Source organism: Amycolatopsis sp. NPDC049252 (genome assembly GCF_043197175.1).
Lineage (GTDB): Bacteria > Actinomycetota > Actinomycetes > Mycobacteriales > Pseudonocardiaceae > Amycolatopsis.
Genome location: NZ_JBICSQ010000026.1, coordinates 57,672 through 104,406, shown reverse-complemented (window position 1 = coordinate 104,406; position 46,735 = coordinate 57,672). Strand labels below are relative to the sequence as shown.

The 46,735-nt window shown below is 74.2% G+C and carries 7 protein-coding genes (1 of these 7 running past the window's edge); all 7 read right to left on the bottom strand.

Annotation, left to right across the window (positions count from 1 at the left end; genetic code table 11):
• On the bottom strand, window positions 1-439 hold a 439-nt coding region (locus tag ACGFMK_RS25635; RefSeq protein ID WP_392767966.1), incomplete at its 3' end, for a hypothetical protein.
• 11 nt (window positions 440-450) lie between these two features.
• On the bottom strand, window positions 451-1,233 hold the full coding sequence (locus tag ACGFMK_RS25630) for a hypothetical protein (RefSeq protein WP_392767964.1): 783 nt from the start codon (window positions 1,231-1,233) through the stop codon (window positions 451-453).
• Between the two features lie 112 nt (window positions 1,234-1,345).
• A complete protein-coding gene (locus ACGFMK_RS25625; protein ID WP_392767962.1) occupies window positions 1,346-16,114 on the bottom strand; it encodes a type I polyketide synthase in 14,769 nt (4,922 codons plus the stop codon).
• Entirely contained in the window at window positions 16,111-16,821 is a 711-nt protein-coding gene (locus ACGFMK_RS25620) for a hypothetical protein (RefSeq protein ID WP_392767959.1), read from the bottom strand. Before ACGFMK_RS25620 ends, ACGFMK_RS25625 begins: the two co-directional genes overlap by 4 nt.
• Complete coding sequence (locus tag ACGFMK_RS25615; RefSeq protein ID WP_392767969.1) at window positions 16,818-27,116, bottom strand: SDR family NAD(P)-dependent oxidoreductase; 10,299 nt, start codon at window positions 27,114-27,116, stop codon at window positions 16,818-16,820. Before ACGFMK_RS25615 ends, ACGFMK_RS25620 begins: the two co-directional genes overlap by 4 nt.
• Before the next feature lie 16 nt (window positions 27,117-27,132).
• On the bottom strand, window positions 27,133-43,161 hold the full coding sequence (locus tag ACGFMK_RS25610) for an SDR family NAD(P)-dependent oxidoreductase (RefSeq protein ID WP_392767958.1): 16,029 nt from the start codon (window positions 43,159-43,161) through the stop codon (window positions 27,133-27,135).
• Between the two features lie 42 nt (window positions 43,162-43,203).
• On the bottom strand, window positions 43,204-46,735 hold the final stretch of the coding sequence (locus ACGFMK_RS25605) for a type I polyketide synthase (protein ID WP_392767955.1). The gene runs 19,148 nt beyond the window's last position; the window shows 3,532 of its 22,680 coding nt (coding positions 19,149-22,680); the start codon falls outside the window, past its right edge — the gene reads right to left on this strand; the stop codon is at window positions 43,204-43,206.

Here is a 46,735-nt window from a genome sequence, read left to right as displayed (position 1 = left end):
GGTGGTGCGCCGAGACGCACACCACGTCGCCGTCCGGGCAGCGGAAGTGCGCCAGCCGGATCGGCGGCGTCCCGCCGATCTCGAGCGGCGTGGCCGCGAACCCGGCGACCTGCGCGTCCACCAGCTCCCGGCTCGTGTCCACAGTGGACACGTCGAGCGTGACCGCGGACGCGGGCAGCACCTCGGCGGTGAGGCGGGTGCCCTCGTCGTGGAAGATCCGGCGCAGCCCGTGGTGCCGCCGCTGGACCAGCCGCGCCGCTTCCGCGAGCACCGCCGGGTCCAGCGCGACCGGCACCTCGAACCGCACCGCGACCGTGTTGACGCCGCTGCCCGGGACCAGCCGGTCCAGCAACCACAGCGCCTCTTCCTTGGGCGTGACGCCGGCTCTCGCCGGTACGTCGACGTCCTGCCCCGGGCCCTTGCCGGTGAACGTGCGCATCGTGGTTTCTCCTACTTCAGCAGGCCCGACACGGCTTCGGCCACCGCGGAGCGGCGAAGCAGGTCATGGCGGTCGAGGTCGAAGGAAAGCTCGGCGCCGGCCAGGTGGCGGCCGTCCGCGGGGGCGTCGGAGTTGATCACGGTGCAGGTGCTCAGGTCGGTGGCCGTCTCGACCTGGGTCGCGCCGACGAGGTAGTGCACGTAGGCGTCGAACCAGCTCATCATCTCGTTGCGGCGCGCCTCGTTGAGGCCGAGCCGGCCGAGGCCGACGTGGCCGACCTCGCGGTAGAGCTTGATCAGCGAGTCGCCGAGCACGACGAGGTCGTCGGCGCCCTCGGCCTCGGCGTAACCCTTGGCCTTGGACTCCTCGATCTCCTGCGGGGTCAGCACGCCGACGAGCTTGTCCAGCAGCTTGTGGAACTGCCAGTACAGCACGATCGAGCCGACCGGCTCCGGGTCGAACATGACGACCGCGGGCTGCCTGCCCCGGCGTTCGCCGATCCGGCGGGCCAGCGCCGAGGCGTAGACGCCGCCGACGCAGAACCCGAGCACGCCGCGGATCTCGCCGTCGGGCAGCGCGTCGAGCCACCGGTTCAGGTAGTCGTCACCGGTCATGTTCTCCTCGGTGCCCGGCTCCGGCTGCATCGTCTCCCAGACCGTGCTGGGCACGCTCAGCGCCGGCGCCAGGTCGGAGAACGTCGCTTCGGCCCGGCCGGGGGAATAGAAGTCGACCGCGAGCACGAAGTCGTTCTTCGCGCCGTTCTTCAGGATTCGCCATTCGGTGAAATCATTCATAACATGCTCCCCAGTAATCAGGAATTCGCGTCAAGCCTAAATGGACGACCCCCAGCTCATTAACCCCTACCGGAGACCCTAGGGGTGCGAGATCTCCGGCAGGGCAGGGTGTTCAGGCGAGCTGGACCAGCCAGTCGTTGACGTGCTTGGCGACGACCTCGGCGTGCTCTTCCAGCATCGTGTAGTGGTTGCCTTCGGTCTCCGCCTCGGTGGTGACGGAAACCCACTTCGACCGCCAGCCTTCGGCGGGCCATTCCGGCATCGGCTCGGCGGCGGTGACGAGCAGGACCGGAATGGTGACTTCGGGGGCGCGCCATTGTTCGAACAGCCGGAAATAGGCGCCCATCGCGGTGAGCCGGTCGTCGTCGACCGGGGCGTACCGGCCGTCGCGGTCGGCCATGCCGCCCATCAGTCCGGGCAGCAGTTCGTCGATTCCCGCACCGCCCGGTGCGTAACCGTCGAGGACGACCAGGGCCGCCGGGCGCAGGCCGCGCTGTTCGAGCCGCGCGGTGACGGCGTGGGCGAGGACCGCTCCCGACGAATGCCCGGCCAGCACGAACGGGCCGTCGCCGGCCCGCTCGGCGACCGCGTCGGCGAGCAGGTCGGCCGCGGCGTCCGCCGAGTCCGGAAGTGCTTCCCCGGTCCCGAATCCCGGTACCGTCAGCGCCGACACTCCGCGCACGCCGCGCAGCGCGGCGCCGATCCCGGCGTACTGGTGCGGGCCGGAGATGGCGGTCATCGACGGGACGCAGATCAGGCTCGGCTCGGCCGTCTCCGGCGCCAGCCGCACCAGCGACGCGGCGGGCGCGCCGGTGAGCCGGAACCGCGACGCCGTCATCAGCATGCTGACGAAGTCACCCGCCTTGCCCTGGTCACAGGCCTGCCGGAACAACGCGCCGAGCGTGCTTTCGGCCTGTTCGACGGAGGACGTGCCAGCGAGCCGCTCCGCCAGGTACCCGGCCAGCGCGGCCGGGGTGCCGAACTCGTAGACCAACGCCGGCGGCAGGTCGAGGCCGGTCAGCTCGGTGAGCCGGTTGCGCAGCTCGACCGCGGTGAGCGAGGCGAACCCGAGTTCGAGGAACTCGCGGTCGCCTTCGACGGCGTCGGCGGAACGGTGGCCGAGCACGAACGCGGCCTGTTCACGGACCACGCCGAGCAGGATCCCGACGCGCTCGGCGCCGGTCGCCGAGCCGAGCCCCTCCAGCGCACCGAGGCGCGTCGGCTCCGGCTTGGCCTCGACGAGGGGGGCCAGCACGTCCAGGAACGCGGCGGGCCGGGTGGCACGCAGCCCGGGGGCCACGGCCGCCCAGTCGACGTCGGCCAGCACGAGCCCGCGCTCACCCCGGCCCGCCGCGGCGCGCACCGCGGCCAGCAGGAGCCGCGGGTCGAGCGGAGCCACACCGGGCGTGGTCGGCGTGCCCTCCCACGGCCCGGTGGCGACGCACAGGGTTCCGGCGCCGCGCCGCTGGGCGAGCGCGGTGAGCCGGGCGCCGGCCGCGGCGTCGACCGCCGCCCCCGCCCCGCCCCAGACGCACGCGCCCGGCACGAGCACCAGGAACGCGTCGACGTCTTCGCCGACTTCGAGTGCCTCGGCGATCTGCTCGTGCACGGCCGCTTCGAAAGCGCTGGGCGTGAGCGTGTCCAGCGGCGCGGGCGAGGACGGCGTCACGAGGTGGACGACCGTGCGAGCGCCCGCCGTGACGTCCCGGGTCGGTTCGGCACCCAGGCCGGCGAGCCAGGCCTCGACCGACTCCGACACCGCGCCGGTGAGCAGCACCGGGCCCTCCGGCGTCCACGGGGTGCCCGCGTCGCCGATCGGCGCGCGGACCAGCCGCCGGGCGAGCACACCCGCCGGCCGCACCGCGACCTCGTCCTCACGGCCGCCTGCGGTGAGCACTGCACCGACGCGGCGCCAGTCCGCGGCCGTGGGCGCGGCGGGCAGGTCGAGCAGGCCGCCCCAGCGGTGCGGGTACTCCTGCGCGGCCACCTGGCCGAGCGCCCAGACCTGGGCCGGGCCCGCCGCGGGCACCGCGTCGGCCGTCCCGGTCCGGACGGCGCCGCTGGTCAGGCACCACAGCGGCGCCTCGACCCCGGCGTCGCCGAGGGCCTGGACCAGCGCGGTGCTGAGCGCGAGCCCGTGCGTCTCGTCGAGCGACAGCAGCGAAAGGACGCCGCCGACCGGGCCGTCGAGCACCGTGCGCAGGCCGCCCGCGAGCAGGTCGCGGTCGGCGTCGGTGTCGTCCAGCGCCACCCCGGCCGCAGTCGCGCCGAGGCCCTCGAGCAGCCGCACGGCCTCGGCGACGCGCTCGTCCTCGGCGTGCGTGGCGGGGGCCACGACGAGCCAGGTGCCCGAGGTGACGCCACCGGCCGGCTCCGGGATCGAGTGCCATTCGGTGCGGTACCGCCAGCTGTCCACAGTGGATTCGGTACGCCGGCGACGGTGCCACGCGGACAGCGCCGGGAGCACGGTGTCGAGCGCGGCCCGGCCGTCCTCGCCGACGTTCAGCGCTTCGGCCAGCGCACCGGCGTCGGCGCGTTCGACCGAGGCCCAGAACGCCGAGTCCGGCGCCGCGGTGATGGCGGCGGGCGCCTCCGCCCGCAGCCAGTAGTGCTCCCGCTGGAAGGCGTAGGTGGGCAGGTCCGCGCGGGCCGCGCCCCAGCCCGCGGCCCGCGCCGTCCAGTCGAGCCGGACGCCGCGGACGTGCAGCGCGGCCAGCGCCGCGGCGAACGCGGCCGGTTCCGGCCGGTCGCCCCGCAGGGCCGGGACGGCCAGGACCGCCGGGTCGTGGTCGAGGGACTCGCGGGTGAGGCCGGACAGCGGCGCGTCCGGGCCCAGCTCGACGAACGTCCGGACGCCCAGGTCGTGCAGGGCGGCGACGCCGTCGGCGAACCGGACCGCGGCCCGGACGTGCCGCACCCAGTAGTCCGCGTCCACCTCGGCGAGCAGCTCGCCGGTGACGTTCGAGACGATCGGCACCACCGGCGGCCCGTAGGACAGGCGTTCCGCGACCACGCGGAACTCCTCGAGCATCGGCTGCATCCGCGCGGAGTGGAACGCGTGGCTGACGCTGAGCCGCTTGGTCTTGCGGCCGAGACCGCGGAAGTGCTCGGCCACCGCGAGCACGGCGTCCTCGTCGCCGGAGACCACAGTGGACTCCGGGCCGTTGAGCGCGGCGATCGCGACGCCGTCGCCCAGGTGCGGGTGGACCTCGTCCTCGCCGGCCTGCAGCGCGACCATCGCGCCGCCCTCCGGCAGCGCCTCCATCAGCCGGGCGCGGGCGGTGATCAGCTCGGCCGCGTCGGCCAGCGAGAGCACCCCGCCGACGTGCGCGGCGGTGATTTCGCCGACCGAGTGCCCGAGGAGGTACGCCGGGCGCAGCCCCGCGTGCTCGGCCAGCCGGTACAGCGCGACCTCGATCGCGAACAGCGCCGGCTGCGTGTAGCCGGTGCGGTCGAGCAGATCCGGCTCTTCGATGATCGTCTTCAGTGGACGGTCGAGGTGCCGGTCCAGCGCCGCGCAGGCGTCGTCGAACGCGGCGGCGAACACCGGCTCGGTCGTGTACAGCTCGCGGCCCATGCCGGCGCGCTGGCTGCCCTGCCCGGAGAACAGCACGGCCACCGCCCCGGCGCGCCCGGCCGTTCCGCACAGAACGCCCGGACCGTCGGAACCCTGGGCCACGGCGCGGACGCCGTCGAGCAGTTCCTCGCGGCTCGCGCCGAGCACGACGGCCCGGTGCTCCCAGGTCGCGCGGTGCGCGGCCAGGGTGCGGGCCACCGCCGCGGCGGACAGCTCCGGCTCCCCGGCGACCCGGGCGGCCAGCCGGTCCGCCTGCTCGCGCAGCGCGGCTTCGGTCCGCCCGGAGATCAGCCACGGCAGCACCCGCGAGTCCTCAATGGACTGTTCGGGCGCGGCCATCGGCGGCGCCTGCTCGATGATCGCGTGCGCGTTGGTGCCGCTCACGCCGAACGACGAGACGCCGGCCCGGCGCGGACGGCCGGTCTCCGGCCACGCGCGTTCCTCGGTCAGCAGCTCGACCGCGCCGGCCGTCCAGTCCACCTGGGACGACGGCGCGTCGACGTGCAGCGTCTTCGGCAGCACGCCGTGACGCAGCGCCTCGACCATCTTGATGATGCCGCCGACGCCCGCCGCGGCCTGGGTGTGGCCGATGTTGGACTTCAGCGACCCCAGCAGCAGCGGTTCGCCGGAGCGGTCCTGGCCGTAGGTCTCCAGCAGCGCCTGGGCCTCGATCGGGTCGCCCAGCTTCGTGCCGGTGCCGTGCGCCTCGACGGCGTCGACGTCCGATGCAGCCAGACCGGCCGTCTCCAGCGCCTGGCGGATCACCCGCTGCTGCGCCGGGCCGTTCGGCGCGGTGAGGCCGTTGGACGCGCCGTCCTGGTTCACCGCGGTGCCGCGGACGACCGCGAGCACCTCGTGGCCGTTGCGCCGCGCGTCCGACAGCCGCTCCAGCAGCAGCATGCCGGCACCTTCGCCCCAGCCCGTGCCGTCGGCGGCGTCGGCGAACGACTTGCACCGGCCGTCTGAGGACAGTCCGCGCTGGCGGGAGAACTCGATGAAGACGTTCGGCGTGGCCAGCACGGTGACCCCGCCGGCCAGCGCGAGCTCGCACTCGCCGGACCGCAGGGCCTGCGCCGCGAGGTGCAGCGCGACCAGCGACGACGAGCACGCCGTGTCCACCGTGACCGCCGGGCCTTCAAGGCCGAAGGTGTACGACAGCCGCCCGGACGCGACACTGCCCGAGGTGCCGGTGCCGAGGTAACCCTCGACGCCCTCCGGCACGGAAGCCAGCGAAGTCGCGTAGTCGTGGTACATCACGCCGGCGAAGACCCCGGTCCGGCTGCCGCGCAGCGTGCCCGGGTCGATCCCGGCGCGTTCGAAGGCCTCCCACGACGTCTCCAGCAGCAGCCGCTGCTGCGGGTCCATCGCGATCGCCTCACGCGGCGAGATGCCGAAGAAGGCCGCGTCGAACTCGCCCGCGTCGTAGAGGAAGGCGCCTTCACGGGCGTAGGAGGTGCCCTGGTTGTCCGGGTCGTCGTCGAACAGCCCGGCGACGTCCCAGCCGCGGTCGGCCGGGAACACCGAAATCGCGTCGGTGCCTTCGGAGACCAGCCGCCACAGGTCCTGCGGGCCGCGCACGCCACCCGGGTACCGGCAGCCCATGCCGACGATCACGACCGGGTCGTCGGCCGTGGCCGCCTTCCGGGCCACCGGTGCGGTCCGGACCGCACCGGCCAGCCGCCGGTCGAGCTCGGCGGCCAGCGCCGAAGGTGCCGGGTAGTCGAAGACCATCGTCGCGGGCAGCCGCAGGCCGGTGGCCGCGCCGAGCCGGTTGCGCAGCTCGACCGCGGTCAGCGAGTCGAAGCCCAGCTCGCGGAACGCGCGGTCCGGGTCCACCGCCTCGGCCGACGCGTGCCCGGCGACCGCGGCGGCCTGACCGCGGACCAGGTCCAGCAGGAACGCCGCCCGCTCGGCGGCGGGCAGACCCGCCAGCCGCGCCTCGACGGAGTCGACCGCGGCCGCGCCCGCGAGCGCGGCCGTACGACGGCCCGGCACGCGGACCAGGCCGCGCATGACCGGCGGGATCATCCCGGCCGCGGCCTGCTTGCGCAGCGCCCGGACGTCGAGCCGCATCGGCACGACCAGCGCGTCCGGCGAGCCGAGGGCCGCGTCGAACAACGCCATGCCCTGCGCAGACGACAGGGGGGCCACGCCGCCGCGGCTCATCCGGCGGACGTCCGCGTCGTCGAGGTCACCGGTGAGCGCGCTGCGCTCCTCCCAGAAGCCCCAGGCCAGCGAGACCGCGGGCTTGCCCGCGGCGCGCCGGCGCTGGGCCAGCGCGTCGACCACGGCGTTGGCCGCGGCGTAGTTAGCCTGCCCGGCGCTGCCGAGCAGCCCGGCCGCCGAGGAGAACAGCACGAACGCGCTCAGGTCGCGGTCCGCGGTCAGCTCGTCCAGGTGCAGCGCCGCGTCCGCCTTGGGCCGCAGCACGGTGTCGAGACGCACTTCGGTCTGCGCCTCGACAACGCCGTCGTCGAGCACCGCCGCCGCGTGGATCACCGCGGTCAGGTCGGGCACCCCGGCGAGCAGCTCGGCCAGCGCGTCGCGGTTGGCGACGTCGCAGGCCGCGATGGTCACCTCGGCGCCCAGCTCGGTCAGCTCGGCGGCCAGCTCCGGCGCGCCCGGCGCCGCCCAGCCCTGACGGCCGGTCAGCAGCAGGCGGCGGACGCCGTGCGCGGTCACCAGGTGCCGGGCCAGCAGCGAGCCGATCGTGCCGGTGGCCCCGGTGACCAGCACCGTGCCCTCGGCACCCAGGACGTCCACAGTGGACTCCGCCGGCGCCAGGCGCGGCACCAGGACCTGCCCGCCGCGGAGCGCCCGCTGCGGCTCGTCGCCGGTCAGCGCCCCCTCCGGGATGCCGCCGGCCGGGTCGAGGTCGAGCAGCAGGAACCGGCCCGGGTGCTCGGACTGCGTCGAGCGGAGCAGACCCCAGACCGCCGCGGTGGCGACGTCGGGCGACTCGCCCTCGACCGCGACGGCGCCGCGCGTGACCAGCACCAGACGTCCGGTGAAACGCTCGTCGGCCAGCCAGCCGCGCACCAGTTTCAGCGCGCGCCCGGCGTTCGCCCGCACGTCGTCCGCGGCGAAGCTGACCAGCACCAGTTCGGGCTGGTCGGCCTCGGCGAGGGCGTTCGGCGTGTCGTGGCAGACCGCGCCGAACGCGCCGGCCAGGCCGAACGGGTCCTCGCCGAGCACCGCGACCGACGGCGTCTCTTCGGTGACCGGAACCTCGGTCCAGGTGACGCGGAAGAGCGAGTCCGCGGCGGAGGACCGTGCCGGGGCCGACATCGGCCGCAGCACCAGCGACTCCACCGTCACCACCGGCCGCCCGGCCGGATCGGACGCCGACAGCGCGAGGCCGTCTCCGGCCGGCGCGAGCCGGACCCGCAGCGAAGCGGCGCCGGAGGCGTGCAGGGTGACGCCGGTCCAGGCGAACGGCAGGTGCCCGCCCGCGACCAGCCCCAGGCCGGCGGCCTGGACGGCGGCGTCGAGCAGGGCCGGGTGCAGGCCGAACGAGGCCGCGTCGGTGCCGTCGGGCAGCGTGACCTCGGCGAACACCTCGCCGTCACGCCGCCAGGCGGCGGTCAGGCCCTGGAACGCCGGGCCGTAGCCGAACCCGTGGTCGGCCATGATGTCGTAGTAACCCTCCAGCGACACCACTTCGGCTCCCGCAGGCGGCCACTCGGTGTCCACTTCGGACTCCGACGAGCCGGACCCGAGCAGGCCGGACGCGTGCCGCGTCCACCCCTGTTCGTCCAGCGCGTGCTCGTCCCGCGAGTACACCGTGAGCGGACGCAGGCCGTTCGGGTCCGGCTCGCCGACGACGAGCTGGAGCAGCACGTGGCCGGCCTCGGGCAGCACCAGCGGGGCGTGCAGGGTCAGCTCGTCCAGCCGGCCGCAGCCGGACTGGTCGCCGGCCCGGATGGCCAGCTCGACGAACGCGGTCCCGGGCAGCAGCACCATGTCGCCGACGACGTGGTCCGCCAGCCACGGGTGGGTCTGCCGCGAGATCCGGCCGGTGCACAGGTACCCGGCGTTCTCGGCGAGCCCGACCGCGGCGCCCAGCAACGGGTGCGCGACGGCGCCCAGCCCGGCCGACGACACGTCCGCGAACGCGGGCGCGGCCGGCTCCGGCCAGTAGTGCTCGTGCTGGAAGGCGTAGGTCGGCAGGTCGGCGCGGCGGGCGCCGGCGCCGTCGAACACCGCGGCCCAGTCGACGCTGACGCCGTGCGCGAACGCCTCGGCCAGCGCGAGCAGCAGCCGGTCGCGGCCGCCCTCGTCGCGGCGCAGGGTGCCGCTGACGGTGGCCGTCGAGCCGGCGTCGTCGATGGTCTGCTGGATCCCGACGGTCAGCACCGGGTGGGCGCTGACCTCGACGAACGACTCGTGGCCCAGGGCCAGCAGCGCCCGGGTGACCTCCTCGAACCGGACCTGCTGGCGCAGGTTGCGGTACCAGTAGGCAGCGTCCAAAGAGGACGTATCGACGGGGCCGCCGGTGACCGTGGAGTGGAACACCGTGTCGGTGTCCTTCGGCCGGATCGGGGCGAGCAGCCGCAGCAGCTCGGCCTCGATGGCCTCGACGTGCGCGCAGTGCGACGCGTAGTCGACGGCGATCCGGCGCGCGCGGATGTGGTGCCCGCGGCAGTGCTCGACCAGTTCGTCGAGCGCGTCGGCGTCCCCGGACACGACGGTCGCTTCGGGGCCGTTGACCGCGGCGACCGAGATCCGCCCGGTCCACCCGGCCAGGAGTTCTTCCGCACCGGCGCGGGAAAGCGCGAGCGAGACCATCCCGCCGCGGCCGGACAGGGCCAGGATCGCCTGGCTGCGCAGGGCCACGACCCGGGCGGCGTCCGAAAGGGACAGTGCCCCCGCGACGGCGGCCGCCGCGATCTCGCCCTGCGAGTGCCCGATCACCGCGGCCGGGCGGACGCCGTAGGCGCGCCAGACCTCGGCCAGCGAGACGTTGATCGCCCACAGCACCGGCTGCACGACGTCCACCCGATCGAGCGGCTCGGCCGCGCGAACGACGTCCATCAACTGGAAGTCGACGAACGGGGCCAGCGCGGCGGCGCACTCGGCCATCCGCGCGGCGAACGCCGGCTCGGTCTCCAGCAGCTCGACGGCCATGCCCGGCCACTGCGAACCCTGGCCGGGGAACACGAACACCGGACGCTCGCCGCGGGCGAAGCCCTGCGCGACGCCGTGCCCGGCGATGCCGCCGGCCAGCGCGGTGAGCCGCTCCTTCAGCTCTCCGGCGTCGTGGCCCAGCACCACCGCGCGGTGCTCGAACACCGACCGCGTGGTGGCCAGCGCGTGGCCGACGTCGACCGGGTGGGCGTCCACAGTGGCCAGCCGGGCGGCCTGGGCCCGCAGCGCGCCTTCCGTCCGTGCGGTCAGGACCCAGGGAATCGAGCCCCGGTAAGACGGTTCGGCCGTCTCGTCGTCCATTTCGGACGGTGCCTCGATGATCGCGTGCGCGTTGGTGCCGCTGACGCCGAACGCCGACACGGCCGCGCGACGCGGGCGGCCGGTCTCCGGCCAGGCCCGTTCCTCGGCGAGCAGCTCGACCGCGCCCGAAGCCCAGTCGACGTGCGGGGTCGGCTCGTCGATGTGCAGCGAGCGCGGCAGCACCCCGTGCCGGATGGCCTGCACCATCTTGATCACACCGCCGACGCCGGCCGCGGCCTGCGTGTGCCCGATGTTGGACTTGAGCGAACCAAGCCAGAGGGGCTCGGACCGGTCGCGGCCGTAGGTGGCCAGCAGGGCCTGCGCCTCCACCGGGTCACCGAGCGTGGTACCGGTGCCGTGCCCTTCGACTACGTCTACGTCCGAAGTAGACAGTCCGGCGTTGGCCAGAGCCTGACGGATCACCTTCTGCTGCGCGGGACCGTTCGGCGCGGTGAGGCCGTTGGACGCGCCGTCGGAGTTGATCGCGCTGCCCCGGACGATCGCGAGCACCGGGTGCCCGTGGCGGCGGGCGTCGGAAAGCCGTTCCACGACGAGCATTCCGGCGCCTTCACCCCACGCCGTGCCGTCGGCGGCGGACGCGTACGGCTTGCAGCGGCCGTCCTTGGCCAGCCCGCGCTGGCGGGAGAACTCGACGAACGGCCCGGGCGTCGGCATCACCTGCACACCGCCGGCCAGCGCCATCGAGCACTCACCGCTGCGCAGGGCCTGGACCGCCCAGTGCAGCGCGACCAGCGACGACGAGCACGCCGTGTCCACCGTGACCGCCGGGCCCTCCAGGCCGAGTGTGTAAGCGATCCGGCCGGACATCACGCTGGACGACGTGCCGGTCAGCATGTAGCCCTCGGCGTTCGCCGTGCTGCCGGCCAGCACCGAGGTGTAGTCCTGCGTCGCGCCGCCGACGAACACACCGGACCGGCTGCCGCGCAGGGTTTCCGGGTCGATCCCGGCGCGCTCCAGCGCCTCCCAGGCGATCTCCAGCAGCAGCCGCTGCTGGGGGTCCATGGTGAGCGCCTCGCGCGGGGTGATGCCGAAGAACCCGGCGTCGAACAGGCCCGCTTCGTGCAGGAACGCGCCTTCGCGGGTGTAGCTCGTGCCGGACGATTCGGGGTCGTCGTCGTACAGCGCGTCCAGCGCCCAGCCGCGGTTGTCGGGGAACGTCGAGATCGCGTCCCGGCCTTCGGCGACGAGGTCCCACAGCTGCTCCGGCGTCGAGATCCCACCCGGGTAACGGCAGGCCATCGCGACGATCGCGATCGGCTCGTCGGTGGCGCCGACGGCCGTGACCTGAGCGGCGTCGGCGGCGACGCCGAGCACCTCGGCCCGCAGGAACTCCGCGAGCACCCGGGGTGAGGGGTAGTCGAACACCAGCGTCGTCGGCAGGGTCAGGCCGGTGACGGCCGTCAGCCGGTTGCGCAGCTCGACGGCGGTCAGCGAGTCGAAGCCGAGCTCGCGGAACGCCTTCTGCGCGCCGAGCCCCTCCGCGCCGGCGAAGCCGAGCACCGCGGCGGCGTGCTGCGAGATCAGGTCGACGAGCAGGTCCTCCTGGTCGGCGGCCGACATCCCGCTCAGCCGCGCGTGCAGCGCGGACGCCTCGGGGGTGCGCTCGGCGGCGGCCTGCTCGGCCGCCGCCCGCAGCGCGCGGACGGCGGGCAGCTCGTCCAGCAGCGGCCGCGGCCGGGCCGCGGTGAACGCCGGGTAGAACCGCTCCCAGACGACGTCGGCGACGGCCAGGAACGTCTCGTCGCGCTCCAGTGCCTGGCGCAGCGCGGCGATCGCGAGCTTCGGGTCCATGGCCGGGACCCCGCGGCGGCGCATCTGCTCCCCCGCCTCGCCCTCGGCCATGCCGCCGTCGGCCCAGGCCCCCCACGCGATGGAGGTGGCCTTGAGCCCGCGGGCGCGGCGCTGCTCGGCGAAGGCGTCGAGGTAGGCGTTGGCCGCGGCGTACGCGCCCTGGCCACCGCCACCCCAGACGCCCGCGTTGGAGGAGAACAGGACAAAGGCGTCCAGCTCGGGGAATACGTCTTCGAGCGCCTGCGCGCCGGTGATCTTGGCCGTGGCGATCCGGGCCAGGTCGTCGAGGACGAGGTCGTCGACGGCCCCGGTTTCGCCCAGCCCGGCCGCGTGGAAGACCGCGGTGACCGGACCGTCCAGGCTCGCGGCGAGCGCGGCGAGGGCGTCGCGGTCGGCGGCGTCGCAGGCCGCGACGGTGACGCGGGTGCCCAGCTCGGTCAGCTCCGCGGCCAGCTCGGCCGCGCCCGGGGCGTCCGCGCCGCGACGGCTGGTGAGCACGACGTGCGCGGCCCCGGCGGTGGCGAGCCAGCGCGCGACGTGCGCGCCGATGGCCCCGGTACCGCCGGTGATCAGCGCGGTCGCGCCGTCGGGCCGCCAGCCCGGCCGGGCCCGGACCGTGGCCGCGGCGGGCGCGGGCACCAGGCGGCGCGCGAGGACGCCGTTGTCCCGGACGGCGACCTGGTCCTCGGTGCCGGTCAGCACGGCGGCGAGCCGGGCGGCGGCGCGGCCGGAGACCTCGGCGGGCAGGTCGACCAGGCCACCCCAGCGTTCGGGCCGTTCCAGGCCGAACACCCGGCCCAGCCCCCAGACCGCGGCCTGGGCCGGAGACGAAACCGGCGCGACCGCACCGGTGGTGGCGATCCACAGTGGAGTGTCGCCCAGGTCCCGCATCAGCTCGGCGGTGGCCGCGAGGCCCATGGGGACGGAAGCGGCGTCCGGGTGCGGACGCTCGTCCAGCGCCAGCAGGGAAAGCACGCCGTCCACCGGCTCGGCGCAGTGCTCGATGCCGGTCACCACGCGGACGTCGACACCGGCCCCGCGCAACGCCTCGGGCCACGCCGTCTCGACGTCCTCGGGGACGACGACGAGCCAGGTGCCCTGAGCGACCCCGGTCGGCTCGGGCAGCGGGTTCCACGCGATCCGGTACCGCCATGCGTCCACAGTGGACTCGTCGGCGGCCTGGCTGTGCCACGCGGAAAGAGCGGGCAGCACCGCGCTCAGCGGGTCGTCGGCGTCAACGGCCAGTGTCGCGACGAGTTCGCCCAGGTCACCGCGGTCGACGGCGGCCCAGAAGGCGGACTCCAGCGCGTTCGTCGCACCGAACGCCGCGCCGGCGGGCATCTCCGGCGCGTCGAGCCAGTACCGCGCCCGCTGGAACGGGTAGGTCGGTAGGTCGACCCGCTTCGGGGTGATCCCGGCGAAGAGCGCGGACCAGTCAGGCGACGCCCCGGCCGCGATGGCGGCCGCGAGCGCGTGCCGCACGGTGGTCTCTTCGTCCCGCGTCGCCCGCAGCGCCGGAACGGCGGTGACGACGCCGGTCAGGCACTCCTGCGTCATCGCGCAGAGGATGCCGTCCGGCCCCAGCTCGACGAACGTCGTGACGCCGCGTTCTTCGAGTGTGCGGACGCCGTCGGCGAACCGCACCGCGCGGCGGACGTGGCGCACCCAGTAGTCGGGGTCGGCCAGCTCTTCAGCGGTGGCCAGGCGTCCGGACACATTGGACACGACGGGGATGCGCGGCTCGTGGTAGGTCAGGGTTTCCGCGACGGCGTAGAAGTCCTCCAGCATCGCGTCCATCCGCGGCGAGTGGAAGGCGTGGCTGACCGTGAGCAGCTTGGTCTTGCGGCCCAGGGTGGTGAAGTGGTCGGCGACGGCCAGCACGGCGGCGTCGTCACCGGAGATGACGGTCGAGGACGGGCTGTTGAGCGCGGCGATGCTCACCGCACCGGTCAGCAGCGGGGTGATCTCGTCTTCGGTGGCCTGGATCGCCACCATCGCGCCGCCTTCGGGCAGCGCCTGCATCAGCTCACCGCGCGCCGCGACCAGCGCGACCGCGGACGGCAGGTCCAGCACGCCCGCGACGTGCGCGGCCGCGACCTCGCCGATCGAGTGCCCGATCAGGAAGTCCGGCGTGACGCCGAAGTGCTCGAACAGCCGGTACAGCGCGACCTCGACGGCGAACAGCGCGGCCTGGGTGTAGCGGGTCTTGTCGAGCAGGCGGTCCGGGTCGTCGAACAGGACCGTCTTGAGTGGAGTGTCCAACCGGGACGCGAACGCGGCGCAGACGGCGTCCAGCGCCTCGGCGAACACGGGCTGGGCGGCGTACAGTTCGCGGCCCATGCCGACGCGCTGGCTGCCCTGGCCGGTGAAGAGGAACGCGGTCTTCGCGCCGGCGACACCGGTGATCGCACCGGGCTCCCCCGCGGCGATCGCGTCGAGAGCGTCGAGGACCTCCCCCGGTTCGTCGGCGAGGACGACCGCGCGGTGCTCGTGGAGGGTCCGGGTGGTGGCCAGCGAGTAGGCGACCTCGGTGACGTCGAACTCGTCGAGGTGCTCGCGCAGGCGGGCGGCCTGGGCGCGCAGGGCGGCGGCGGACCGGCCCGAGACGACCAGCGGAACCCGCCGGCCGTCGTTGCTGGGCTCGTCGCTCTCGGCTGGTTCGGCCTGCTCGACGATCACGTGGGCGTTGGTGCCGCTGAACCCGAACGAGCTGATCCCGGCGCGCCGGGCGCGGTCGACGTCCGGCCACTCGCGCTCTTCGGCGAGCAGCTCGACGGCGCCGGACTCCCAGTCGACGTGCGGGGTCGGCTCGGCCAGGTGCAGCGTCTTCGGCAGGACGCCGTGGCGCATCGCCTCGACCATCTTGATGATCCCGGCGACGCCGGCCGCGGCCTGGGTGTGACCGAGGTTCGACTTGATCGAGCCGAGCAGCAGCGGGTCGCCGGTGCGGTCCTGGCCGTAGGTCGCGAGCAGGGCCTGGGCCTCGATCGGGTCGCCCAGCTGGGTGCCGGTGCCGTGCGCCTCGACGACGTCCACGTCCGATGCAGCCAGCCCGGCGTTCGCCAGCGCCTGGTGGATCACGCGCTGCTGCGAGGGACCGTTGGGTGCGGTGAGGCCGTTGGACGCGCCGTCCTGGTTGACCGCGGACCCGCGGACGACGGCGAGCACGGGGTGGCCGTTGCGGCGGGCGTCGGAGAGCTTCTCCAGCAGCAGCACGCCGGCGCCCTCACCCCAGCCGGTGCCGTCGGCGTCCGCGGAGAAGGCCTTGCAGCGGCCGTCGGAAGCGAGCCCGCGCTGCCGGCTGAACTCGACGAACGCGCCCGGGGACGCCATCACCGTGACGCCGCCGGCCAGCGCGAGCGTGCATTCCCCGTTGCGCAGCGCCTGTGCGGCCAGGTGCACGGCAACCAGCGAAGACGAGCACGCCGTGTCGACGGTGACCGCCGGCCCCTCGAGCCCGAGCGCGTAGGAAACGCGGCCGGTGACGACGCTGCCCGCGGTGCCGGTGGACAGGTACCCCTCGACACCCTCGGGCACGGCCAGCAACCGGGTCGCGTAGTCGTGGTACATGACTCCGGCGAACACGCCGGTTTTGCTGCCACGCAGAGAAGTCGGGTCGATCCCGGCGCGCTCGAAGGCCTCCCACGACGTCTCGAGCAGCAGCCGCTGCTGCGGGTCCATCGCGACGGCCTCACGCGGCGAGATCCCGAAGAACTCGGGGTCGAACTGCGCGGCGTCGTGCAGGAACCCGCCTTCGCGGGTGTAGCTCGTGCCCGCGGCGTCGGGATCGTCGTCGTAGAGGGCGTCGAGGTCCCAGCCGCGGTCGGCGGGGAACCCGCTGACCCCGTCCCGCCCCTCGGCGACCAGGCGCCACAGGTCGTCGGGCGTGCGCACCCCACCGGGATACCGGCACCCCATCGCCACGATCGCGATCGGCTCCTGCGCCCCGGCCTCGGCCTCACGCAGGCGGCGCCGCGTCTCGTGCAGGTCGGCGGTCACCCGCTTGAGGAAGTACCTGAGCTTGTCGTCGTTCTGTTCGGTCATGTCAGCGCGCCCCTCAGCGTCGAACCGTCGAAGTCTGTGTGTCGCCGGGCCCCAGCCCCGGCGTGTCGGCCGTTCCTGTCGGCGAGTTGGCCGCTCTGGGTGGCGTGTAGGCCGATCTGGGCGGTGTGTTGGCCGCTCCGGTCGGCGAGCTGGCCGTTCCGGGTGGCGAGCTGGCCGATCTGGGCGGTGTGTTGGCCGCCCCAGTCGGCGAGATGGCCGTTCCGGGTGGCGAGTCGGCCGCCCCGGTCGACGAGTCGGCCGCCCCGGTCGGCGACTTGGCCGCCCCAGTCGGCGACTTGGCCGCTCCGGTCGGCGAGCTGGCCGATCCGCGTGGCGAGTTGGCCGCCCCGGTCGGCGAGTCGGCCGCCCCGGTCGGCGACTTGGCCGCTCCGGTCGGCGAGCTGGCCGATCCGCGTGGCGTGTCGGCCGATCTGGGCGGTGTGTTGGCCGCCCCGGTCAGCGAGCTGGCCACTCCGGTCGGCGAGTTGGCCGTTGGCGTTGGCGTGTCGGCCGGTCCGGGTGATGTGTCGGCCGATCCCGTCGGCGGGTCGGCCATCCCGAGCCGTGCGTCGGCCGATCCCGGCGGCGGGTCGGCCCTGCCCGTCGGTGTGTTGGCCGATCTCGGTGGCGGGTCGGCCATCCCAGGCCGTGCGTCGGCCGATCCCGATGGCGGGCCGGCCGTTGGCGGTGGTGAGTCGAGTCGTCATGAGATGCCGAACTCCTTGCCGATGAAGTCGAAGATCTCGTCGTCCGACGCCACTTCCAGGTCCTCGGCGACCGACTTCTCCTCTTCCGGTTCCGCCCCGTCCCAGGCGGACGCCAGGCCGCGGAGGCGCCCGGCGATCCGGGCGCGGCCGGACTCGTCCGGCACCACCTGCGTCAGCGCGGCGCCGAGCCGGTCCAGCTCGGCCAGGAGCGCGGTGACCGCCGCCGTGCCGTCCGGAGCCAGGTCGGCGGCGAGCCGCGCGGCCAGGTCCAGCGGGGTCGGGTGGTCGAACACCAGCGTCGCGGGCATCCGCAGCCCGGTGACCGCGGCCAGCCGGTTGCGCAGCTCCACCGCCGTCAGCGAGTCGAACCCGAGCTCCTTGAACGCCCGGTCCGGCTCGACCAGGCCGGCGTCGGCGTGCCCGAGCACCGCGGCGACCTGCCCGCGGACCACGTCCAGCAGGATCCGCTCGCGATCCTCGGGCGACGCGGTCGACAGCCGCGCGGTCAGCGCCGCCCCGGCCCCCGCCGAGACGTCGACGCCACGCCGCGCCGGGGCCCGGACGAGACCCCGCAGCAGCGCGGGCACCTCACCCTGGGCGCGGGCCGCGGCGAGGTCGAGCCGCACCGGCACGAGCGCCGCGTCACCGGTCGCGACCGCGGCATCGAACAGCGCCAGACCCTCCTCTGTGGACAGTGCGGCGACACCGCCCCGGTTCAGGCGCCGGACGTCGGCGCCGCCGGCCATCCCGTCGTCCCACAGGCCCCAGGCCAGCGACGTCGCCGGGAGCCCACGGGCGCGCCGGTGTGCGGCCAGCGCGTCCAGGAAGGTGTTGGCGGCGGCGTAGTTCCCCTGGCCCGCGTTGCCGAACACGCCGGCCGCGGAGGAGAACAGGACGAACGCGTCGAGGTCACCGGTCAGCTCGTGCAGGTTGAGGGCGGCGTCGACCTTCGGCCGCAGCACCGCGCCGACCCGCTCGGGAGTCAGCGCCGGCAGGACGCCGTCGTCGAGGACGCCGGCCGCGTGCACCACGGCGGTCACCGGGTGCTCCGCCAGCACGGCGGCCAGCGCGTCGCGATCGGCGACGTCGCAGGCGAGCATCCGCACGTCGGCCCCCAATCCGGAGAGTTCGGCCGCCAGTTCGGCGTCCGCACCCCGGCGGCTGAGCAGCAGCAGGTCCCGGACGTCGTGCGCGGTGACCAGGTGCCGCGCGAGCACCCGGCCGAGCGCGCCGGTCGCGCCGGTGAGCAGGACCCGGCCACCCGGCCGGAACCGCAGCTCGCCGTCCGGTCGCGGCACCCGCGCCAGCCGCGGCGCGAAGACGTTCCCGGCGCGTACGGCCAGCTGCGGCTCGTCGGTGGCCAGCGCCCCGGCGAGTGCCTTCGAGGACTCGACGTCGTCGTCGAGGTCGGCCAGCCGGAACCGGCCGGGCTCTTCGGACTGCGCGGTGCGGACGAGACCCCAGACCGCGGCGGCGGCCGGGTCCGGCACGGTGTCACCCTCGGCCGCGGCGACCGCGCCCCGGGTGAGCAGCACCAGCTGGGTCGCGGCAAACCGCTCGTCCGCGAGCACGGCCTGGACCAGCGCCAGGGCGAACCCGGTGGTCTCGTGCGCGGCCGCGGCGGTGCGCCCGCCGGTGACCGGCACGATCAGCGTGTCCGGCGCCGGGCCGTCGTCGTCGAGGACGTCGACGAAGTTCTCGTACGCCACCGCGCCGATCGCCTCGGCCGCGGCGGGATCGGCGGTGACCAGGGCGAGCTGCCGGACGCCGTGCGCGACCGGGGCGACGGGCTGCCAGCCGATCCGGAACAGCGACTCGACGTTACCCCCGGACGGCAGCGCCAGCGGCCGCACCACCAGCGATTCGACGCGGGCGACCGGGGTACCGGCGTGGTCGGTGACGTCGAGCGCGATCGCGTCGGCGCCGGCCGGGCGCAGCCGGACCCGCAGGGCGGTGGCGCCGGTGGCGTACAGCGAGACGCCGGACCAGGAGAACGGCAGACGCGGCCCGCCGTCGCCTCCCGTCTTGGTGCTCCCCCGCGACATCGCGTGCAGTGCGGCGTCGAGCAACGCCGGGTGCAGCCCGAACCGGCTCGCCTCGGCGTCGTCGGGCAGGACGACCTCGGCGTAGACGTCCTCGCCGTCCCGCCAGATCGCCCGCAGCCCTTGGAACGCCGGCCCGTAGTCGAACCCGGCCACGGCGAGGTCGTCGTAGATCCCCTCCACCGCAACGGATTCAGCGCCAGTGGGCGGCCACTCGGTGAGCATCTCGGGAGTGGGCGCGCCGCTCGCGAGAGCACCGGTGGCGTGCACGGTCCACGGCTCGCCGTCCCCGGTGCGCGAGTGCAGCGTGAGGTCCCGCAGCCCGGACTCGCCAGGCGCGCCAACGGAAAGCTGCAGCTGCACGGATTCCTTCTCGGGCAGGACGAGCGGCGCGGCCAGCGTCAGCTCCTCGACGCGACCACAGCCGACCTGGTCACCGGCCCGCAGAGCGAGTTCCACGAACGCGGTGCCGGGCAGCAGTACGGTGCCCCCGACGGCGTGGTCGGCCAGCCAAGGGTGGGTCCGCCGCGACAGCAACCCGGTGAACACGACGGCGTCGTCGCCGGCCAGGTCGACGCTCGCCCCGAGCAGCGGATGCCCGGCAGCACCGAGGCCCGCGGAGGCGACATCGCCGACCATCGCCGGCGGGTGCAGCCAGAACCATTCCCGCTGAAAGGCATAGGTCGGCAGGGCAACCCGCCGCGCACCGGTCCCGGCGAACACCGCCGTCCAGTCCGGGGTTGCGCCCGCCGCGACCGCAGCACCAAGCGCCGTGACCGCCGAAACAACCTCCGGGCGTCCCTTGCGCAGCGCCGGAACCGCCGTCACGGCCACGGTGTCCTGGGCCATCGCGGACAACACACCGTCCGGCCCCAGCTCCACGAACGTCGTGACCCCAGCCGCCTCCAGCGTCCGCACGCCATCAACGAACCGCACGGCCTCCCGCACGTGCCGCACCCAGTAATCCGCGTCGAAAGACGTCACCAGCTCGCCGGTGACGTTCGAGACTATCGGTATAACCGACTTACCGTATGACAGAGACTCAGCTATACCGCGGAACTCATCCAGCATCGGGTCCATCAGCGGCGAGTGGAACGCATGGCTCACCACCAGGCGCTTCGTCTTGCGGTCACCGAACTTCTCGGCGACGGTCAGCACCGCGTCCTCGTCGCCCGAGATGACCGTCGAGGACGGGCCGTTCAGCGCCGCGACGGTCACACGGTCAGACAGATATACCGAAACCTCAGCCTCGGTCGCCTGCAAAGCCACCATCGCCCCACCCGACGGCAGCGCCTGCATCAACCGGCCCCGAGCGGCAACCAAAGTCACCGCATCAGCCAGCGACAGCACCCCGCCGACGTGCGCGGCGACGATCTCACCGATCGAGTGCCCAGCCAGATGCCCCGGCTTGACACCCCAGCTCTCGAACAGCCGGAACAGCGCCACCTCAAGCGCGAACAACGCGGCCTGGGTGTAGTCAGTCCGATCAAGAAGCGAGTTCACTTCGAACAGAACCGTCTTAAGAGGAGTGTCCAAAGTGAACTCGGCACACACCGCGTCCAGCGCGGAAGCGAACACCGGGAACGCGGAGTACAACTCAAGCCCCATGGCCGAGCGCTGACTGCCCTGCCCGGTGAACAGGAACGCCAGACCACCCGCGGCCGCCCCGGTCTCGACAGCACCCAAGGCGTCCAGCAAAGCACCGGGTTCCTCCGCCGTCAGCACCACCCGACGCTCGTGCAGCGTCCGCGTCGTGGCCTGCGAAAACGCGACGTCGGCGACGCGGAAATCCCGGCCAAAAAGGTGGTCCCGCAACCGCTGCGCCTGCTCACGCAAAGCCGCGTCGGTACGACCGGAGACGACCACCGGCACCGCACGGTCCACCCCCGGTACGACACGCGAAGGCTCGACAGGCGCTTGCTCGATGATCGTGTGCGCATTGGTCCCGCTGAACCCGAACGACGACACCGCCGCCCGCCGCGGCCGGTCCACCGACGGCCACTCACGCTGCTCGGTCAGCAGCGAGACCGCCCCGGCCGACCAGTCGACGTGCGGGGTCGGCTCGCCTACGTGCAGCGTCCGCGGCACCACGCCGTGACGCATGGCGAGAACCATCTTGATGATCCCGGCGACGCCGGCCGCGGCCTGCGTGTGCCCCAGGTTCGACTTGACCGAGCCCAGCAGCAGCGGCTCGCCGGCACGCTCGGCGCCGTAGGTGGCCAGCACTGCCTGCGCCTCGATCGGGTCGCCGAGCGACGTCCCGGTCCCGTGCGCCTCGACGACGTCGACGTCCGAAGTGGACAGACCGGCGTCGGCAAGGGCCTGGCGGATGACACGTTGCTGGGACGGGCCGTTCGGCGCGGTCAAGCCGTTGGACGCACCGTCCTGGTTGATCGCACTCCCCCGGACCACCGCGAGCACTTCGTGACCGTTGCGCCGCGCGTCGGACAGGCGCTCCAGCAGCAGCACGCCGGCGCCCTCGGCCCAGCCCGTGCCGTCCGCGTCGGCCGAGAAAGCCTTGCAACGGCCGTCGGAGGCGAGCCCGCGCTGGCGGCTGAACTCGACGAACGCGCCCGGCGTCGCCATCACCGTCACGCCACCGGCCAGCGCCATCGTGCACTCGCCGGAACGCAGGGCCTGCGCGGCCAGGTGCACCGCGACCAAAGAGGACGAACACGCCGTGTCGACCGTGACCGCCGGACCCTCCAGACCGAGCACATAGGACACCCGGCCGGACGCGACACTGCCGGACCCACCGGTGCCCAGGTAGCCCTCGACGCCCGGCGGAACCGCGGGCAGCCGGGACAGGTAGTCGTGGTACATCACCCCGGCGAACACCCCGGTTCTGCTGCCCCGTAACGAAACCGGGTCGATCCCGGCCCGCTCGACGGCCTCCCACGAGGTCTCCAGCAGCAGCCGCTGCTGCGGGTCCATCGCGATCGCCTCACGCGGCGAGATCCCGAAGAACGCCGGATCGAACTCACCCGCGTCGTAGACGAACCCGCCCTCGGAGGCGTGGCTGCTCCCCTCGCGGTCCGGGTCGCCGCCGAAGAGCCCGGAGACGTCCCAGCCGCGGTCGTCCGGGAACGCCGAGATCGCGTCCCGGCCCTCGCGCACCAGGTCCCACAGGTCCTCGGGACTGCGCACGCCGCCGGGGTAGCGGCAAGCGGCCGCGACGATCGCGATCGGCTCGTCGACCCCGGTCTTCGCGGTGACCGCCTCGGCCTCGGCGACCTCGCCGAGCAGGTCGGTCCGCAGCTGCCCGGCCAGCGCGGCCGGCGTCGGGTAGTCGAAGATCAGCGTCGCGGGCAGCCGCAGCCCGGTGGCCGCGCCCAGCCGGTTGCGCAGCTCGACCGCGGTCAGCGAGTCGAACCCGAGATCCCCGAACGTGCGCGTGACGTCGACGTCGTCGGCGGCCGCGTGCCCGAGCACCGCGGCGATCTGCGTGCGCAGCGTGGCCAGCACGAGGGCCTCACGATCGGCCTCGGGCGTGGCGGCGAGCTTGCGTGCCAGCGGCGAGCCGGTCGGCCCGGCCGCCGCGGTCCGCCGGGTGGCCGTGCGGATCAGCCCGCGCAGCAGCGGCGGGACGTCCCCGCCGGCCCGGATCCCGGCCAGGTCCAGCCGGATCGGCACGACCAAGGCCCGCCCGGCGTCCGCGTCGAGCAGCGCCAGTCCGTCCTCGGTGGACAGTGCGGCGACCCCGCCACGGCCCAGCCGTCCGACGTCGGCGCCGTCGATCATGCCGTCGTCCCACAGGCCCCAGGCCAGCGACGTCGCCGCCAGTCCCTGGGCGCGCCGGTGGGCCGCGAGGGCGTCGAGGAAAGCGTTTGCGGCGGCGTAGTTGCCCTGCCCGGCGTTGCCGAAGACCCCGGCTGCCGAAGAGAAAAGCACGAACGCGTCGAGGTCGTCGGTCAGCTCGTGCAGGTTGAGCGCCGCGTCGGCCTTCGGGCGCAGCACGGCGTCCAGGCGGTCGGCCGTCAGCGTCGACAGCACGCCGTCGTCGAGGACCCCGGCGGCGTGCACGACTGCGGTCACCGGGTGCTCGGCCAGCAACGCGGCCAGCGCGGCACGGTCGGCGACGTCGCACGCGGCCACGGTCACCTCGGCACCCAGCCCGCGCAGGTCCGTCACCAGCTCGGACGCCCCGGGCGCAGCCGGCCCGCGACGGCTGGTCAGCAGCAGCCGCCCGACGCCGTGGGTCGTGACCAGGTGCCGCGCGACCGCGCTGCCGAGCGCGCCGGTGGCCCCGGTGACCAGCACCGTGCCGTCCGGCCGGAGCCCGGCGAACGTCCCACCGGAGGCGCTGACGCGAGTCAGCCGCGGTGCCAGTACCCGCCCGCCGCGCACCGCGACATACGGCTCACCAGCGGAAACGGCGATGTTGAGCGCCACCGAGCCGTCGGTGTCGACGAGCGCGATGCGGCCCGGGTGCTCGGCCTGCGCCGACCGCACGAGCCCGCCGGCGGCCGCACCGGCGAGATCGGTGACGTCCTCGCCGGGCAGCACCGCGGCGCCACGGGTGAGCACGACCAGCGACGTCTCGTCGAAACGGGCGTCGGTGAGCAGGGTCTGCAGCAGGGCGAGGGCGAGGTGCCCGCGCTCGTGGACGTCACCGGTGAGGTTCAGCACCAGCACGTCCGGCGCCGATGCCGACTCCAGCTCCTCGTCCAGCTCCAGGAAGTCTTCGTACCGCTCGACGTCCAGCCCGGCGTCCGGGCCCAGCAGCGCCCAGCGGCCGTCGACGGTCGTCTCGGCGGGCACCGGCACCCAGTCGACGCCGAACAGCGCGTCGGTGCCGCGTTCGACACTCGCCAGCGGGCGCAGGGCCAAGGACGACACCGTCGCCACCGGCGCACCCGCGCCATCGGCGACGGTCAGCGAGACGCCGTCCACAGTGGACGAGAGGCGGACGCGCAGCTCGGTCGCACCGGTGGCGTGCAACGCGACGCCGGACCAGGCGAACGGCAGGTGCGCGCGGCCCGGTTCGACGAAGGCGCCGAGCCCGATGGCGTGCAGCGCGGCGTCGAGCAGCGCGGGGTGCAGCGCGAAGCCGGCCGCCGCGCGCTCGTCCGGCAGCGCGACCTCGGCGTAGACGTGCTCGCCGCGGCGCCAGGCCGCACGCAGGCCCTGGAACGACGGCCCGTAACCGAACCCGGCCTCCGCGAGCGCGGTGTAGTGGCCGGACAGGTCGATCGCTTCGCCGGCCGGGGGCCACTCCCCCAGCGGCTCGGCCGGGATCGCGGCCTCGGACAGGGCGCCTTCGGCGTGCTGGGTCCACGGCTCGTCGGCGAGCGCGCTCTCGAGTCGCGAGTGGACGGTCAACGGGTAGCGGCCCTGCTCGTCCGGGGCGCCGACCCACACCTGCACGTGGACGGCGTCGCGCTCGGGCAGCACCAGCGGCGCGTGCAATGTCAGTTCCTCGACGCTCCGCGCGCCGACCTGGTCGCCGGCCCGCACCGCGAGCTCGACGAACGCGGTCCCGGGCAGCAGCACGGTGCCGCCGACGGCGTGCTCGGCCAGCCACGGGTGGCTGTCCAGCGCGAGCCGGCCGGTGAGCAGCAGCCCGCCCTCGGCCCCGGCGACGCCGACCGCGGCACCGAGCAGCGGGTGGTCGGCCGGGCCGAGGCCGAAGCCGCTGGCCGAGCCGGTGAAGGTCCGCGCCGGGTACAGCCAGAAGTGCTCCTTCTGGAAGCGGTAGGTGGGCAGGTCGACCCGCGCGTGGTCACCGGGCAGCAGCCGCGTCCAGTCGACGGGTGCGCCGTTCGCCCAGGCCAGGCCGAGCGCGGCCACGGCGGTCTCGGGCTCGGGACGGCCGGCGCGCAACACGGGCAGCGCCTGAACCTCCGAGAGGGACTGGGAGGTGAGCGCGGAGAGGACGCCGTCCGGGCCCAGCTCGACGAACGTGCGGGCGCCGGCCTCGTGCGCCGCGGTCACGGCGTCGGCGAACCGGACGGTCTCGCAGACGTTCCGCACCCAGTAGCCCGCGTCGAACTCCGTCACCAGCTCACCGGTGACACTCGAGACCAACGGTATAACCGACTTACCGTATGACAGAGACTCAGCTATACCGCGGAACTCATCCAGCATCGGGTCCATGAGCGGCGAATGGAACGCGTGACTGACCGTCAGCCGCTTGGTCTTGCGATCCGTGAAATGCGCGGCCACGGCCAGCACGGCGTCTTCATCGCCCGAGACGACCGCCGAGGCCGGGCCGTTCAGCGCCGCGATGGTCACCCGGTCAGACAGATATACCGAAACCTCGGCCTCGGTCGCCTGAATGGCCACCATCGCGCCACCCTCGGGAAGCGCCTGCATCAGCCGCCCGCGCGCCGCGACGAGCTTGGCGGCGTCGTCGAGCGAGAACACCCCGGCGACGTGCGCGGCGGCGATCTCCCCGATCGAATGCCCGATCACCAGGTCCGGCCGCAGGCCCCAGTGCTCGACCAGCCGGAACAACGCCACCTCGACCGCGAACAGCGCGGCCTGCGTGTACCGGGTCCGGTCCAGCCGGTCGGCGTCGTCGCCGAACACGACGTCGTGGTCCAGCTCGAGGCGCTCGCAGACGGCGTCGAACGCGGCCGCGAACTCCGGGTAGGCGGCGTACAGCTCACGCCCCATGCCGATCCGCTGGCTGCCCTGCCCGGTGAACAGCAGGGCCAGTTTCCCTTCCCCGGCAACGCCCGTCACGGTGATGTCGCCGACCAGGACCGCGCGGTGTTCGTGCGCGGCCCGGCCGGTCGCCAGCGCGTGGGCGACGTCGGCGGGGTCGGCCGTCAGCTCGCGGATCGCCTCGACCTGTGCGGACAGCGCTTCCGGCGAGCGGGCCGAGACGATCCGCGGCACCGCCGGAACGTCCACTCGCGACACTGCGCCGGGCTCTTCCGCGGGCGCCTGCTCGATGATGGTGTGCGCGTTGGTCCCGCTGAACCCGAACGACGACACCGCCGCCCGCCGCGGCCGGTCCACCGACGGCCACTCACGCTGCTCGGTGAGCAGCTCGACCGCCCCGGCCGACCAGTCGATGTGCGGCGACGGCTCGCCGACGTGCAGCGTCCGGGGCAGGACCCCGTGGCGGATGGCCTGGACCATCTTGATCACGCCGCCGACGCCGGCCGCGGCCTGGGCGTGCCCGATGTTGGACTTGAACGAACCCAGCCACAGCGGCTCGCCGGCGCGCTCGGCGCCGTAGGTCGCGAGCAGCGCCTGGGCTTCGATCGGGTCGCCGAGCTTGGTGCCGGTGCCGTGCGCTTCGACGGCGTCGATGTCCGTAGTGGACAGTCGGGCGTCGGCCAGCGCTTGGCGGATCACGCGCTGCTGCGACGGGCCGTTGGGCGCGGTCAGGCCGCTGCTGGCGCCGTCGGAGTTGACCGCGCTCCCCCGGATCACCGCGAGCACCGGGTGTCCGTTGCGGCGCGCGTCGGAGAGCCTTTCCAGCAGCAGCATCCCGGCGCCCTCGGCCCAGCCGGTGCCGTCCGCGTCGGCGGAGAACGCCTTGCAGCGGCCGTCGGCGGCCAGGCCGCGCTGGCGGCTGAAGTCGATGAACGCGGCCGGCGTGGACATCACCGTCACGCCGCCCGCGAGCGCCATCGTGCACTCCTCGCGGCGCAGCGCCTGGCACGCCCAGTGCAGCGCGACCAAAGAGGACGAACACGCGGTGTCGACGGTGACCGCCGGGCCCTCCAGCCCGAAGGTGAACGACACCCGGCCCGAGGCGACGCTGCCCGAGCTACCGGTGCCGAGGTACCCCTCGACACCCTCGGGCACCGCCGGCAGCCGCGACGCGTAGTCGTGGTACATCACTCCCGCGAACACGCCGGTTCGGCTGCCGCGCAACGAAACCGGGTCGATGCCGGCCCGTTCGAACGCCTCCCACGACGTCTCCAGCAACAGGCGCTGCTGCGGGTCCATGGCCAGCGCTTCACGCGGGCTGATCCCGAAGAACGCCGGGTCGAACTCGGCCGCGTCGTGCAGGAACCCGCCCTCGGCCGAGTACGACGTGCCGGGGTGGTCGGGGTCCGGGTGGTACAGCTTCTCGACGTCCCAGCCGCGGTCGCGCGGGAACGGCGTCACACCGTCCACACCGGACTCGACGAGCCGCCAGAGGTCTTCCGGGCTCGTGATCCCGCCCGGGTACCGGCAGCTCATCGCGACGATCGCGATCGGCTCGGCCTCGACCTCCTGCAGCCGCTGCCGGGTCTGGGCCAGGTCGGCGGTCACCCGCTTGAGGTAATCGCGGAGCTTCTCTTCGTTCACCATGGCTGTGTCCCGTTCAGATGCCGAGTTGGTTGTCGATGAAGTCGAAGATCTCGTCGTCGCTGGCCGAACCGAGCCGCGAGACCGATTCGTCCACTTCGGACGCCGCCGGCGCGCACCGGCCGAGCAGCGCCTGCAGCCGGGCGGTGAGCCCGGCCCGGTCGCCGTCGTCCAGTCCGGACAGGGCGTCCCCGAGCGCCGTCTCCAGACGGCCCAGCTCGGCGAACACCGGTGCCGGGCCCGCCGGGTCGGCGGCCCCCAGTTCCCCGGCCAGGTGCGCGGCGAGGACGTCCGGGCTCGGGTGGTCGAACAGCAGCGTCGCGGGCAGGCGCAGGCCGGTCGCGGTGCCGATCCGGTTGCGCAGTTCCAGCGCGGTCAGCGAGTCGAACCCCTGCTCGAGGAACCCGCGGCCGGGGACGATCGCCTCCGGCCCGCTGTGCCCGAGCACGGCCGCGGCCTGCGAGCGCACCAGATCCAGCAGGAGCGCCACCCGGTCCGTACCGTCCACTTCGGACAGTGCGGCGAGCACCGCGGCCGCCGGGTCCGCCTCGGCCGCCGCGCGACGCGCCGGTGTCCGGACCAGGCCACGCAGGACCGCGGGTACCCCGTGCGTCGCCGCCCGCGCCTGGACCAGCCCGGTGTCGAGCCGCATCGGCACGAACGCCGGTTCCCCCGACGCCAACGCGGCGTCGAACAGCGCCAGGCCTTCGTCCTCGGTCAACGCGGCCACACCACCGCGGGACATGCGCTTGACGTCGGCGTCGGCGCCCATGCCACCGCCCTCGGTCGCCCACAGGCCCCAGGCCAGCGACGTCGCCGGCCGGCCCTGGGCCCGCCGGTGGACGGCCAGCGCGTCGAGGAAAGCGTTTGCCGCCGCGTAGTTCGCCTGGCCGGCGTTGCCCATCGTGCCCGCCGCCGAGGAGAACAGGACGAACGCGTCGACGTCCCCGGTCAGCTCGTGCAGGTTCAGCGCGGCGTCGACCTTCGGCCGCAGCACGACGTCGAGGCGGTCGGGGTCGAGCCCGGCGAACGTGCAGTCGTCGAGGACACCGGCGGTGTGCACGACCGCGGACACCGGATGGTCGGCCAGCAGCACGACCACGGCGTCGCGGTCGGCGACGTCGCAGGCCGCGAACGTCACCTCGGCGCCCAGCTCCCGCAGCTCGTCACCGAGCCCGGTGTCGACGCCGCGGCGGCTGACCAGCAGCAGGTTCCGCACGCCGTACGCGGTGACGAGGTGCCGGGCGAACAGCCCACCCAGCGCGCCGGTGGCCCCGGTGACCAGCACCGTTCCCGCCGGATCGAGGGACGCGAGCCCTTCGACGGCGGGCTCGGCGCGGCCGAGCCGCGGCGCGCTCGCCACCCCTCGGCGGAGCATCAGCTGCGGCTCGCCGGTGGCCAGCGCGGCGGGCAGGGCGCGCAGCGACGCGTCCTGGTCGTCGGCGTCCACCAGCACCAGGCGGTCCGGGTACTCCGACTGCGCGGACCGCAGCAGGCCCCAGACCGCCGCGTTCGCGAGATCCTCGACGTCCGGGCCGGCCGCGTGCCGGGTCCGGAACACGACCTTCGTGTCCAGCAACCGGTCATCGGCCAAGGCGGCCTGGGTCTGGGCCAGCGCGCGGAACACGGCCAGCCGTACCGCGCCGGCGTCGGCCGGGCCCGCTTCGCACGGCAGCACCAGGAAGTCCGGGGCCGCCGTGTCGTCGTCGGTGAAGGAGAGGAAGTCCTCGTAGCTGCGGACTTCCACCCCGGCCGCAGCCAGGGCGTCCGCCAGAGCCGGGTCCTCGCCGGCGATCGCCCAGGTGCCGGGCTGCTGCGCGGCCAGCGGGACGCCGGACCAGCCGAGCTGGAACAGCGAACCCGAGCGGGCCGGGGCGAGCCGCCCGGCCGGGCGGAGCACCAGGGCGTCGACCGTGGCGACCGGGGCGCCGGTGGCGTCCGCGATGTCCAGCCGGACCGCGTCCTGGCCCGCGCCGCTCAGCCGCACGCGCAGCCGGGAGGCCCCGGTGGCGTGCAGGCCGACGCCGGTGAAGGAGAACGGCAGCCGGCCGGTGCCGGTGTCCTCGACCAGCGTGCCGAGCCCGACCGCGTGGAGCGCGGCGTCGAGCAGCGCCGGGTGCAGCCCGAACCCGGTGGCCTCCTCGGTCAGCTCGACTTCGGCGAACACCACGCCGTCGCGCCGCCAGGCGGCCCGCAGGCCCTGGAACGCCGGGCCGTACCCGAATCCGGCGCCGGCCAGTGCCTCGTACCAGCCGTCGAGGGGCACCTCCTCGGCCTCCGGCGGCCAGGACGTGAGGTCCGTGGCGGCCGGTCCCGGCTCGGGCGTGAGCGTCCCGGCCGCGTGCCGCGTCCAGGGGTCCCCGGTGTTCTCCGGTCGCGAGTGGACGGTCACCGGGCGGCGCCCGGAGGCGTCCGGCGCGCCGACGCCGACCTGCACCGCGACCCCGCCCTGCTCGGGCAGGACCAGCGGCGTCTCCAGCGTCAGCTCCTCGATCCGCGGGCAGCCGGCCTGGTCCCCGGCCCGCAGCGCGAGCTCGACGAAGGCGGTGCCCGGCAAGAGGATCACGCCCTGGACGGCGTGGTCGGCGAGCCACGGGTGGGTCCGCACCGACAGCACGCCGGTCGCGACGAGCCCCTCGCCCCCGGCCAGCGCAACGGTCGCGCCGAGCAGCGGGTGGCCGCCCGGGGCGAGACCGAACGCACTCGCGTCCCCCGGCCGCGGCGCCCCCGCCGACGGCCAGAAGCTCTGGCGCTGGAAGGCGTACGTCGGCAGCGGGACGGGCCGGGTCGTCGCCGGGCCGAACGGCCGGGTGACGTGGCCGCGCACCTGGAGAGCGCCCAGCGCGGTGACCGCGGCGAGCGGCTCGGGCCGCCCCGAGCGCAGCGCGCTCACGAAGGCGCCGGTGGCGCTTTCCTGGGCCAGCGCCGTCAGGACGGCGTCCGGTCCCAGCTCGAGGAACGTCGTGACGCCGCCGGCTTCCAGCGCCCGCACCCCATCGGTGAACCGGACGGCCGCCCGGACGTGGGTGACCCAGTACTCCGCGTTGAACTCTGTCACCAGCTCGCCGGTGACGTTCGAGACTATCGGTATAACCGACTTACCGTAAGACAGAGACTCCGCTATACCGCGGAACTCCGCCAGCATCGGGTCCATCAGCGGCGAGTGGAAGGCGTGGCTCACCACCAGGCGCTTGGACTTGCGGTCCGCGAAGTGCTCGGCCACCGCCAGCACCGCGTCCTCGTCGCCCGAGATGACGGTCGACGTCGGCCCATTGAGCGCCGCGATGGTCACACGGTCAGACAGGTATACCGAGACCTCGTCTTCGGTCGCCTGCAAAGCCACCATCGCACCGCCGGACGGCAGCGCCTGCATCAGACGTCCCCGCGCCGACACCAGCTTCACCGCGTCCGCCAGCGACAGCACGCCGGCCACGTGGGCCGCCGCGATCTCACCGACCGAGTGGCCGAGCAGATAACCCGGCCGCAGCCCCCAGTGCTCGAACAGCCGGTACAGCGCGACTTCCAGCGCAAACAGCGCCGGCTGCGTGTACTCGGTGCGGTCGAGCGCTTCCGCGTCCTCGAAGAGGACCGTCCGCAGTGGACCGTCGAACTCCGCGCACACGGCGTCCAGCGCGGCCGCGAACACCGGGTAGGTCTCGTGCAGCTCGCGGCCCATCCCGGCCCGCTGGCTGCCCTGCCCGGTGAAGAGCACGGCCGGCCCGCCGGTCGTCACCTCACCGTCCACAACGGACGGTGCGTGCTCACCGCGGGCCAGCACTCCCAGCCCGGCGCGGAAGCCGTCCCGGTCGTCGGCGACGACGGCGGCGCGGTGGTCGAACGACGCCCGCGTGTCCGCCAGGGCCCGGCCGATCTCGGCCAGGCCGAGCTCCGGGTGGGCGTCGACGTGGGCGCGCAGCCGCTGAGCCTGGTCGCGCAGAGCCTGCGGCTCACGGGCCGAGAGCACCCACGGCTGCGGCCCGGTGGTGTCCGCGACCGGCGGCTCCGCCGCGGCCGGGACCTGCTCGATGATCGTGTGGGCGTTGGTGCCGCTGAACCCGAACGACGACACCGCCGCGCGGCGCGGGCGTCCGGTCTCCGGCCACGCCCGCTGCTCGGTGAGCAGCTCGACCGCGCCGGCCGACCAGTCGATGTGCGGCGACGGCTCGTCGACGTGCAGCGTCTTCGGCAGCACACCGTGGCGGATGGCCTGGACCATCTTGATCACGCCGCCCACGCCGGCCGCCGACTGGCTGTGCCCGATGTTGGACTTCAGCGAACCCAGCCACAGCGGCTCACCGGCGCGCTCGGCGCCGTAGGTCGCGAGCAGGGCCTGCGCCTCGATCGGGTCGCCGAGCACCGTACCGGTGCCGTGGCCCTCGACGGCGTCCACATCGGACGGTGCGAGCCGCGCGTTGGCGAGCGCCTGGCGGATGACCCGTTGCTGCGAGGGCCCGTTCGGCGCGGTCAGGCCGTTGGACGCGCCGTCGGAGTTGACCGCGGTGCCGCGGACGACCGCGAGCACCGGGTGGCCGTTGCGCCAGGCGTCGGAAAGCCTTTCCAGCAGTAGCATTCCGGCGCCTTCGGACCAGCCGGTGCCGTCCGCCGCGGCGGCGAACGCCTTGCAGCGGCCATCCTCGGCCAGGCCCTGCTGGCGGCTGAAGTCGATGAACGCGGCCGGGGTCGACATCACCGCGACCCCGCCGGCCAAGGCCAGCTCACACTCGCCCTGCCGCAGGGCCTGCGCCGCGAGGTGCAGCGCCACCAACGACGACGAGCACGCCGTGTCCACGGTGACCGCCGGGCCTTCGAGCCCGAGGGTGTAGGCGACCCGGCCGGACGCGACACTGCCGGACGTCCCGGTGCCCAGGTACCCCTCGGCGCCCTCGGGAACGGTGTGCAGCAACGCGGAATAGTCGTTGTACATCACGCCGGCGAACACGCCGGTGCGGCTGCCGCGGGCGGCGTGCGGGTTGATGCCGGCCCGCTCGAACGCCTCCCAGGACGTCTCGAGCAGCAGCCGCTGCTGCGGATCCATGGTCAGCGCCTCGCGCGGGCTGATCCCGAAGAACCCCGGGTCGAACTGGTCGGCGTCGTGCAGGAACCCGCCGTGGCGGGTGTAGCTCGTGCCGGCCCGGCCGCGGTCCTCGGCGTAGAGCGAGGCGAGGTCCCAGCCGCGGTTGGCGGGGAACTCCGAGACGGCGTCACCGCCGGTCTCGACCAGGCGCCACAGCTCCTCCGGCGACCGGACACCGCCGGGGTACCGGCAGGCCATCGCGACGATCGCGATCGGTTCGTCCACAGGGGACGCCGCGGCCACGACCTCGTGCTGCGCTTGCGTGCCGAGCAGTTCGGCGGCGAGGAAGCCGGCCAGGACCTCCGGGGTCGGGTAGTCGAAGACGAGCGTCGCGGGCAACCGCAACCCGGTGGCCGCGTTGAGGCGGTTGCGCAGCTCGATCGCGGTCAGCGAGTCGAAGCCGAGCTCGGTGAACGCGGTGCGCGCGCCGATCGCGTCCGGCGTCGTGTGGCCGAGCACGCCGGCGACCTCCGCGCGGACGACGTCGAGCACCAGCGCGTCGCGGTCCTCGGCCGTGGCCAGCCGCGCCGCGAGGGAACCGGGCTCGGCGGTCGCGGCGACGCGACGGGCGGGGGCCCGCACGAGGCCGCGCAGCAGCGGCTGCACCGTCCCGCTCGCGGCGGCCTGCGCCCGTAGGACGTCGACCACCAGCCGGACGGGCACCAGCTGGGACTGTTCGGCCCCCAGACCGGCGTCGAACAGGCGCAGACCGTCCTCGGTGGACAGTGCGGCGACCCCGGACGACTCCGTCCGGCGCAGGTCACCTTCGTCGAGGGTGCCGCCCATGCCGCCGGTCTCGGCCCACAGGCCCCAGGCCAGCGACGTCGCGGGTTCGCCCAGCTCACGGCGGTGCGCCGCGAGGGCGTCGAGGTAGCTGTTGGCCGCGGCGTAGGCCGCCTGTCCCGCGCCGCCGAACACCCCGGCGGCCGAGGAGAACAGCACGAACGCGTCGAGGTCTTCGGTCAGCTCGTGCAGGTTGAGCGCCGCGTCCGCCTTCGGGCGCAGCACCGCAGCGAGCCGCTCGGGGGTCAGCGAACCGAGCACGCCGTCGTCGAGCACACCGGCGGTGTGCACGACGGCGGTCACCGGGTGCTCGGCGAGCAATGCTTCAAGGGCCTCACGGTCGGCGACGTCGCAGGCCGCGAACGTCACCTCGGCGCCCAGCTCCCGTAGCTCGGTACCCAGCCCGGTGTCGGCGCCGCGGCGGCTCACCAGCAGCAGGTTCCGCACGCCGTGCGCGGTGACCAGGTGCCGGGCGCACAGCGAACCGAGCGCGCCGGTGCCACCGGTGACGAGGACGGTCCCGTCGGGCCGGAACGTCACCGGCGTGCCCGTGGTCTCCACGGCCAAGCGCGGCGCGAGCACCTTGCCGTCGCGGATCGCCGTCTGCGGCTCACCGCTGCCGGCGGCCGCGAGGATCTGTGCGACGTCGGCGTCACCGGCGTCGACCAGGGCGAACCGGCCCGGGTTCTCGGTCTGGGCGGTGCGGATCAGGCCGATCGAGGCGGCCGCGCGGAGATCGGTGATCCGGTCGTCCGGCCCGGCGGCGACCGCGCCGCGGGTGACCACGACCAGCGCGGACTCCGCGAACCGCTCGTCGGCCAGCCATTCCTGGGCCAGCTTGAGGGTCTTGTCCACTTCGGACACCTCGACCACGACGGCCGGGGTCACCTCGGTCAGCTCGGCAAGGTCGGTCACCACGGCGTAGGCGGCCCGATCCGGCTCGCCTCCGGCGGCAACCGCCGTCCAGTCCACTTTGTACAGCGGCAGCGAGTCCCCGGCGAGCTGCGCGGCCTGAACCGGCCGCAGGACCAGCGAGTCCACGCTGAACACCGGCTGCCCGGCAGGGTCGGTCGCCTCGATCGAGACGGCGTCGGTGCCCGCCGCGGCCAGCCGTACCCGCAGCGCGGACGCACCGGTGGCGTGCAGCGAGACCCCGGACCAGGAGAACGGCAGCCGGGCCCCATCGGCGTTGAGCACACCAAGACCGATGCCGTGCAAAGCAGCGTCGAGCAGAGCCGGGTGCGCCCCGAACCGCGACGACTCGACGTCGGCGTCGAGCACGATCTCGGCGAACACCTCACCACCACGGCGCCAGGCGGCCCGCAGGCCCTGGAACACCGGGCCATAACCGAGACCGGTGGCGTAGAGCGCGTCGTAAAGCCCGGTGACGTCGACCGGCTCGGCTCCAGCAGGCGGCCACTCCGCGGTGTTGGCCGATCCGGCCGCCGTGTTGGCCGGTCCGGTCACCGAGTTGGCCGCTCCGGTCGCCGTGCTGACCGCTTCGGTCGCCGTGCTGACCGCTTCGGTCGCCGTGCTGACCGGCCCGGTCACCGTGTTGGCTGTTCCGGTCGCCGTGTTGGCCGGCCCGGTCATCGAGTTGGTCGCTCCGGTCGCCGTGCCGGCCGGCCCGGTTGCAGTGTTGGCCGGTCCGGATGCCATGTTGGCCGGGCCGGTCACCGTGCTGGGCGGCCCGGTCATCGAGTTGGCCACTCCGGTCACTGTGTTGGCCGGTCCGGAGTCGGATCCGGCCGACCGGCGGCCCAGAACCGCCACCTCGCTCGCCGGAGCGAGCGACTCGGCGGTCAGGGTGCCGCTCGCGTTGCGGACCCACGGCTCGCCGCCGATGCGCGAGTGCACCGCCAGCGACCGGCGGTCGCCGACCGCGGCGCCGAGGGTCAGCTGCACCGTGACCTCACCGTCGGCGGGCAGGACGATCGGCTGCTGCAGGGTCAGCTCGTCGATCCGGGCGCAGCCCAGGTCCGCGCCGGCGCGCAGGGCCAGCTCGACCAGCGCGGTGCCGGGCAGCACGATCGCCCCGTGCACCTGGTGCTCGGCCAGCCACGGCTGGGCGGCCACGGACAGCCGTCCGGTGAACAGCACACTGTCCACTTCGGCCAGTTCGACGGCCGCGCCGAGCAGCGGGTGCCCGGTGGCGACCAAGCCGGCGGCCGCGACATCGGCGGCGCTGACCGGGGCGTGCAGCCAGAACCAGCTGCGCTCGAAGGCGTAGGTGGGCAGGTCCACACGGCGGGCGCCGTCGAACAGCGCGGCCCAGTCCACCGGGGCGCCGGTCGCGTGGGCCACGCCGAGCGCGCCCACCGCGGTGTGCGCCTCAGGACGTCCCCTGCGCAGAGCCGGAACGAACGTCGCGTCAGGAACGATCTCCTGACCCAGCGCCGACAACACCCCGTCCGGACCCAGCTCGACGAACGTCGTGACGCCCCGGGCCGCCGCCGCGCGGACGCCGTCGAGGAACCGCACGGCCTCACGCACGTGCCGCACCCAGTAGTCCGCGTCGAACTCGGTGATCAGCTCACCAGTCACGTTCGAGACAATCGGTATAACCGTCTTACCGTAAGACAGAGACTCAGCTATACCGCGGAACTCGGCCAGCATCGGGTCCATGAGAGGCGAGTGGAACGCGTGGCTCACGACCAGCCGCTTCGACTTGCGATCCGCGAACTGTGCCGCCACGGCCAGCACCGCGTCCTCGTCCCCCGAGATGACCGTCGACGACGGGCCGTTCAACGCGGCAATGGTCACACGGTCAGACAGATATACCGAAACCTCGGCCTCGGTCGCCTGCAAAGCCACCATCGCGCCACCCGACGGCAGCGCCTGCATCAGACGTCCCCGCGCCGACACCAGCTTCACCGCATCAGCCAGCGACAGCACACCCGCGACGTGCGCCGCGGCCAGCTCGCCGATCGAGTGGCCGACCAGCACGTCCGGCCGCAGGCCCCACGACTCGTACAGCCGGAACAGCGCCACCTCCAGCGCGAACAGCGCCGCCTGCGTGTACTGGGTCTGGTCGACGTCGCCGTCGAGATCCAGGACGGCGGCGATCTCGTCGAACGCGGCCGCGAACACCGGGTAGGCCACGTACAGCTCCCGGCCCATCCCGGCCCGCTGGCTGCCCTGCCCGGTGAGCAGGAACCCCAGCCCACCACCGGCCACCGCGCCGTACTCGCCGCGCGCGACGGCTTCCAGCCCGGTGCGCAGCTCGACGACGTCCGCGCCGGTCACGACCGCGCGGAGCGCGAAGCGGACCCGCCCGGTCGCCAGCGAGAACCCGACGTCGGCGGGGTTCTCCCCCGACAGGAAGTCCAGAAGCGACGCGGCCTGCCCGCGCAGCGCCTCCGGCGTCTTGGCCGAAAGCACCCACGGCACCACCGGCATCAACGCCGGAGCGGCAGCCGAGACGGGCTCCGGGTACTGCTCGATGATCGTGTGCGCGTTGGTCCCGCTGACCCCGAACGACGACACCGCCGCCCGCCGCGGCCGGCCCGTCTCGGGCCACGGCCGCTGCTCGGTGAGCAGCTCCACCGCGCCGGACGCCCAGTCGACGTGCGGGGTCGGCTCGTCGACGTGCAGCGTGCGCGGCAGGATGCCGTGGCGCATCGCCATGACGACCTTGATGATCCCGCCGACACCGGCCGCCGCCTGCGTGTGCCCGACGTTCGACTTGAACGACCCGAGCCACAGCGGCTCGCCGGCGCGCTCGGCGCCGTAGGTCGCCAGCAGCGCCTGCGCCTCGATCGGGTCGCCCAGCGTGGTGCCCGTGCCGTGCGCCTCGACGACGTCCACATCGGACGGTGCGAGCCGCGCTTCGGCCAGCGCCTGCCGGATCACGGTCTGCTGCGCGGGCCCGCTCGGCGCGGTGAGGCCGTTGGACGCGCCGTCGGAATTCAGCGCCGAGCCGCGGACCACGGCGAGCACCGGGTGCCCGTTGCGGCGCGCGTCGGAAAGCTTCTCCAGCAGCAGCATGCCCGCGCCCTCGGACCAGCCGGTGCCGTCCGCCGCGGCGGCGAACGACTTGCACCGGCCGTCGAACGAGAGGCCGCGCTGCTTGCTGAACTCGACGAACGCCCCCGGCGTCGACATCACGGTGACGCCGCCGGCCAGCGCCAGCTCGCACTCGCCCGAGCGCAGCGCCTTGGCCGCCCAGTGCAGCGCGACCAGCGAAGACGAGCAAGCAGTGTCCACAGTGACCGCCGGGCCCTCGAGCCCGAAGGTGTAGGCGACGCGGCCGGACGCGATGCTGCTCGACCCGCCGGTGCCGAGGTAACCCTCGACGCCGGGCGGGATCGTGTGCAGCCGCGAGGCGTAGTCGTGGTACATCACGCCGGCGAACACGCCGGTCCGCGTGCCGCGCACGGACTCCGCCGGGATCCCGGCACGCTCGAACGCCTCCCACGACGTCTCGAGCAGCAGCCGCTGCTGCGGGTCCATGGCCAGTGCCTCACGTGGGCTGATCCCGAAGAACGCCGGGTCGAACTCGCCCGCGTTGTGCAGGAAACCGCCTTCCCGGACGTAGGACGTGCCGGCAGAGTCCGGGTCGACGTCGTGCAGCGCGTCGAGGTTCCAGCCGCGGTCGGCGGGGAACGGGGAGATGCCGTCGCCGCCGTCGAGCACCAGCCGCCACAGGTCTTCCGGGCTGGCGATGCCGCCGGGGTAGCGGCAGCTCATGGCGACGATCGCGATCGGCTCGTCGCTGCCGGACGTCGTCACCGCGACACGGGCGCGGCTCGGGCCGCCGGACAGTTCGGTGCCGAGGTAGCCGGCGACCTTGGCCGGGTTCGGGTGGTCGAACACGAGGGTGGCGGGCAGCCGCAGGCCGGTCGCGGCGGCGATCCGGTTGCGCAGGTCGACGGCGGTGAGCGAGTCGAACCCGAGGTCCTTGAACGCCCGGCCCGGCTCGATCTCGCCCGCGTCGGCGTGCCCGAGGGCCAGCGCGACCTGCGTCCGGACCAGGTCCAGCAGCGCGGTTCCCCGGTCGGCCGGGGACAGCTCGGCGATCCGCGCGCCCAGCGTCGAGGCGGCCGCGGCGGTGTCCACCACGCGGCGGACGGGCACGCCGGCCAGCCCGCGCATGATCGGCGCGAGCGCACCGGTGGCCGCCTCGGCCCGCAGTGCGGCCGGATCGATCCGCATCGGTACGAATAAGGCGTCCAAGTTGGACACAGTGGACAGAGCGATATCAAAGAGTTCGGTGCCCTGCGCGGCGGAAAGCGCTAGCACGCCGGCGCGGCTCATCCGGGCGCGGTCGGCGTCGTCCAGCGACGCGGCCATGCTGCCGCCCGCCGCCCACAGGCCCCAGGCCAGCGACGTCGCGGCGAGGCCTTGGGCGCGCCGGTGCGCGGCGAGGGCGTCGAGGAAGGTGTTGGCGGCCGCGTAGTTGGCCTGCCCGGCGCTGCCGGTGATGCCGGACGCGGACGAGAACAGGACGAACGCGCGCAGGTCGGCGTCCGCGGTCAGCTCGTGCAGGTTCAACGCGGCGGCGGCTTTCGGGCGGGCCGTGGTCGCGAGCCGCTCCGGGGTGAGCGCGGAGATGACGCCGTCGTCGAGCACGCCGGCGGTGTGCACGACCGCGGTCAGGGGGTGCGCGGCCGAGATGCCGGCCAGTACCGCGGCGAGGGCGTCGCGGTCCGCGACGTCGCAGGCGGCGAAGGTGACGCGGTCCCCCAGTTCGGCGGCCAGCTCGGCCGCGCCGTCGGCGTCGGCGCCGCGGCGGCTGACCAGCAGCAGGTGCCGGACGCCGTGACGCTCGGCGAGGTGCCGGGCGAACAGCTTGCCCAGCGCGCCGGTGCCTCCGGTGATCAGGACCGTACCTTCGGAGTCCCATTCGGACGCCGGGTTGTCGTCGCGGGTGACCCGGGCCAGGCGCGGGGCGAGCACGCCGCCGTCGCGGACGGCGGTCTGCGGCTCACCGGTGGCGGCCGCCGCGACCAGGTCGCCGATCCCCGCGGCCGCGTCCAGGTCGACCAGGAAGAACCGGCCGGGGTTCTCCGACTGCGCGGACCGCACCAGGCCCCAGACCGGCGCCGCGGCCAGATCGGTCACGCCCGCCTCGCCGACCGGCACCGCGCCCCGCGTGGCGACGACCAGCGCGGACTCGTCGAACCGTGCGTCGGTCAGAAACTCCTGGAGCACGGCCAGTGCCCGCTCCGCGGCGCCGTCCCCGGCGAACCCGGCGACGACCACCTCGGGAACGTCGTCACCGAGCTCGACGGCGCCACCGAGACCCAGCTCGTCCGGGCCGGCGAGGACGTACTCGTGCCGCGCCGGAGTGGCCGGGACGGCGGTCCAGTCGACGCGGAACAGGCTGTCGTGACCGCGGGTCCGCGCGGCCGTGATCTGCTCGGCCGACACCGGCCGCAGCACCAGGGACCCGATCGAAGCGACCGGGCGCCCCTCGACGTCGGCCAGGGTGAGCGCGATGGCGTCGGTCCCGGCCCGGCTCAGCCGGACCCGCAGCGCGGACGCACCGGTGGCGTGCAACCGGACCCCAGTCCACGCGAAGGGCAGGCTGCCGCCACCGGTCTCGGTGAGGAAACGTCCCAGCCCGACGGCGTGCAGGGCGCTGTCCAGCAACGCCGGGTGCAGCCCGAACGGCGCGGCGTCCGCCCCGGCGGGCAGCGCGACCTCGGCGAACACGTCGTCGCCGCGCCGCCAAGCCGTCTTCAAGCCGCGGAAGACCGGCCCGTAGCCGAACCCGCGCTCGGCGGTCCGGTCGTAGAAACCGGTCAGGTCGACCGGCTCCGCGTCGGTCGGCGGCCACTCGGTGAGTCCGTCCTGAGTGGACACTTCAGCGGTAGCCAGGATGCCGGAGGCGTGGAGCGTCCAGGGCTCGTCGTCGAGTCGCGAGTGGACGGTCAGACTGCGGCGCCCGTCGTGGTCCGGCGCGCCGAGCGCGAGCTGGACGGCGACGCCGCCGGTCTCGGGCAGCACCAGCGGGGCCTGCAGGGTCAGCTCTTCGAGGTGGTCACAGCCGGCCTGGTCCCCGGCGCGGACGGCCAGCTCGACGAACGCGGTACCGGGCAGCACGGCCGAACCGGACACCCGGTGCTCGGCCAGCCACGGGTGTGAACGCAGGGAAAGCCGGCCGGTGAACAGGAAACCGTCACCGTCGGCCAGCCCGACGGCGGCACCGAGCAGCGGGTGCTCGACGGCGTTCAGCCCGGCGGAGGTGAGGTCGCCGGGGCCGGAGGTGGCGAGTTCGGGCCAGTAGACGGACCGCTGGAAGGGGTAGGTTGGCAGCTCGACGCGCCGGCCGTCGGGGAGCAGCGCGGCCCAGTCGGGTACCGGCCCGCGCACGTGGACCTCGGCGAGCGCGGTGAGCAGGGTCCGCTCCTCCGGCCGGCCCGCCCGCAGCACGGCGCTGAACCGGACATCGGCGAGGCCGCTGGCGCCGGTGACGGCGGCGTCGGCGTCGGCAGTAGTGCCCGCTGCCGAACTGTCAGCGGCAGTGGCGGTCACGCCGGTCGCGGTCGCGCCAGTCGCGGTCGCGGTCTCGCCGGTCGCGGTCGGGCCGGTCGCGGGCGCACCGGTCGCGGTCGCGGTGGCGCCGGTCGCGGTCGCGCCGGTCGCGGTCGCGCCGGTCGCGGTGGCGGTGGCAGCAGCAGCAGCCTTGTCGTCGGCGACACCAGCGGCCCGGCCAGCAGCAGCGTCGTCGGCTGCGGCGACGCAGTCGGCGCCCATGGCCGACAGCACGGCGTCCGGCCCCAGCTCGAGGAAGGTGTCGACCTCGTTCGCGCGCAGGGTGCGGATGCCGTCGGCGAAGCGCACGGCCTCGCGCACATGCCGCACCCAGTAGTCCGCGTCGAACTCGGTGATCAGCTCACCAGTGACGTTCGAGACTATCGGTATAACCGTCTTACCGTAAGACAGAGACTCAGCTATACCACGGAACTCGGCCAGCATCGGGTCCATCAGCGGCGAGTGGAACGCGTGGCTCACAACCAGCCGCTTAGTCTTGCGGCCCAGGTCAGCGAAGTGCGCCGCCACGGCCAGCACTTCGGCCTCGTCGCCGGAGATGACCGTCGCGGCCGGCCCGTTCACCGCAGCGATGGTCACACGGTCAGACAGATATACCGAAACCTCCGCCTCGGTCGCCTGCAAAGCCACCATCGCCCCACCGGACGGCAACGCCTGCATCAGGCGACCACGCGCGACGACCAGCTCAGCGGCATCGGCCAGGGAAAGCACCCCGGCCACGTGCGCGGCCGCCAGCTCCCCGACCGAGTGCCCGAGCAGGAACCGCGGCTGCAGCCCGAGGTGGGTGACGAGACGGAAGAGCGCGACCTCGATGGCGAACAGCGCGGGCTGCGTGTACGCGGTCCGGCCGAGCAGCTCGACGTCGTCCAAGGCGGTCGCCAGTGGACGGTCGAGGTGGACGTCCAGCGCGGCGCAGACCTCGTCGAACGCGGCCGCGTACACCGGCTGGGTCCGGTACAGCTCCGCACCCGCGCCGACGCGCTGGCTGCCTTGGCCGGTGAACAGGAAGGCCAGCTTGCCGTCGGAGACCGTGCCGCGAACCTGCCCGGGCCGCTCGGTGTCCGAGGCGAGCGCGGCCAGCGCGCCGGCGAACCCGGCGCGGTCCGCCTCGACGAGCACCGCCCGGTGCTCGTGCGCGGTCCGGGTGGCGGCCAGCGAGTGGCCGAGGTCGTCGAGGCGGAGGTCGGTCTCAAGCCGCCCACGCAGCGACCCGGCGAGGTCGCGCAGAGCCGCGGCGCTGCGAGCGGAGAGCACCCACGGACGCAGCCGGCGCTCTTCCGCCGGCCGGGCAGCGGCCGGTTCGGACAAAGGCGCCTGCTCCAGCACGACGTGCGCGTTCGTCCCGCTCATCCCGAACGACGAGACCGCCGCGCGGCGCGGCGCGCCGGTCTCCGGCCACGGCCGTGCCTCGGTGAGCAGCTCGACCTCACCGGCCGTCCAGTCCACTTTGGACGACGGTGCGTCGACGTGCAGCGTCTTCGGCAGCAGGCCGTGCTGCATCGCCTGCACCATCTTGATCACGCCGGCGATGCCCGACGCGGACTGCGTGTGCCCGATGTTCGCCTTGAGCGAGCCGAGCCACAGCGGCCGTCCCGCGGGCCGGTTCCGACCGTAGGTGGCCAGCAGCGCCTGCGCCTCGATGGGGTCGCCCAGCGCGGTGCCGGTGCCGTGCGCCTCGACGGCGTCCACATCGGACAGCGCGAGCCCGGCGGACGTCACGGCCTGCCGGATCACCCGCTGCTGCGCGGGGCCGTTGGGGGCGGTCAGGCCGTTGGACGCGCCGTCGGAGTTGACGGCCGAGCCGCGGACGACCGCGAGCACCGGGTGCCCGTTGCGCTGGGCGTCGGAGAGGCGTTCCAGCAGCAGGACACCGACGCCTTCACCCCAGTTGGTGCCGTCGGCGGCTTCGGCGAACGCCTTGCAGCGGCCGTCGACGGCCAAGCCACGCTGGCGCGAAAACTCGACGAACGCACCCGGCGTCGACATCACCGCGACACCGCTCGCCATCGCCAGGCCGCACTCGCCGTTGCGCAGGGCCTGCACGGCCAGGTGCAGCGAAACGAGACCGGACGAGCAGGCGGTGTCCACCGTGACCGCCGGCCCCTCGAGCCCGAGGGTGTAGGCGATCCGGCCGGAGACGACGCTGGCCGCGTTGCCGGTGCCGAGGTGCCCCTCCATGCCGTCGCGGGCGAGCAGCAGCAGCGTGGCGTAGTCCTGCATGTTGGTGCCCGCGAACACACCGGTCTTGCTGCCGCGCAACGACTTCGGGTCGATCCCGGCCCGCTCGAGGACCTCCCACGACGTCTCCAGCAGCAGCCGCTGCTGCGGGTCCATCGCCAGCGCCTCACGCGGGCTGATCCCGAAGAAGGCCGGGTCGAACTCGGTGGCGCGGTCCAGGAAACCGCCTTCGCGGACGTAGCTCGTGCCCTGGTGGTCGGGGTCCTCGTCGTAGATCGCGTCGAGGTCCCAGCCGCGGTCGGCGGGGAACGGCGTGATCGCGTCGATCTCGTCGACGGCGAGCTGCCACAACGCCTCGGGCGTGTCGGCGCCGCCGGCGTACCGGCAGCTCATCGCCACGACCGCGATCGGCTCGGTGTCGGACGACTCGGCGGCGGCCAGGCGCTGCCGGGTCTCGTGCAGATCCGCGGTGACCTTCTTGAGGTAGGTCACCAGTTTTTCTTCGGTCGCCATGTCAGGCCTGCCCCTCATTCCCCAGTGGACGGTTCGTGCCCGTCATGACATCCCCAGCTCGTTGTCGATGAATTCGAGGAGTTCGTCCGCGCTCGCGTCGCTCAGCTGCTGCGCGGCGGTCACCTTCGGCTCGGCGGCGCGGCGGTCGTTCCAGCGCGCCAGCACCGCCTGCAGCCGGGCGGCGACCGCGCCGTGCAGATCGTCCACACCGGACGGGACGTCGGCCGTGGCCAGCGCCGTCTCCAGCCGTTCCAGCTCGTCCAGCAGCGACGAGCCGGCGTCCGGGGCCAGCCCGGCCAGCAGGTGCGCGGCCAGCGCGGCCGGCGTCGGGTAGTCGAAGACCAGCGTCGCCGTCAGCCGCAGCCCGGAGGCGGTGGCGAGCCGGTCGCGCAGCTCGACCGCGGTCAGCGAGTCGAAGCCGAGCTCGCGGAACGCCCGGTTCGGGCCGACCTGCTCGACGCCGTCGGTGTGGCCCAGCACGGCCGCGGCCTCCCGCCGGATCGCCCCGGTGAGCGCGTCCTGCCGCTCGGACGCCGGCGTGCCGTCGAGCAGCCGGGTGAAAGCGGTTTCACCGCCCGTGACCGGTTCTTCGGCCGGTGCCATGGCTTTCGCTGCCTCCGGCACACCGGTCAGCAGCGGCCGCGCCCGGCTCACCGAGAACGCCGGGGCGAACCGCGCCCAGTCGACGTCGGCCACGGTGAGCTGCGGGTCGCCGTCGGCGAGGGCCTGGCCGAGCGCGGTGATCGCCGCGTCCGGCGCGATCGCGGGCAGGCCGCGACGCCGGAGGTGCTCTTCGGGCGCTCCCTGCGCCATGCCGCCGTCGGCCCACGGACCCCACGAGACCGCGGTGGCCGCCAGGCCCCGGGTGTGCCGCGACACGGCGAGCGCGTCGAGGCTCGCGTTGGCCGCCGCGTAGGCCGGCTGGCCGCCGCTGCCCCAGATCCCGGAAATCGACGAGAACAGCACGAACGCATCGAGCGGCGTGTCGCCGAGCAGCTCGTCCAGGTGCCGCGCGCCGGCCACCTTCCCGGCCAGGACCTGCGCGAACAGCGCGGGCGTGACCTCGGGCAGCGGCACCGGGACGTCGAGCCCGGCGGCGTGCACGACAGCGTCCGGCGGGTACTCGGCGACCAGGCTCGCCACGGCGTCGCGGTCGGCGACGTCGCAGGCGACCACGCTCACACGGGCCCCCAGCTCGGTGAGCCCGGCGGTCAGTTCGGCCGCGCCGGGCGCGTCCGCGCCCCGGCGGCTGGTCAGGACCAGGTGCTCCGCGCCGCTCTTCGCCAGCCACAGCGCGACCCGGGCACCGAGCGCGCCGGTGCCGCCGGTGACGAGCACCGTGCCACGCGGGGTCCAGGTGCCGGTTCCGGTGCGCGGCCGCCGTTCCAGCCGGCGGGCGAGCGTCCCGGACGGCCGGATCACGACCTGGTCCTCCCCGTCGCGGTCACCCCCGAGGACGGCGGCCAAGCGGGTCGCGGCGCGGTCGTCGAACCGCTCCGGCAGGTCGACCAGGCCGCCCCAGCGCTGCGGGTACTCCAGCGCGACGACCCGGCCGAGGCCCCAGACCTGCGCCGGTTCCGGCCGGTCGACGCCGTCACGGGTGACGATCCACAAGGGAGCGTCGAGCCCGATTTCAGCCAGCGCCTGGACAAGCGTGACCGTGCCGGCCACGGCCGTCGGCAGCACCGGGTGGTCCGGGTGCGCGCCCTCGGTGGTTCCGAGCAGCGACAGCACCCCGGCGAAGTCGTGCCCGGCGGTGGCGAGCAGCAGCTGGTCGGCGAACGCCGCGTGCGGGTCGACGTCGACGCCGACGACCTTGGCGCCGTGCGCCTCCAGCGCGTCGGTGACCGAGGCGGTGCGCTCGTCACCGGGAACGCCGACGACCAGCCATGTCCCCTTCAGCACCGGCGAGGCGTTCGTCTCGAAGGGAACCCAGCGGACGCCGTAGCGCCAGGAGTCCACCTTGGACTGTTCCTGCCGGCCTTCGTGCCATTCGGACAACGCGGGCAGCGCCTCTTCCAAGGCGTGCGCGGGGAATCCCGGCAGCGTCGACAGGTCACCCTGCCGTACCGCCGTCCAGAACTCGTCGTCCTCAGTGGACTTTTCTGAGACGGGTGCGGCCGTCGGCCAGAAACGGGCGTGCTGGAACGGGTAGGTCGGCAGGTCGACCCGGCGCGGCGTGGTGCCGGCGAAAACGACGTCCCAGTCCGGGGCGAACCCGCGGACGTAGAGCCGGGCCAGTGCCGCGGCGAACGCGTCGGCTTCGGGCCGGTCACCGCGCAGGACCGGGGTCACGACCGGGTCCTCGGTCACGCCGGTGAACGACTCGGCGGCCATCGCGCTCAGCACGCCGTCCGGGCCGATCTCGGCGAAGGTCGTCGCGCCGGCCGTCTCCAGAGTGCGGACGGCGTCCGCGAAGCGCACGGCCTCGCGGACCTGCCCGACCCAGTAGTCCGCGCCGAGGTCGGTAGCCGGTTCGCCGGTCACCGTCGACACGAGCGGAATCCGCGGCGGCGCGTAGGTGACGCGTTCAGCGACGGTCCGGAACTCGGCCAGCATCGGGTCCATTCGCGGCGAGTGGAAGGCGTGGCTGACGGTGAGCCGCCGGGTCTTGCGCCCGGTGGCCCCGAACCCGGCGGCCAGGTCGAGCACGGCTTGCTCGTCGCCGGACACGACCGTCGCTTGTGGACCGTTGACCGCGGCGATCGCGACGCCGTCGGTGAGCAGCGGCACGACCTCGTCCTCGGCCGCCTGGATGGCGACCATCGCGCCACCGGCGGGCAGGGCCTGCATCAGCCGGCCCCGGGCGGCCACCAGCGCGGCCGCGTCGGCGAGGTCGAACACCCCGGCGACGTGCGCGGCGGCCAGTTCGCCGATGGAGTGCCCGGCGACGAAGCCCGGCGTCACGCCGAAGCTTTCCAGCAGCCGGTACAACGCGACTTCGAGGGCGAACAACGCGGGCTGGGTGTAGCCGGTGTTGTCGAGCAATGCCGCTTCGTCGGAGCCGGGCGCGGCGAACACGACTGTCCGCAGTGGACGGTCCAGGTGCTGGTCGAGGTGGGCGCAAACGGCGTCGAACGCGGTCGCGAACGCGGGGTGCGCCGCGTACAGCTCCCGGCCCATCCCGGCGCGCTGCGCGCCCTGGCCGGTGAACAGGAACGCCGACGACCCGGTGCCGACCGTACCTTCGACGAGACCGGGTGCGGAGGAACCGGCGGCGAGCGCGGTCAGCGCGGCGAGCCGCGCCTCCTGGTCCGGTGCGACGACCATCGCGCGGTGCTCGTGCGCGCCGCGCCGGGTGGCGAGGGCGTGCGCGAGGTCCAGCGGATCGACGTCGGCGTGGCCGGCGAGCTCTGCGGCGCGGGCCCGCAGGGCGGACGCGCTCCGGCCGGACAGCACCCAGGGAACCAGCGCCGGTCGGGCGTCCGAACCGGTGGTTTCCGGGGTTTCGGGAGCCTGTTCGAGGATAACGTGGGCGTTGGTGCCGCTCATGCCGAACGACGACACCCCGGCGCGCCGGGGGCGGTCCACCGACGGCCACTCGCGTGCCTCGGTCAGCAGCTCGACGGCACCC

Coding starts and splice junctions, on each gene's coding strand:
- ACGFMK_RS25630 (WP_392767964.1), bottom strand. CDS start 1,233: ATGAATGATTTCACCGAATGGCGAATCCTGAAGAACGGCGCGAAGAAC.
- ACGFMK_RS25625 (WP_392767962.1), bottom strand. CDS start 16,114: ATGACCGAACAGAACGACGACAAGCTCAGGTACTTCCTCAAGCGGGTG.
- ACGFMK_RS25620 (WP_392767959.1), bottom strand. CDS start 16,821: ATGACGACTCGACTCACCACCGCCAACGGCCGGCCCGCCATCGGGATC.
- ACGFMK_RS25610 (WP_392767958.1), bottom strand. CDS start 43,161: ATGGCGACCGAAGAAAAACTGGTGACCTACCTCAAGAAGGTCACCGCG.